The 43,716-nt window shown below is 60.6% G+C and carries 41 protein-coding genes and 4 pseudogenes; 26 read left to right on the plus strand and 19 right to left on the minus strand.

The window, feature by feature from the left end:
• Window positions 1-151 precede the first annotated feature (151 nt).
• Window positions 152-853, minus strand: coding sequence for a TetR/AcrR family transcriptional regulator (locus H8B02_RS13205; RefSeq protein WP_229166636.1), 702 nt, complete (start codon window positions 851-853; stop codon window positions 152-154).
• A gap of 766 nt (window positions 854-1,619) precedes the next feature.
• Between H8B02_RS13205 and H8B02_RS13210 the strand changes: the two genes are divergently transcribed.
• The gene (locus tag H8B02_RS13210) at window positions 1,620-2,618 is read left to right on the plus strand and encodes a LysR family transcriptional regulator (RefSeq protein WP_229166637.1); all 999 of its coding nucleotides are present in this window, start codon (window positions 1,620-1,622) and stop codon (window positions 2,616-2,618) included.
• 22 nt (window positions 2,619-2,640) lie between these two features.
• Here H8B02_RS13210 and H8B02_RS13215 read toward each other — a convergent pair.
• Window positions 2,641-3,261: pseudogene (locus tag H8B02_RS13215) on the minus strand (IS630 family transposase); the annotation flags it as partial.
• Between the two features lie 117 nt (window positions 3,262-3,378).
• The gene (locus tag H8B02_RS13220; protein ID WP_229166638.1) at window positions 3,379-4,806 is read right to left on the minus strand and encodes an MFS transporter; all 1,428 of its coding nucleotides are present in this window, start codon (window positions 4,804-4,806) and stop codon (window positions 3,379-3,381) included.
• 162 nt (window positions 4,807-4,968) lie between these two features.
• On the opposite strand from H8B02_RS13220, the gene H8B02_RS13225 reads away from it, so the two are divergent.
• Both H8B02_RS13225 and H8B02_RS13230 read left to right on the plus strand, forming a co-directional pair.
• Complete coding sequence (locus tag H8B02_RS13225) at window positions 4,969-5,220, plus strand: aldehyde dehydrogenase family protein (protein ID WP_229166639.1); 252 nt, start codon at window positions 4,969-4,971, stop codon at window positions 5,218-5,220.
• Between the two features lie 88 nt (window positions 5,221-5,308).
• A pseudogene (locus tag H8B02_RS13230) lies at window positions 5,309-5,618 on the plus strand (hypothetical protein); the annotation flags it as partial.
• 303 nt (window positions 5,619-5,921) lie between these two features.
• On the opposite strand, the gene hpaE reads toward H8B02_RS13230, so the two are convergent.
• The 6 genes from hpaE to H8B02_RS13260 all read right to left on the minus strand — a co-directional run bounded on the left by hpaE (window position 5,922) and on the right by H8B02_RS13260 (window position 11,539).
• Window positions 5,922-7,460, minus strand: coding sequence for a 5-carboxymethyl-2-hydroxymuconate semialdehyde dehydrogenase (gene hpaE / locus H8B02_RS13235; RefSeq protein WP_229166640.1), 1,539 nt, complete (start codon window positions 7,458-7,460; stop codon window positions 5,922-5,924).
• Window positions 7,461-7,515: 55 nt separating this feature from the next.
• The gene (locus H8B02_RS13240; RefSeq protein WP_229166641.1) at window positions 7,516-7,917 is read right to left on the minus strand and encodes a RidA family protein; all 402 of its coding nucleotides are present in this window, start codon (window positions 7,915-7,917) and stop codon (window positions 7,516-7,518) included.
• A gap of 59 nt (window positions 7,918-7,976) precedes the next feature.
• Window positions 7,977-8,984, minus strand: coding sequence for a 3,4-dihydroxyphenylacetate 2,3-dioxygenase (gene hpaD, locus H8B02_RS13245; protein ID WP_229166642.1), 1,008 nt, complete (start codon window positions 8,982-8,984; stop codon window positions 7,977-7,979).
• Between the two features lie 104 nt (window positions 8,985-9,088).
• Window positions 9,089-9,769 (minus strand): Crp/Fnr family transcriptional regulator, encoded by a 681-nt coding sequence (locus H8B02_RS13250; RefSeq protein WP_229166643.1) that lies wholly within the window; start codon window positions 9,767-9,769, stop codon window positions 9,089-9,091.
• 111 nt (window positions 9,770-9,880) lie between these two features.
• Complete coding sequence (locus H8B02_RS13255) at window positions 9,881-10,294, minus strand: RidA family protein (RefSeq protein ID WP_229166644.1); 414 nt, start codon at window positions 10,292-10,294, stop codon at window positions 9,881-9,883.
• A gap of 21 nt (window positions 10,295-10,315) precedes the next feature.
• Window positions 10,316-11,539, minus strand: coding sequence for an acyl-CoA dehydrogenase family protein (locus tag H8B02_RS13260; RefSeq protein ID WP_229166645.1), 1,224 nt, complete (start codon window positions 11,537-11,539; stop codon window positions 10,316-10,318).
• A 112-nt stretch (window positions 11,540-11,651) separates the two neighbouring features.
• Between H8B02_RS13260 and H8B02_RS13265 the strand changes: the two genes are divergently transcribed.
• A complete protein-coding gene (locus H8B02_RS13265) occupies window positions 11,652-12,311 on the plus strand; it encodes a Crp/Fnr family transcriptional regulator (RefSeq protein WP_229166646.1) in 660 nt (219 codons plus the stop codon).
• Window positions 12,312-12,316: 5 nt separating this feature from the next.
• Here the strand turns inward: H8B02_RS13265 and H8B02_RS13270 are convergent, their stop codons facing one another.
• On the minus strand, window positions 12,317-12,847 hold the full coding sequence (locus H8B02_RS13270) for a flavin reductase family protein (protein ID WP_229166647.1): 531 nt from the start codon (window positions 12,845-12,847) through the stop codon (window positions 12,317-12,319).
• A 182-nt stretch (window positions 12,848-13,029) separates the two neighbouring features.
• Here H8B02_RS13270 and H8B02_RS13275 point away from each other — a divergent pair, with 182 nt between their 5' ends.
• The 12 genes from H8B02_RS13275 (at window position 13,030) to H8B02_RS13330 (ending at window position 26,598) form a co-directional block, all read left to right on the plus strand.
• Window positions 13,030-14,238, plus strand: coding sequence for an ABC transporter substrate-binding protein (locus H8B02_RS13275; protein WP_229166648.1), 1,209 nt, complete (start codon window positions 13,030-13,032; stop codon window positions 14,236-14,238).
• Window positions 14,239-14,241: 3 nt separating this feature from the next.
• Window positions 14,242-15,270, plus strand: coding sequence for a branched-chain amino acid ABC transporter permease (locus tag H8B02_RS13280; protein WP_229166649.1), 1,029 nt, complete (start codon window positions 14,242-14,244; stop codon window positions 15,268-15,270).
• 2 nt (window positions 15,271-15,272) lie between these two features.
• Window positions 15,273-17,063 (plus strand): branched-chain amino acid ABC transporter ATP-binding protein/permease, encoded by a 1,791-nt coding sequence (locus H8B02_RS13285; protein ID WP_229166650.1) that lies wholly within the window; start codon window positions 15,273-15,275, stop codon window positions 17,061-17,063.
• A 2-nt stretch (window positions 17,064-17,065) separates the two neighbouring features.
• The gene (locus tag H8B02_RS13290; protein ID WP_229166651.1) at window positions 17,066-17,809 is read left to right on the plus strand and encodes an ABC transporter ATP-binding protein; all 744 of its coding nucleotides are present in this window, start codon (window positions 17,066-17,068) and stop codon (window positions 17,807-17,809) included.
• Window positions 17,799-19,196 (plus strand): amidase, encoded by a 1,398-nt coding sequence (locus H8B02_RS13295; RefSeq protein WP_229166652.1) that lies wholly within the window; start codon window positions 17,799-17,801, stop codon window positions 19,194-19,196. Before H8B02_RS13290 ends, H8B02_RS13295 begins: the two co-directional genes overlap by 11 nt.
• Window positions 19,186-19,980: an alpha/beta fold hydrolase gene (locus H8B02_RS13300; protein ID WP_229166653.1), complete on the plus strand. Its 795-nt coding sequence runs from the start codon at window positions 19,186-19,188 to the stop codon at window positions 19,978-19,980. Before H8B02_RS13295 ends, H8B02_RS13300 begins: the two co-directional genes overlap by 11 nt.
• A complete protein-coding gene (locus H8B02_RS13305; RefSeq protein WP_229166654.1) occupies window positions 19,977-20,375 on the plus strand; it encodes a RidA family protein in 399 nt (132 codons plus the stop codon). Before H8B02_RS13300 ends, H8B02_RS13305 begins: the two co-directional genes overlap by 4 nt.
• The gene (locus tag H8B02_RS13310) at window positions 20,348-22,810 is read left to right on the plus strand and encodes an indolepyruvate ferredoxin oxidoreductase family protein (protein WP_229166655.1); all 2,463 of its coding nucleotides are present in this window, start codon (window positions 20,348-20,350) and stop codon (window positions 22,808-22,810) included. Before H8B02_RS13305 ends, H8B02_RS13310 begins: the two co-directional genes overlap by 28 nt.
• Complete coding sequence (locus H8B02_RS13315) at window positions 22,726-23,913, plus strand: DUF6537 domain-containing protein (RefSeq protein ID WP_229166656.1); 1,188 nt, start codon at window positions 22,726-22,728, stop codon at window positions 23,911-23,913. Before H8B02_RS13310 ends, H8B02_RS13315 begins: the two co-directional genes overlap by 85 nt.
• A 16-nt stretch (window positions 23,914-23,929) precedes the next feature.
• A complete protein-coding gene (locus tag H8B02_RS13320) occupies window positions 23,930-24,895 on the plus strand; it encodes an MBL fold metallo-hydrolase (RefSeq protein ID WP_229166657.1) in 966 nt (321 codons plus the stop codon).
• Between the two features lie 64 nt (window positions 24,896-24,959).
• Entirely contained in the window at window positions 24,960-25,676 is a 717-nt protein-coding gene (locus H8B02_RS13325) for an SDR family oxidoreductase (RefSeq protein WP_229166658.1), read from the plus strand.
• A 31-nt stretch (window positions 25,677-25,707) separates the two neighbouring features.
• A complete protein-coding gene (locus H8B02_RS13330; protein WP_229166659.1) occupies window positions 25,708-26,598 on the plus strand; it encodes a prephenate dehydratase in 891 nt (296 codons plus the stop codon).
• Window positions 26,599-26,641: 43 nt separating this feature from the next.
• Here the strand turns inward: H8B02_RS13330 and H8B02_RS13335 are convergent.
• Window positions 26,642-27,885: pseudogene (locus H8B02_RS13335) on the minus strand (IS5 family transposase); the annotation flags it as partial.
• Window positions 27,886-27,902: 17 nt separating this feature from the next.
• Here H8B02_RS13335 and H8B02_RS13340 point away from each other — a divergent pair.
• A complete protein-coding gene (locus H8B02_RS13340) occupies window positions 27,903-28,493 on the plus strand; it encodes an aminotransferase class I/II-fold pyridoxal phosphate-dependent enzyme (protein WP_229166660.1) in 591 nt (196 codons plus the stop codon).
• Between the two features lie 321 nt (window positions 28,494-28,814).
• Here the strand turns inward: H8B02_RS13340 and H8B02_RS13345 are convergent, their stop codons facing one another.
• Window positions 28,815-29,807, minus strand: a complete 993-nt coding sequence (locus H8B02_RS13345; protein WP_229166661.1) for a DODA-type extradiol aromatic ring-opening family dioxygenase — start codon at window positions 29,805-29,807, stop codon at window positions 28,815-28,817.
• Between H8B02_RS13345 and H8B02_RS13350 the strand changes: the two genes are divergently transcribed.
• The 5 genes from H8B02_RS13350 to H8B02_RS13370 all read left to right on the plus strand — a co-directional run bounded on the left by H8B02_RS13350 (window position 29,772) and on the right by H8B02_RS13370 (window position 33,533).
• The gene (locus tag H8B02_RS13350; RefSeq protein ID WP_229166662.1) at window positions 29,772-30,989 is read left to right on the plus strand and encodes an amidohydrolase family protein; all 1,218 of its coding nucleotides are present in this window, start codon (window positions 29,772-29,774) and stop codon (window positions 30,987-30,989) included. The genes H8B02_RS13345 and H8B02_RS13350 overlap by 36 nt on opposite strands.
• A gap of 18 nt (window positions 30,990-31,007) precedes the next feature.
• Window positions 31,008-31,403 carry a RidA family protein gene (locus H8B02_RS13355; RefSeq protein WP_229166663.1) on the plus strand — a complete coding sequence of 132 codons (396 nt, stop codon included), beginning with the start codon at window positions 31,008-31,010 and terminating at the stop codon, window positions 31,401-31,403.
• A gap of 9 nt (window positions 31,404-31,412) precedes the next feature.
• Entirely contained in the window at window positions 31,413-32,078 is a 666-nt protein-coding gene (locus H8B02_RS13360) for an RraA family protein (RefSeq protein ID WP_229166664.1), read from the plus strand.
• Complete coding sequence (locus H8B02_RS13365; protein WP_229166665.1) at window positions 32,079-32,732, plus strand: RraA family protein; 654 nt, start codon at window positions 32,079-32,081, stop codon at window positions 32,730-32,732. It abuts the gene before it with no gap.
• Window positions 32,733-32,816: 84 nt separating this feature from the next.
• A complete protein-coding gene (locus H8B02_RS13370) occupies window positions 32,817-33,533 on the plus strand; it encodes a TetR/AcrR family transcriptional regulator (RefSeq protein ID WP_229166666.1) in 717 nt (238 codons plus the stop codon).
• Here the strand turns inward: H8B02_RS13370 and H8B02_RS13375 are convergent.
• The 7 genes from H8B02_RS13375 to H8B02_RS13405 form a co-directional block, all read right to left on the minus strand.
• Window positions 33,523-34,395, minus strand: coding sequence for a cytochrome P450 (locus H8B02_RS13375; RefSeq protein ID WP_229166667.1), 873 nt, complete (start codon window positions 34,393-34,395; stop codon window positions 33,523-33,525). The two genes, H8B02_RS13370 and H8B02_RS13375, sit on opposite strands and share 11 nt — an antisense overlap.
• A gap of 291 nt (window positions 34,396-34,686) precedes the next feature.
• Window positions 34,687-35,847, minus strand: a complete 1,161-nt coding sequence (locus H8B02_RS13380) for a cytochrome P450 (RefSeq protein ID WP_229166668.1) — start codon at window positions 35,845-35,847, stop codon at window positions 34,687-34,689.
• Between the two features lie 90 nt (window positions 35,848-35,937).
• Window positions 35,938-36,660 carry an ABC transporter ATP-binding protein gene (locus tag H8B02_RS13385; protein WP_229166669.1) on the minus strand — a complete coding sequence of 241 codons (723 nt, stop codon included), beginning with the start codon at window positions 36,658-36,660 and terminating at the stop codon, window positions 35,938-35,940.
• Window positions 36,653-37,405 carry an ABC transporter ATP-binding protein gene (locus H8B02_RS13390; RefSeq protein WP_229166670.1) on the minus strand — a complete coding sequence of 251 codons (753 nt, stop codon included), beginning with the start codon at window positions 37,403-37,405 and terminating at the stop codon, window positions 36,653-36,655. Before H8B02_RS13390 ends, H8B02_RS13385 begins: the two co-directional genes overlap by 8 nt.
• Window positions 37,402-38,400, minus strand: a complete 999-nt coding sequence (locus H8B02_RS13395) for a branched-chain amino acid ABC transporter permease (protein ID WP_229166671.1) — start codon at window positions 38,398-38,400, stop codon at window positions 37,402-37,404. The genes H8B02_RS13390 and H8B02_RS13395 overlap by 4 nt, the downstream gene beginning before the upstream one ends.
• Window positions 38,397-39,260, minus strand: coding sequence for a branched-chain amino acid ABC transporter permease (locus tag H8B02_RS13400; protein ID WP_229166672.1), 864 nt, complete (start codon window positions 39,258-39,260; stop codon window positions 38,397-38,399). Before H8B02_RS13400 ends, H8B02_RS13395 begins: the two co-directional genes overlap by 4 nt.
• An 8-nt stretch (window positions 39,261-39,268) precedes the next feature.
• Window positions 39,269-40,432 carry an ABC transporter substrate-binding protein gene (locus H8B02_RS13405; protein ID WP_229166673.1) on the minus strand — a complete coding sequence of 388 codons (1,164 nt, stop codon included), beginning with the start codon at window positions 40,430-40,432 and terminating at the stop codon, window positions 39,269-39,271.
• A gap of 151 nt (window positions 40,433-40,583) precedes the next feature.
• Here H8B02_RS13405 and H8B02_RS13410 point away from each other — a divergent pair.
• From H8B02_RS13410 to H8B02_RS13425, 4 genes and pseudogenes are all read left to right on the plus strand, one after another.
• A pseudogene (locus H8B02_RS13410) lies at window positions 40,584-42,195 on the plus strand (acyl-CoA synthetase).
• Window positions 42,196-42,318: 123 nt separating this feature from the next.
• Window positions 42,319-42,546: an ABC transporter permease subunit gene (locus tag H8B02_RS49290; protein ID WP_229166674.1), complete on the plus strand. Its 228-nt coding sequence runs from the start codon at window positions 42,319-42,321 to the stop codon at window positions 42,544-42,546.
• A complete protein-coding gene (locus tag H8B02_RS13420) occupies window positions 42,546-42,872 on the plus strand; it encodes an ABC transporter permease subunit (protein WP_229166676.1) in 327 nt (108 codons plus the stop codon). Before H8B02_RS49290 ends, H8B02_RS13420 begins: the two co-directional genes overlap by 1 nt.
• Window positions 42,869-43,597 carry an ABC transporter ATP-binding protein gene (locus H8B02_RS13425; RefSeq protein ID WP_229166675.1) on the plus strand — a complete coding sequence of 243 codons (729 nt, stop codon included), beginning with the start codon at window positions 42,869-42,871 and terminating at the stop codon, window positions 43,595-43,597. The genes H8B02_RS13420 and H8B02_RS13425 overlap by 4 nt, the downstream gene beginning before the upstream one ends.
• Window positions 43,598-43,716 lie beyond the last annotated feature (119 nt).

Genomic DNA, 43,716 nt, shown 5'->3' on the forward strand with positions numbered 1-43,716 from the left:
CCGCGAGCCTTCTCAAGCGATCGGGGCGCAGTGAGCTCGTTATAGGAGGCAACCGGCAAATGGCGTGCAGCCGGGGTCCACCGTTCTCTTGGCCTGTCTTTGAGTCTTGCTATTGGAGTTCGCACCAAACGACACGGGTTACGGCCGATTGTTAGCGGTGTGCCTCGCCACCTTCGGCATTGGAAGGCTGGCCGAGCACAAGTCCTCCCGTGAAGAGCTTGACGTATGTTTCAGCGATTTCGTCGATACTGTCTCGATGCTTCTGGGAGATCCAGGTCACCATCCAGTTGCAGGCACCAAGCACGGCGTTGACGACAATGTCGGGCCGCAAGGGGCGCATGCGGCCACATTCGCCACCTTCCTGCACTGCTTGACGGAAGAAAGCATCGTATCGGACGATGATTGCGCGAACCTGCGCTTGTCGCTCCTGCGGAAGAGCAGAAACATCTCGATAGAAGACCGTCGCCCATTCCTTGTGCTCTGCTAGGAAGCGCACGTGCATCCGGACCAGGTCCGTCAAACGCGCCACGGGATCGGGAGCGGACTGCGCGATGCGCTCGGCTTCTCCAACGAAGTGCTCTGAGATGTACCCAAACACAGCCCAGAGCAATTCGTCTTTGCTCTTGAAGTAGTAGTAGACGCTCGATTTGGTGTATCCTAGCCCGCTTGCGACCTCGTCAATCGAGACGCCGTGAACGCCATGGTCGGCAAACAGCTTTGCCGCGCTTCGAAGGATCTCCTCGCGCACGAGCTGACGCTTGAGCGTCTGAAGATTGCTCCCCTTGGCGACGGGTTCAGCGGCGCGTGCCCCTCGTGGCGCCCTTGGTCGCTTCGGTGCCGTGGATCGTGGCATGCTACTTCCTTTTAAAAAACCGTCCGACGCTGCTGCATGTCTCGCCAAGCTGATTGGCTGCAGTTGCGGTCGAGGTGTTGGTCTAGCACCGCGCCCCCTTTTGGAAGATCGGCAGGTCGAAAGTTGCCCGGATCATCGTTGGGACCCGTGTCGGTAAGAACGAAATCGCGAAAGCTCGCTGCAGAGCGTGCGCAGGCCGCTGGAGATTGCTCCAAGAACGAAACGTGTCGCAGCGAGAGAATCGGGATTCCGCTGGCCGGCGTTGATCCCTGAGGTCGCAGTTGGAGCGCCGATTGCAGTGAAACCTCGGTCCGATCCTCAAGAACAAGTCCATTCATAACCTCGGGATGTGGAAGCGCCAGAATTCACCGGTCAGCGAGTCGAAAATGCGACGATGCCACATCAATTCGAAAATAGCCGTTATGTCAAGGGTTTAGATCCGAGCACAGCGGTGACTCTAAAGGCGCGGGCCAGCCAGATGCTTGGCCTTGACAATTAAATCGTCCATTGATACGAAAATTCGACCTACAGGTTAAAAAAGAGCCCAAGGGGGACGCAGGGGAACCGCCAATGTGTCCTCGTTTTGGACCTGCCGCACCCGCGATCGACGCGCGCGGGGACCTACGCATTGAAGATCGTGGCTCGCTTGATCTTCTGGATGCTGCCGTCCGTCGCTGCCCTTCGGAGGACAAGGATGTGGTGACATTTTTTGTTCCATCGTGTGGGAATTCCGATCACGACTTGAGAGCAGTTTCAGGCTCTTGGCTTGGCGGCCCCAAGCGCCTTTATCGCGTTGCAGCTTGCGAATTGGGGGCTGTCATCCGTGCGTCATAGGAAAATTCCCGACCTTTCAGATTTCGACCTCAAACTCTTGCGGGTGTTCGCGGCGGTCGCCAATGCCGGTGGCTTCAGTGCCGCCGAAGTCGCTCTCAACAAAAGCAAATCATCGATTAGCGTCGATATCGCATCTCTTGAGGTTCGGTTAGGAGTAAAGCTCTGTCGCCGCGGTCGCGCAGGATTTTCGCTAACCGCAGAGGGCGAGCAAATCCTGTCTCTGGCGCGCGAATTGTTCGATGGCCTTGAAAGCTTTCGTGAAAACGCAAGTCGAGTAGCCATGAAAATCACAGGCGAGCTTGTAGTGGTGATGGATGACAATTTTCCGCTAGGAAAACGAGCTGAGCTGGCCGGAATCGTGAAGACATTTCACACGGAGCATCCAGAGGTATTCTTGACTATCCGGACGACCTCTCCCGAACGAGTAGCTCAGATGATTCTGGACGGCACCGCTGATATGGGAATCAGCGCATCGGCGCCTGATATCGCGGGCACGAAAACTTATCCACTTTTTTATGAGCCAATGGTGCTTTGCTGCGGTCGCGAACATCCACTCTATTCAAAATCAGACGGAGAAATAAACGACGAAGCTCTCCAACGCTATGACTGCATCGACATTGTAACGAGACAACACTCTCAATCTCGCGAAATCATCAACCAACTGAATGTCCGGGCTCGTGCTCCGACCATGCAGGCTCGTCTGATCCTGATCTTGGCGGGCGCCTACATTGGATTTCTTCCGCGCGACTTCGCCTCGTCGTTTGTGGCGAGGGATTTGTTGAAGATCGTACGCGAACGCGACATGTGCTTCACAAACGTTTGTTCGGCGATCGTGCGTAACGAGGTTTCTCAGAGCAGCAGCCGAGAGCTCCTGCTGGAGCTCGTCCGGCGAAGCCTGTTTGAGCCGGGTTTCGCCAGCTCTGTACGCTAGAGCGTTCGCCGATCATGGCGGCGTATCCAGCGGCGGTGAAGTAGTTTTGCATTCGGTCTGGGTGGAGCAGTCGATGACGCGGCCGATGGCATTCCAGAGACCGTCGACGGAGCGTTCGGCAGCTTTGCGCAGGAGAGCCTTGAGCTTGGCAAAGGCATTCTCGGTCGGATTGAAGTCGGGGCTGTAGGGCGCCAGATAGCGCAAAGCTTGCGTCTGCGGCCTCAATCATCTGACGCACCCGTGGCGCTTGTGGCTGGATAAATTGTCCAAGATCACAATGTCGCCTTTGTTGAATTCGGGGATGAGGACCTTCTCGACATAAGTTTCGAAGGCCTCGCGGTTAATTGGTCCATCAAGTACCAAGGCGCGATAGTGCCGCGCGTGGTGAGGCCAGCGACGAAGGTTGTGGTCTTCCAATGACGTGAGGGACGCCGGCCCGCAGACGCTCGCCACGCGGTCAGCGGCCATAGCGACGTGCCATGTTGGTCGAGCCCCACGTCTCATCGACAAAGACAAGGCGCCCGGGATCGAGTGTGGGCTGGCCTTCAACCCAATCTTGACGCCGCTTCACGAGGTCCGGACGGTCCTGCTCGCTGGCGTGTGCCGTCTTTTTTGCGTGTGATTCCAAATTCCTCGATCGCAAGATCGGGTGTCGCCCTGCTGACGCTCCCGATTGCGCCAACGGCTTCCGCTGGCCGCACTGACCCTGAACCGGTCCCCAGCCTCTCGTGAGACAGAAGAAGATTTGCGTGATTCACGGTTACCCCTCCACCAGCGAGTTTGCCGGGAGCGCAAGCTCCGCCGCAGCTTTGGGCCGCGCTCCGGGGTAAAGGCCGGCCGCGGCATATCCGATCGCGGCTACCAGGCCGAGAGGTGCGAAGATTTCCAGCGCACGACGGAGACTGGCCCCGGCATCCATCCCCGAACTCCGGAAGAAATCCGAACCCAAGCCGATTAAGTAGGGCGCGAGGACCAGATATCCGAGGCTCGTCGCAAACAGAAAGATGGAGAAAATCTTCGCGCGAAGATGCGGCGGTGAAAGATTATTGATCAGGGTGTAGGTGGGCCCCGTGTACATATAGAGCACGGGAGCAAAAAGCCATACGCACAGCACCATCACAGACAGACTTGTGGTCGTGTAGGCAACGATCGATGCCACAGCACCCATCGCCGCGACACCCGCGATCGACCAAATCTGCACCCTCGCGGCCGAGCGGGACAGCCAATGCATGGCAACTGCGACCAGGATCGTGGCAGTGGTCCCGCCCACGAGGTGCAATTGTCCGAGAATGGCGCCGGCCTGGCCGGTGGTCAAACCATAGTTTCGCGCCATAAACGCGGGCGTCCAGAACAACAGCCCCCAACCCCATGTGCAGATTAGGGCTCCCCCGAGGATCACGAAAAGCAGCGCCTTCTCGCGGTAAATGTGCGACAGGGCCGTGAGCAACCCTCCGCCGGGTTGCCCAGTGCCTGCGGCGGCGTCCGCGGCACCGCGGACAGGCTCACTGACCAGGAGCAGCGTAACGGCGCCAAGCGGTAAACCGAACACGCCAAAAATCACCATCGTCGCGCGCCATCCATAATGGTCGGCAAAATAACCTGCCACGGCCGTGCCAAAAAAGGAGCCTGCACAAATCCCCAGCGTGAAGATCGTCATTGCAACGCCGCGGCGCACCGGTGGGAACCGGTCGGCGATGAGCGTCACAGATGGTGGCGCGCAGCCCGCTTCTCCAAACCCTACGCCGAGACGGGTTGCGACGAAGGTCCACATTCCTGACGTGGCCCCTCCCAGCGCGGTCATCACGGAGAAGATCGTTGTAGCTGCTGCGAGCAAGATGCGCCTGCTCATCTTGTCTGCGAGAATCCCGGCCGGAACCCCGAATGTCATCAGGACGAGGCCGAGCGCGAGATTGAGACTCGACACGCCGGCATCGGAAAGACCGAACTCTACCTTTATCGGTTGCAACAGCGTCGAGAAGATAAATCGGTCAGCGACATTGAGCGTGTAGATCGCCGTGGTCACGGCCAATGTGATCCAAGCCTGCGCGCCAATGCTGATGGCGGCGGCACCCGGATTGAAGGCGCTGCGTCCCCCCGCCATTCGCTCTTCCCTTGCTGCCCATTCTTCCTGGACAATTTTATGACTTTGTGAACTGAGTTTCGTGCGACTCGTCAAATTTTCTGTCAAGATCGATATCCCTTCTATATCGGGCCATGGGACAAGGCGCGCAGCCGTCAGCTTAGCTATCCTAGCGGGCAATACGCGTGCCAAATCCATAAGCTTAATTTCTGTCTATATGGACTATTCGTCGAACCTTCGTCGGAAGCGGCTCAGCTACAAGGGAGCCGGATGGAGGGAGGAACGCGTTTCAACCTGTGGCCATTCTTCCCGCCCAGCGAGTTCGGGCGCAATCTTCACGAAAGACTTGCCACGGCCCATCGAGCTGCCTCCCGAATGGAATCCGGCTTTGTCTGGATAAACGGGGCAGGCCCGCACTTCATCGGGGCTCCTGACTACAAGCAGTCGCGAATTGGCCGCGAGGAAAGCATCGATGAATTGATGGCTTTCACCCAGGTCAAGAACATCAATATCAGTTTCTGAAATTTGCCGTCGCTGGCCGCAGCCGAGTTGGCGTGCGTCAGGCCAAGTCAGGGACGGTGCACTGGCAAATTCAAAATAGGGGGAATCAATGTCGCTTCGTTACTGTGCAATTGCTGCTGTCCTCATGCTCGAGTTCGCCGGCGTTGCCGGCGCAGCTGACCTGCCAGTCAAGGCGAATCCGCCGCCGGCGGACCAGCCCGTTCTTCTCCGTCATCGATAATCGCGTGACGTTCTCATGGATGCCAAGGGGAACCGATCCGGGCATGTACACTGTAAACCCCAATGGCGCAGTCGACGGCACAACTGCAAAGCAGGTCTATTCGTTCACTCATTTCGATGCGTGGGCGTACGGTACTAATCTCTTCAATATCTCGATGTTCAAATCGGATCACAATGATTTCAATGCGCGTAGGTTTGGTGTGGATCTCACGCCCTATCCGAGGATTCGCGCCATCGAAATGGCGGCATCGAAGATTGACGCGTTTTCGCGGTCCGAGCCCGGCCGGCAGCCCGACGCAGAATGAGGAGATGCCCACTCCAATCCAGGGCCAGCCGGGACTTTCTGTGCCTTGTGGCACCTCGGGCAGTCAATTTTAACAGATCCGGTGAACGACGGTTTGGCGGCCGGGGGGTTGCGGTGGAGCGAGCAATCGGACCTTTGCAGCGGGGCACTCCGCAATAAGCGAGACCAAAACCCCTTATCATACCCCAATGGCTGGCGGCCGGTGTCTGTCCATCCCGATGGCGATGTTCTTCTGCTCCATGTAGGTGTCAAAGGCATAGTCGCCTCCGTCCCGTCCTATTCCACTCGCTTTGACGCCGCCGAACGGCGTCGGCAAATGCCGCACATTTTCGGAGTTCACCCAGACCATGCCAGCCTCGACTCCTTGAGCCACGCGGTGGGCTCGTCCGACGTCGCCGGTCCAGATGTAGGCAGCGAGGCCGTACTTTACGTCATTGGCAATGCGCATTGCGTCGGCTTCATCATCGAATGGTATGACGGTCAATACCGGACCGAAGATCTCTTCTTGCCCAATCCTCATTGTGTTCTGGGCGTCAACAAACAATGTCGGCTCGACAAAGTTACCTTTGCCGCCCAGTGCCCGGCCGCCCCCCGTCGCTATTTGCGCACCGTCTTGCGTGGCGCACTGGGCGTAGCTCAAAACCTTGTCAGCGTGGCGGGGATGAATGAGCGGACCGATCTCGGTTGAAGGGTCCAAGGGAGGGCCCACCTTGATCGTCTTGACGCGGGCGGCGAGGGCTGAAACAAATCGATCGTAGATGGAACGCTGAATGAGCGCGCGGCTCGATGATGTGCAGCGCTGTCCGTTCAAGCTGTAGATCATAAACAGAACCGCATCTCGCGCTCGCTCGAGATCTGCGTCGTCGAACACGATGACGGGATTCTTGCCACCAAGTTCGAAATGGACGCGCTTCAGGGTTGGTGCGCCTTGCGCCATGATATGGCTGCCGGTGGCCGACTCCCCCACGAAGGCGATTGCTTTGATAGAAGGGTGCTCGGTCAGGAGTTTTCCGGCTCTTTCACCAATGCCGTGCACGAGGTTAACGATGCCAGGTGGCAAACGCGCCTCCTCGAACACCTCGGTCATGATGTCCGAGAGTATGACTGCAGATAGTGGGCTCCATTCCGCGGGCTTGTGAACGATCGAACAGCCTGCCGCCAGCGCCGGAGCGATCTTCCATGTGGACAGCATAAACGGTGTGTTCCACGGCGTGATGATGCCGACGGGTCCGATAGGCTGGCGGATCGTGTAATTGAGGTGGGTTTGCGTCGGGAACGACTTGCCATCTGAAGCTTCCGGGGCCTTATCGGCATAAAAGCGGAAATTCTCTGCCCCACGGAGCGCGGCCTTTGCCATGTAGCGAATGGGCTGGCCGCTATCGACGCTCTCAACCAGTGCGATTTCCTCAGCTCGAGCTCCGATCCGATCCGCGATCTGATGCAGGAGCGCGCGCCGCCTGTCGCCGGGCACGTCCTTCCAGACTTTAAAACTCTCTTCGGCCGAACTGGCAGCACGATCGACTTCGGCTTCGCCGCCTGACGCGACCTTGCATAGAACGGAATTGTCCGATGGATCCAGGTTGTCGAAGGTCTGATCGCTTAGCACCGGTTGTCCGGCGATCCTGTGCGGCACGGCCTGCGACTTAAATCGATGCAAATGCTCTTGCGCTTTGCGCATATTGTCTGAATGGGGCGCGCGCGCCTCTTGTTGGCTCATGGTATCACCGTGCGGGTTGATGCATAATTGGCGAGGGGCGATAGATTTGGTGGTCTCACCCTTGAACGGCGTCTTTCACCACCGCGATCATGTCGATTTCGATCTTCAGACCGGCGCGAGCGAGATGGGCGACTCCCACCGTGGTCCGCGAGGGCGGATCCTTGGGGAAGTACTCGCGGAACACCTCGTTCATCGGAGCAAATTCATTGACCATGTCGGTCATGTGGATCGTCATTTTTAGCGCGGTCTCGAGCGAGGCCCCGCCGGCCTCAGCCAGAGCCTTGAGGTTATCGAGAGCTATCCTGGTTTGAGCCTTGATGTCTTCCGGAAATTCCCTCGTCACGGGGTCGGAGCCGGTTTGTCCGGAAATGAAGAGGAGCTTCTCCCAGCGGATCGCTGGCGAATATGGGATGCCAGGGCGCAAACCGGTGGGGGGAACGATGACTGTACGCGGCATGGTAACCTTGACGGCTAAGGGTGGGTCGAGGGCGGTTCAAACGACTGATCGATCGTGACTCAGTCAGCGACGTAGCTCGGCACTGATTGCATCAAGGCAGGCTTGGTTTCTTTCGTGGAGGCACCATCGAACGTCTCAACGGCCATGGATTCTTCAAACCAGCGGCGCGGTGGAGGTGCTCCCCACAGCGTTTGGCGTACGGGATTGTTGAGATTCCAGCGTATTGGCTCCGCAGAAGTGTTTCCCGTCAAATAGTCGCCGGTGTAGAGCTCAAAGCGGTTTCCATCGGGATCGCGAATATAGACGAACAACGCGTTCGAAATGCCGTGTCGGGCCGGCCCCCGCTCGATACTGGCCGCATAGCCGGCGCCAGCGAGCAGGTCGCAGGCACGAATAATTGAGAGCGGATCTCCAAGCGAAAAGCCGACGTGGTGGGCTGCCGGTCCTGCTCCAGTCATAACGGCGATGTCATGCACCGTGGATTTTCGAAATAGCCAGCTTGCCCAAATCCGCTTTTCGGGCGGATCGGATTCCGTCAGTTCGGCGCATCCAAAGCCGAGCTCTTCAGTGTACCAGCCATAACCGGCCTGGGCATCGGGCGTGAGGACATTGACATGGTCGACGCGTGTCGGCGAGACCCCTTTATGAAGATGATACTGTTGTACGAGCCATGGCACGCTCTTGATCTCGGCATAGTAGTCGATGATGAAGCCGAAGGGATCCTGGACTCTCAGTGTCTTGCCTTGGCCTATCATGTCGTTGTCAGTCCAGCGGGTCGCCAGTCCCAGGCCATCGAACCGCGCCTTCATGCGGTCGAGCTGATCTTCACTCGCAACCACGAACCCGATATGCCCGACGCCAGCGGACTGCGCCTTGCGCAGCACGAACGTGTGGTGCTGTTTGTCCTCCGTGCAGCGAAGATAAATGCGATTGTCATCGCGTTCGGTCTCGTGCAAGCCGATCAGGTTGACGTAGAAATCCCGTGCTCGCTCCAAATCCGTCGTGCGGAATTCGACATGGCCAAGCTTTTGAATGTTTGCGATGTCCTTAATTCGTCCAGCGCTCATGTGGCGGCTCCGTTCCCAGCGAGACGGCATCACCTTAGCGCCGGACCGGAGATGGTCTGTATCAACCGCTACAAAGGAGGACCAATCTCGCCGGTCACGAAGGGTCAATGCCGCGACCGCGTCGGCGGCTGTGTCAGCCGGTAGCGACCGCGCTGGCAGCTGACTGTGCCGACTTTGCGGAGCTTTTGCATAGCGCGTGTCACCGTGATCCGGGAGGCGCCAATCAGATTGGCGATTTGCTGATGAGTGAGCAGAACATCGGGCAGTTCCGGCAAGGCAATCTGCGAGAGAAGCTCTGCAATGCGGTCTTCAGGAGAAGCCTGCGCGAGCTGGACGAGGCGACCGGCGAGTGTACGTTGCTTCAGTGCGGTGGCGTGCGCAAGCAGGGATGCAAGCTTCGCGTCGGCCGAAATCAATTTGAGGAGCTCCTTGCCTGCTATCGGGAGTACATCGGTGGCTTCGATGGCGCTGGCACTGGAAAAGCGTGGTAGACCGTCGAACGCGGCGCCCTCGCCGCAGAGTGCGCCGGGACCAACGATGTCAATCAACAGCTCCTGCCCGGCTTGTCCAATCATGGTGATACCGAGGCGGCCCGATACCACCACATAGGCATGCGTCCCCGCGTCGCCTTGGCGGTAGACGGATTGTCCTTTAGCTATCTTCCGAAGAGAGAGATTCGGAGCAATTTCGACCAGTCGCTCCAACATCGATCTGGGAACGCGCAAGGTCTCGCTGACCTTGGAGCGGCTGGCTTTTGCGCAGGCGTTCGATCGAGTCCTTGGCATCGGGATCCCCGACAGCGTCGGCTTCCAATAAGCGGAAAACCTCACTTAGAGAAAAATGGTCGGGGCCTTGCGGCCCCGACCCAGTCTGGGAGGAAACGTTGTCGGCTTCGCCTAGTTGCGCGCAACGGCAACCGCCTTGATTTCGATGATGAGACCAGGACGTGCGAGACCGGCGATGTCGAGAATGGTCCAGGTCGGAAATGGGGCCGGCACATACTTTTCTTTGACCTTCATGAAGTCAGCCAAATGCGAGGTCAGCCCGACATGATACGAGACGAGCTCGACCAGGTCGCCCATCTGACCGCCAGCCTCTTCGAGGACGAGCTTGAGCCGTTCGAACGCATTGACGAACTGCTGCTCGGGCTTGTCCGGCATCGATCCATCGGGATTGAGGCCGATCTGTCCCGCGATGAAAATCAAGCCGCCGGCCTTCACAGCGGAGGAGTATTGAAATTTATCGAAAATGGAACCGCCGCCCGCGGCAGCGAACATCGGGTTCTTTGAGCTATAGGTCGTCTTTGTCATGAGGGATCCTTTCCTAGTCAATTAGAGGCGCGTTCCTGGAGAAAGCTCGAGACCCAACAGCAACCGGCCATACGCCTCGGCGATCGGCTCGGGCTGCAGCAAGAAATGCGAGCTCATGGCGTGGATATCGCGGAACAGACGCTCAATCCGCGTGCCCTCGGGGAGCATCGACCCGCCGAGAGACGCGAATAGACGCTGTGCAGACGTTAATGCTTGACGAGATGCGATGGCCACTTTCGTGCGGCTAAGTCCGCGTTCCTCAAGCGACAGCGTCCCGCTCTGGAGAATCTGCTCTTCGATCGCAGCCGTCTCGGAAAGCAGGAAGTCTCGCAAGAAGCTCATGGTGGCGGAGCTCGTTCCTGCGTCGACCTGGGCGATCTTGTCGTTGATTTGCGCTTGCTGATTGCCCGAGCTGACGCGAGCGCGAATAATCTTGATGCTTTCCTCGCTGCAAGCGGTCGCTACGCCAAGCGTCGGAGCCAAGACCGACATTGCGTTGGCCGTATTCAATGGGAAGTCGTACACAGGCTCGGTGTTCGGGCAGGTCGGGTGCTTCTTCCCGGCCTGCAATTCGGCCCAATTCATGAAGCGATGAGACGGAACGAATGTCTTTCCGAGGGTGATGTTCTTGCTGCCGGTGCCGCGCATGCCCATCACGCGCCAGCTTTGGTGATCGATCGTAAATTCGGATTGCGGGACGAGCACGACGTGAGGCGCGGGCCCATCGCCTTGTCCGGGAATATTGATAAGAAGGCCCAGCCAATCCGAAACGTCGACGCCGGAGGCGTACCTCCAACGCCCACTCAGGACAATGCCGCCTTCCGCCGGCTCGATCTTTATGTCCTGTCCCACGCCGCCCGTCAGCATGGGAACGATCGGAGATACGCCCGGCGCGAAGAGTTCCTTCTGCGCTTCAGCAGAAAATTTGCCGAGCATAATAATATTCGCGCTGGTGAGTCCGGCAAGCCAGGCGCTGGACGAACACCCCTTGGCGACGTGGAAGGTTGCTTCCCAGGCGAACCGGGGCGAGACGCCAAATCCGCCAAAGCGCGAAGGACGCATCAGGTCGAACAGCCTTGTGTCAAAAAGGCGTTCGGCGACATCGTCGGGGATCCGCCGCGCCTCTTCGACCCGCGCCGCCTGCTCGCTGAGCCACGGCACAAGGGCGGCCGTCTTTTCGACGGCCATTTCCGCCCCGCGCACGTCCGAATCCACCTCGTCGGCGGTCCGTTGAGCTAAACCCATTGCGATTGCCTCCTCTGGCGCTATCATCGACCTTGGCCTACCGTGCACCGTTCGTGGCGCGCTGTATCGCCGGATACGACCGGGTCATTCCTTCGAAAAATGAGCGGTGAGAATGACAAAAAAAGCCACTGCCACTTGGCGGATGACGGACGCCCTCGCAGCCAAACTGGTATCCTTCGAGGGCAAAGTGCGGGCTCGCCGATTTGCCGAAGGAGAACAGCTCTATCGGCAAGACGAGATCAATACTTGCTTCTATTTCATCAAGTCGGGATTGGTGCAGGTATCGATATTCAGAAGAGACGGCACCGAAGTGGTTCTCGAGAACATGGGCCCGAATGCGCTATGTGGAGAAGGGTCTGCTTTCGATGGTCTGCCTCGTTTTTCGACCGCGGTGGCCGTTGAGCCAACGGAAGCGCTCGAGTTCGACACTGCCCGCATAGAATCCTTGATGCGAGCTGATCCTGAATTGGCGCTGGCTATGCTGCGGCTGACCAGCCTTAAGCAACGTATTCTCGCATTGCGACTCGAGCATTTGGTGTCAAATGACCCAGAGGATCGGATACTGGAACTACTCCGTCGGCTGAGCCAGATGTTTGCAATCGATCACGAACGCGGACGCAAGATCATCACGCACTTGACCCACGAGCAGATCGCCTCGATGACCGGCACGTCTCGCGTCACTGTCACTCGAACGATGGGCAGGCTCCGCGAGAAGGGAATGCTGTTCATCGAAGACGGCTTTACGATACTTGCTAACGAAGTGGACAGCTGAAATTTCTAGCCCGTCCACCAAAGGTCCTCGGTTCGTGGAACGTTAGCTACGTCGCCATCCTCATACGGCAAGCGAGCATACTTTCCTCCGTGATAGAGGAGAGGGGTTGCAGCGGTCTCGGGGCCGAACATTTCGTCGATCTGGCCAATAAGGATTCGATGATCGCCGCCGGGGTAATCGTCAACGAGTCGGCAACGGAAGACTGCGTTTGCATCGTCGATCCAAGGTACGCCGCGGCTTTCGCGCCAGGACCAGGTAGGACTCGTCAGAGGTCGGCCAGCATGATGCATGGAGACGTCCTGCTGATGACCTGCCAATATGTTCACCGAAAAAGCACCAACCGTCGCGATCCGTTTTGCCGTAGCGCTAGTCAAAGATGCACAGAACAGGAGCAGCGGTGGATCCAGACTTACCGGTGTCAGCGAATTGACGGTCATGCCTGCCGGGCCGTTTTCGCCATCGACTGCGATCAGCGTGACACCGGTCGTCAGGCGTCGGAATAGTCTGCGAAAATCTTCAGCCTTGTTGCCATTCATTTGGGCGGCTCTTCGGGTTGGTGAGTTGACAGAAGAGCACGACTACCCGTTGAAAAACTGCGCGGCTGTATCTGGCAGCACATAGTCGTAGATGTATCGATCGTGGATGTATCCGTAGATACAGCCCCTGGAATGCGGCCGGTGTCACTTTGTGACGGTCAGCAGCAACCCCGAGGGATTTCATGACCAAGACCGTGACGCGTGGCCGCATCGCAACAAGCTTATGCGGGTTCATTTCCGCAAGCTCTATCGCTCTTGCCTGTGCCCAGCCTGGGTTTGCCCAGGACAAGCCTGAGCTGCGCATCGCGGCAATCGTCTCGGTGACGGGAGCAGCATCTGCGTTGGGGGCTCCTGAGCGGAGCGCGGTCGAATTGTTCGACAAGACCTGGTCGACGCGCACTGATCTGCCCTTCAAGGTCAAGGTCATTTCGTATGACGATGGCTCCGATCCGACGAAGGCCGTCAGCCTAACGCGGAAGGCGATCGAGGAAGACAAGGCTCATGTCGTCGTCTGCTGCACCACCACGCCGAGTTCGATGGCGATCCTGGACACGGTCAAGGCGGCGAAGATTACCATGATTTCGATGGCCTCGAACGCGGCAATCGTTGAGCCTGCCAGCGAACGCCCGTTCACGTTCAAGACGCCGACGTCCGACAAGCTGATGCTTCAACGCACGCTCAATTACATGAAGCGCCAGGGTATCAAGAAGATCGGCTTCTTCGGTCTTGAAGATGCCTATGGCGAGGGTGGCCTGAAGGAGTTGCAACCTGTAGCCAAGGAAGTCGGGATCGAGCTTGCCGCAACCGAGCGCTTTGCGCGGCAAGATACCAACTTCACGCCGCAGGCGCTGCGCCTCAAGCAGGCGGGTCTCGATGCAGTCTACATCCACGCGATACCGCCGTCCGCGGATCTTGCTCACGAGGCGCTCAAGCGGGTTGGCTACACTGGCCCAATTTACCATGGAGCTGGTTCGTCGATTAACGCGTTCGTCGATATTGCAAAGGCGAACGTCGAGGGCGCGATCGTCGGCGTCGGGGCGCTCAATGTCTACGACCAGATTGCCACGGACAATCCGCTTCGTCCCGTCCTTGCCAAATTCGCTGAGCTGTATGACGGGGCTTACGGAAAGGGCAAGGTCGACTTGTTCGCTGGTCAGTCCTGGGATGCCATGCTGCTTGCCGTGAATGCTTACCAGCACATGGCGGAAGCCAAGACCGACGACCTCGCCGCTACCCGCATCGCGATCAAGAACGCGATGGAACAAACACGCGAATGGCCCGGCGTGAATGGCGTCTTCAACGTCACACCGACCGACCATCTCGGATTGGATAAGCGGTCCACCTTCCTGTCGCAAATCAAGGGCGGACGTTTCGTCCTGATCGAGGAATAAACATTGTTCGACACGCTCCTATTCTTGCTCGTGGACGGCATCACCAATGGTGCCGTCTACGGTCTTGTCGCGCTCAGCCTCATTGTAATCTATACAGTGACGCGGGTGGTGAATATCGCCCAGGGCGAATACGTAACGTTGGGAGCGCTGTCGTTTTCGAGCGCGCTTTCGGGATCGTTCAATCTGTTCAGTTGGCTTGTCGCGGGCGGTCTGGCGGCATTCGCGCTGCTTGACTTGGCGGATCGGCGCCTGTTGAGCTCGGTCAGGATCCGCATTTTGTTGATCCGTTCGGTTTGGATTGCCGGCGTCCTTCTCACGGCATTTGCGGCGCACAAGTTTCCGGGATCATACTGGCTCGCTGTGTTGGCCGCGCTTGCCGCGACCGTTTCTCTCGGGACGCTGACCTACCGGTTGACGGTGGAGCCGGTCTCGGGCGCATCGCCGATCGTGCTGCTCATCGTCAGCGTCGGCGTGTACATGGTGTTTCACGGCGTGGCGGTCTTGATTTGGGGCGCGGAGCCGCAATCGGTACCGCCGGTCGTCGACGGCGGAGTGTCGCTGGGACCGGTCTTCATCACCTACCAAAGCCTCTGGATCTGCGGCTTTGCTGTTTTGGCGATGGCAGGCTTGTACATGTTCTCCGAGAGAACGCTCATCGGTCAGGCCCTACAAGCAACCGCGGTCAATAGAGTAGGGGCTCAACTGTGTGGCATCCCTGTCCGGTTCGCCGGGCAGCTCAGCTTTGCCATCGGGGCCGGGTTTAGTGCTGTTTCAGGACTGTTGCTGGCTCCGCTCATCACCGCGAATTATGACATGGGTTTTCCGATCGGCTTGAAGGGATTTGTTGCCGCAGCACTCGGTGGCATCGTTGAATACCCGACGGCGCTGGTCGGCGTAGTGCTGGTTGGTCTTACCGAGTCCTTCTCGGCATTCCAGATCAGCGCGTTCAGAGACGTCATCGTCTTTCTGATGGTGATACCGATCCTTCTTTGGCGAAACGCTGTTCGTCCGCCAGAAGCACACGAGCATTGATCATGGCCGAGAAGTCCATTCCGTCATCGCGGCGATCCCCCGCGACCGCGTCGATCGTTGTTGCGTTCGCAATGTTTGTGCTGGCTTGTATCATCGCCGCTATTGGCCCGCAGTACGACGTCACGTTGCTCGTCACGGTCGGCCTAACGTCGATCGCCGCGATGGGCCTGACGCTCCTGTTGATTGCAGGACAGGTCTCCCTCGGTCAGGCGGCGTTTATGGCGATCGGGGCCTATGTGTCGGCAATTCTGGCACGTGATTTCGGCGTCCCGGCTTTCGTTGCGCTCATTCTAGGCGTGGCTGCCTCAGCTCTTTCTGGTGTCATCGTGGGAGCCATCACGCTGCGACTAAAAGGGCACTTCCTGCCGCTTGCGTCGCTGGCAATTGGAATCGCGACCAGTGCCGCGATCGTCGCGGCGGGGGGCATTACCGGCGGAGCCTCCGGGCTGGGACAGATTCCGCCCCTCGCGATCGGCCCCTTGTCATTGACAGATGATCGCGGCTTTGCGGTTGTTGTCTGGCTGCTGGTTGCAGTGCTCGGTGGTGGGCTTTCCCGCCTGCTGCATACCCGCGCGGGACGGGCGATCGCGGCCCTCAAGACCGACGCGGAGATGGCCGAAATTTTTGGGGTCAATGCAGCGCGCTTACGCCTGATCGTGTTCGTTGTGGCGGCAACGCTGGCCGGACTTTCCGGGACGCTCTATGCTTACTACTTCAAGTTTCTCAGTCCTGCACCGTTCGGGCTGACCGCGAGCATAAACCTATTGATCGCATGCATATTTGGGGGAATGGCGCATCCGTTCGGCGCGGTCCTCGGTGCGGCAGCCATTACTGCGCTCGAGATGCTGTTGCAGAATACGGTTGCCCGCATGCTGGGTCTGTCGGGCAACGTGGAACTGATCGTCTTTGGGCTCGTGCTCATCTGCGTGCTGTTGCGCTGGCCGGGGGGAATCTGGTCGGCCCTGCAGCGCATTTGGCCGCAGTTCTCTGCAGCTCGGCCAGGGCGCAATATCGAGTTGACCCCATCCAAGCGTAGTACGGCCGGCGAGGACCTGCTGACCGTCACAGGTATTTCAAAGAACTTCGGCGGCCTCAAAGCGCTCCAAGGGATTTCGTTCGGGGTGGGCCCCGATCAGATCGTTGGTTTGATAGGGCCCAACGGCGCAGGCAAATCCACTACCTTCAACATCGCTACCGGGCTTCTTGCCCCGTCAGAGGGCGATGTTCTTCTCATGGGCGAGAAGCCGCCCAGACGAGTATCCGACCTGGTACATCGTGGGGTATCTCGCACGTTCCAGCACGTACGGATCATTCCTGAGCGTACGGTGCTGGAAAATGTTGCCTTTGGCGCTTATGCGCAAGGTCATGCGGGCATGATGTCGGGGATGTTCGGCTTCGACCGAAAGGAAGAGGCCGCAACCTATGCAAAGGCCTGGCGCGCCCTTGAAATCGTGGAGTTGGATGGCCTCGCGCACGAGCCTGCATCGCGTCTGGCAATGGGGCAGGCGCGCCTCGTAGAAGTCGCTCGTGCCTTGGTTAGCCGACCCCGCTTGCTGCTCTTGGACGAGCCCGCTGCCGGACTACGGACGGGTGAAAAACTCAAGCTGGTCACCTTGCTGCACCGGCTCAAGCGGGCCGGGATGTCGGTCTTGCTCGTCGAGCACGACATGGACCTTGTCATGAATTGTGTAGATCGGGTGGTTGTTCTGGATCGCGGGCAAGGACTTATGACCGGTCTTCCCGAGGAGGTTCGGCAGGACGAGCGGGTGATCGCCGCGTATTTGGGAGCCTGACCATGCCAAATTTGCGGATTAGCGGCCTAAAAGTTGGCTACGGCCGAGCGACGGTTTTAGAGAACCTCAATCTGGCGGTCTCACCCGGCGAGCTCGTGACTGTGCTCGGAGCCAACGGTGCTGGGAAAACGACGCTGCTGAACGGCATCATGGGATTGGCGCCGCCGCGCGCGGGATCCATCCTCCTGGAGGATGAGCAGCTCGTCGGTCTTCGTCCCGAGCAGTTGGTTGCTCGTGGCGTCGTGCTCGTACCGGAACGACGGGAGTTGTTCGGCAACCTCACGGTGGAAGTAAACCTGCGCCTGGGCGGCTATCGAACTGATGCGTCGTCGAAGTCGCTCGATCGCATCTACAGCCTATTCCCGATCCTTGCAGAGCGTCGCAAGCAGAAGGCAGCTACGCTGTCCGGCGGCGAACAGCAGATGCTCGCGGTGGGGCGTGCTTTGATGGCCGGTCCTCGCTTGCTGATGCTGGATGAACCTTCGATCGGGCTCGCACCGTTGATCGTCCAGGAAATTCTTCGGGTCATTGGCCAGCTCAAGGCCGACGGACTGACCATCATCCTGGTTGAGCAAAATGCAAGGCTCGCACTTTCCGTAGCGGATCGTGGCTACGTGCTTGAGGTTGGCAAAATTGTTCTGGAAGGCACCAGTGCTTCACTCTCAACCGACCCGAGATTGAGTCAGGCCTATCTGGGAGGTGCTGCGGATTACGCTGCTGCGCGGGATCAAGTCTATGTCGATTGATGGCGAAATACGTCAACTTCACCAGAGCTTCTCTAAGCGCGAGCTGTCTCCTGTCGAGATCGTTCGCGCTCAATTGGACGCAGTCATTGCGGTTGATGCCGGCGTTAACGCATTCACGCTGGTGGACGAGACTGTTGCCATCGAGATGGCGCAAGCTTCCGAAGAACGATACCGGCGCGGCGAGCCTATCGGACCGATGGATGGTATCCCGACGACGATCAAGGATACGCTGAACGTTGCCGGCTGGCCAACGAGGCGTGGATCGCGGACGACACCCGAAGCGCCTGCGACGGCCGACGCGGTCTCAGTGGCACGGCTTCGTAGCGCGGGCGCGGTGTTTCTCGGAAAGACGACGACACCGGAGTTCGCCTGGAAAGGGTTGACCCAAAGCCTGCTCAACGGAATGACCCTGAGCCCTTTGGACAAAACTCGTCACGCGGGTGGGAGCAGCGGCGGCGCTGCCGCCGCGACAGCGCTCGGCGTCGGCGTTGTTGGCATAGGGACCGATGCGGCGGGATCCGTCCGCATACCAGCCGCCTTCTGCGGCGTGGTCGGGTACAAGCCCACCTTCGGAGCGATCCCGCTTGAGCCGTTCCCGGCGGCTTTCTGGCAGCTCCCTCACATCGGGCCGATAACCAGAAGCGTGGCAGATGCCGCATTGGCGGCGGCTGTGATGAGCGGACCGGCTTCGTCGGACTGGATGTCGCTGGTCCAGACGCCGCTATCGCAGCGTCTAGAAAGAAAGTTGACGCCGCGAGCGCGCATCGGCATTCCCACTGACTTGAACCGCTACCTGGATCCCGAGGTGAAGAGAGGGTGGGATGAGGCAGTTAGAGCCCTGAGCTCACAGGCAGACATTAAGTCGGTCGAGCTTCGGCTTGATGAAGCTCGCGACATCGTAGCGACGCTTTATCGTCTCGGGTGCGCGTTTGCCGTGTCCCTCGTTCCCGAAAGCAAGCGCTCGGAACTTGACCCAGCGATACTCGAGTTTATCGAGCCGGTCCGCAACCTACCCGCGGAGACGTTGATCGATATGCAGCGCCGTCGAGAGGAAATTGCCAGTCAGGCGGCTTTGGTCCTGTCCGATACTGTCGATGTCCTGCTTACTCCGACCATGCCTTGCCTTCCTCTGCGCGCAGATTCTGCGGAAGCCCGTGAGGTCGATTGGTTCAAGTGGTGTCCGTTCACCCCACTGTTCAACCTGTCGCGCGGACCTGCGATCTCCGTGCCATGGCCGTCGCGGGATAACGGCGTTCTGCCGATCGGTTTGCAGATCGGTGCCGCGCCTGGCCGTGACGAGCTCGCCATTTCAGCAGCAGCCGTGATTGAGAGCATTGCCAGCCGAGATCGCGCCCGTCAGACCGGGGCATCAAACCATGGGAAATGAGCGGCCGAAGCTTCTTTCAATCGAGATCGATGCTCTGGCGGATGGTCAACCTGCTCAACTGCACGGATTTGCCTCAGACGCTAACGATGATTGGGTCGCGACGGGGTGGTTTCAAGCGCTGGTCGCCGCGGGTTATGATGTCATAGCCCCCGACCTACGTGGACATGGTCTTAGCTCTAAGTCTCGGAACCCGCGCGACTACCGGCTGGAGGCCTTCGCGGGGGACTGTATTGCGGCCGCGAGATTCTGCTGGGGCCATTCGAGCTTTAGTGTCGTCGGCTATTCGATGGGCGCGCACATCGCGATGACCCTCTCTCTTGCGAACCCGGATCAGATTGAAACCCTCGTGCTCGGCGGTATGGGCGAGCGAATTGCCGCCACCGTCGGGCTGGCGCCCGAGTTCGCAGATGCGCTGGATGCCGTAGCTGAACACAAGTTGGATACGAGCGCGCTTCCGTCATACGCGCTCCGATTCGCCCAGCATGCTGCGTTAAAGTCGTACAACGATCTCGCCGTTCTCGCGGCATGCCTTCGCGGGCAGAGTTGCGTCTTTGATCTCGCCAAATTAGCGCAGGTCGCGGCGCCGACCCTCGTGATGGTTGGAGAAAACGACAAGCTTGCCGGAGCTCCGTACCGGGTCGCTGGTCTCTTTCCGGTGGGGATTGCGGCAACGGTACCCGATGTAAATCATGCGTCCGCACTTACCAGCGAGCCATTCCGATCGCGCGCGATGATGCATTTTGGCATCGCGGAGCCCCTTGGCTGCAATGGAGGACTGTCATGAAGCCAATTGCGAAATCTCGGACCTATGCTGCATTGCCAGCACCGTTCGGTAAATTCGCTCACGCGAGCGTTCTCAAACTGGCGGGTGCCAAGCTCGTGTTTGTTTCGGGCGTTACGGCGCGAGAGTCGGGCGCGCAGGACACCGAGGCCCAGACAAGGGTTATCTACGAACGGATACTAGCTGCGCTCGAAGCTGAGGGGGGCGGATTTCAGCACGTGATGAAAATGAATGTGTTCGTGCTCGACATCCGGGACTATCCGGCGACGAACAAGATTCGTGAGGAGTTTTTCGAAGGGATTGATCCGCCAGCGAGTACGCTCGTGGAGGTATCGAAATTCGTTCGCCCGGAAGTGCGCGTCGAGATCGAATGCGTGGCGGCAATTCCCGAAACATGAGCAAGAAAATGCCAAGCAAGCCTGTCCTCCGTGAGGTCTCTCTCGCGGACAAGTTCGACCTGACCCAGGGAACGATCTACATTACGGGAAAACAAGCCCTCGCCAGGGTTCCGATTCTGCAGCGAGAGCTCGATCGTCAACGTGGGTTGAGAACGGCCGGCTATATCTCAGGGTATCGCGGTTCTCCTCTTGGGACGGTGGACAACGAGCTCCTGAAAATCAAGGATCGCCTTGTTGCGTCCGACATCGTCTTTCAACCTGGCTTGAACGAAGATCTTGCCATGACGGCGGTCTGGGGCAGTCAGCAGTTGGATTTCGTTCCCGGTCGCAAGTACGACGGCGTCTTTGCGATGTGGTACGGTAAGGGGCCGGGGGTCGATCGATCTGGCGATGCCATCAAGCACGCCAACATGTCGGGCACTCATCCCAATGGCGGGGTGTTGCTCGTGTTCGGCGACGACCATGCCGGCAAATCCTCCTCGCTTGCGCACCAAAGCGATCTTGCTCTGGCGGCCCACGAAGTGCCGATCCTGTATCCCTCGGATGTGCATGACATCTTGAAGTTTGGCTTGGCCGGCTTTGCGTTGTCGCGTGAGTGCGGACTTCTTGCGGGATTGAAGCTTGTCAACGAGACCGCGGACTGCACCCAGGCTGTCGATTTCTCTGTGGATGAACTCACGCCGACCTTGGCCGCCGGTCCGTCCGGTGCCGATGTCAGCATTCGCGTCGAAATGCTCGCGGTTGCGGCTCAGGACCAGCGAATGGTCCGGAACAAGCTGCCCAGAATCCACGAATTTACCCGACGCAACGCCATAGACCGAGTTGCATTCGGCGCGACAAAACCGACCCGTCTCGGCATCGTGACGGCGGGAAAGGCGTTCCAGGATGTCATCGACGGACTGAGGTGGCTCGGGATCGACGAGGCCGAGGCGCAGCGGCTTGGTATCGGGGTCCTCAAGGTCGGATTGATCTACCCGCTTGATCCTTTGTCATTGACCGAGTTCGCCAGTGAGGTCGACGAATTGCTCTTCGTTGAGGAAAAGCGTCCTCACATGGAGCTTCAAGCGGCCGCCCTGATGTACCATTCGGCCCGCCGACCAGACATCTCCGGCAAGCACACACCGGATGGAGCCACGCTCCTCCCAGTGGATGAGCCGCTCGATGCTGTTATGGTAGGGAAGGCCGTCGCGCGACGCCTCCTGGAGAGAGCACCGCAGGATCAAGGACTCAATGGGCTTCGAGCGGCCCTCGATGACCTCGAGCAGCGGGGGCTAGCCTGGAAGCGGGTTGATCCCGGTCCGCTTGCGCGACGACCGGTCTTTTGCTCGGGTTGCCCGCACAATCGCTCCACGAAACTGCCCGAGGGCTCGTTCGGCGTGGCTGGAATCGGCTGCCACGGGCTCGTGCAATTCATGGATCGCAATCCGCTGCCTTGCACCCATATGGGTGCGGAAGGTGTCAACTGGATCGGCCTTTCGCATTTCACCAATACCAAGCATGTCTTCGTCAACCTCGGAGACGGAACGTTTTCTCATTCGGGCTCTTTGGCGATCCGTGCGGCGGCGGCGTCCGACGCGAACGTGACCTTCAAGATCCTTGCGAATGACGTGGTCGCTATGACGGGCGGCCAGACGGTCGAAAGCGGATTGTCCGTTGGCGCCATGGTCCGACAGGTGCTCTTGGAAGGGGTGAAGCGCGTTGTCGTCGTGGCCGAAGATCCCGATGCCGTTCGTGCCCAGCAGTCACTGCCTGCCGGCGTGACGGTTGTTCATCGCACGGAAATGGAGAACGTACAGCGGGAACTGCGTGAGACGGAAGGGACGACCGTCATCGTGTACGTGCAGATCTGCGCCACTGAAAAGCGCAAGAGGCGTAAAAAAGGTCAGATGGCCGCCGCGTCGAAGCGCGTCGTCATCAATCCCGCAGTATGCGAGGGATGCGGCGACTGTTCGCAGGCCTCGAATTGCATGTCGGTCCAACCATTGGAAACGGAATTTGGCCGTAAGCGACGTATTGATCAGGCCAGCTGCAACAGCGATCTTTCATGCCTGGAAGGGTTCTGTCCCTCCTTCGTTTCGCTTGAGGGAGCCCGCCTGAGGAAGCCGACATCGCCCAATCTCGACGACGCGGTGGCTCGCCTCGCCGTACCCGTCTCAAAATTCGAGTATCAGAGAGCGTTCGGCGTTCTGGTCGCCGGTATCGGAGGCACGGGCGTCGTGACCGCAACTGCCGTGATCGGGATGGCTGCTCACCTGGAGGGACGGGGAGTTGGCATTTATGACATGACCGGCTCGCCCAGAAGGGGGGCACCGTCTATAGCCATCTGCGTATCCTTCCCACTCCGACGAGCGTGGCACCGTTGCGGCTGGGGTTCGAAGATGCCGACCTCCTGGTTGGCTCAGACATCGTCGCGGCGACCCAACTTGAAGCCTTGAAGACGGTTGGTTCTTCCACGACTGTCGTGATCGACGATCAGGTTGTTGCAACGCAATCCTTCCATGAAAATGCAAATATCAATCTTGATGCGGAACGGCTTGTTCGGCGCCTGGAGCAAAGGGCCGGTCACCAGGCCACTCGAATTGCAGCCAAGCAGCTGGCGGAGCGCGCCCACGGCGATCCTATCGTCGCAAACATGATCCTGCTTGGTTCGGCCTTCCAAATGGGCGCGTTGCCGCTTTCTTTGGAATCAATCGAGCAAGCCATCCGCCTCAACGGCGTCGACGTTGCCGGGACGCTTCGCGCGTTTCATCTCGGTAGGCTTTCGGTTGGCGAACCGGATGCGCTTGCGAATTTGATCGTCGACGCCGAAACGCCGATTGTGACTTCGCCCAAACCGGTGAACACTCTTGATGAAAAAATCGCGCTTCGGGTGAAGGCCCTCCGCGACTATCAGGACGACACCTACGCGGATCGTTTCCAGCATGTCGTCGACCTTGTCCGGACCGCGGAGGAGAAGGCTTGCGCCGGATCTACACGATTGACTGCGGCTGTGGTCGAAAATGCGTTCAAGTTGATGGCCTACAAGGACGAGTACGAGGTGGCCAGGCTGTTGACGGAACCCTCATTCTGGCAGAGCGTGGACGAGCGGTTTGAAGGCGGGTCACTGAAACTACATTTGGCTCCGCCCATTTTAGCAACACGGGATGCTGCGACCGGCCGCCCGCGAAAGATGGCGTTCTCCGCGCGCTATATGTTGCCGGTCCTGAGGTTGCTCGCGCGATTGAAGGGCCTACGAGGTTCTGCGTTCGATCCCTTCGGGTGGATGCACGAAAGGCGGATGGAACGCCGGTTACGCGATCAGTATTTGGCGTTCGCGGAAGAAATCGCGACGGGGCTTATTGCGTCGAATATTGAAGCGGCAGTCGCTTTCGCCTCGTACCCTGGTGAAATCCGCGGCTACGGACCTCTGAAAGCCGACTCGATAACGCGTGTCGAACCTCGCGCGCAGGCTCTGCGCGCGGACTTCCTGGACGGAGCGCGATCGGCCGTTACCGATGCGGCTTGGGCACCAAGACCGAGGCCGAGCCCAACGGACTAGTCAAATGGAGAAAATAATGTCCCCAGATCGTAGGCAAGTTCTCACGGGCGTCGCCGCATCACTGATCGGATGGAATATGCCGGCATCCGCACAGGAGGCACCCAAGGGGGCAACGACCTCCGCCCCGGATCGCGCGCGCGTGGTCCTTCTGGGGACTGCTGGAGGCCCCAGTCCAAAGGTATCTCGCTCTGCACCGGCCGCCATGGTCGTCGCCGGCGGCCGGATTTATGTCGTGGATTGCGGCAATGGCGTCGCGCGGCAGATTGTGAGGGCAGGCTTTGCCCTCAAGGATCTCAACTCAATTTTCATCACGCATCAGCATTCCGATCACAACCTCGACTATGGCAATCTGTTTTATCTGGCATGGAGCGCTGCGCTAAAAGGCGCCGTCAATTCGTATGGGCCGCCACCGCTGTCGAAGATGACTGAAAAATTCTTCGAATTGAATGAGTTCGACGTTGATTTGCGTATCCACGACGAAGGACGGCTTGATCCGCGGAAGTTGCTTGTGCCGCACGAGATCACGTCTGCGGGCGCAGTAATGCAGGACGAAAACGTCAAGGTGACATGTGCGTTGGTCGATCACCCGCCTATCAAGGTGGCACTCGCCTATCGCTTCGACACACCTAATCGCTCCATTGTGTTTTCGGGCGATACGCGCAAGTGCGACGCACTTATCGAACTCGCGAAGGGAGCCGACGTGCTTGTTTGCGAGGGACAGTACCTGCCGGGCATTCGGGGATTGGCCGAACGGATTGCGGCCGAACCATCCCGCAGGGAAGCGATTTTCAAAAGCATCTCTGGAAATGCACTGAGCGTGCAGCAAGCTGGCGAGGTTGCAAAGGAAGCCGGTGTCAAAACTCTCGTGATCAATCATTTCGTGCCGGGCGATGATACTGTTCCGGAATATGTGTGGCTTGACGCCGCGCGGGAATCCTTCTCCGGCGAGGTCATCGTCGGGCGGGATCTTCTTGAAATCTGATTAGGCGGTGGTCGGGCTGGCGACGATTAAGCTGCGTGCGCCCCGATAGCGCAAAGGGAAGGCTATGGTAGGTGATCTGAGAGGCGCTCGATTTCTGGTGATTGGAGGGAGTTCAGGCATTGGCCTAGCGGTCGCAAAGCAGGCTTTTGCGGAAGGCGCTCGGGTTCATATCGCATCCCGCTCGCGGGCCAAGCTGGACAAAGCGGTATCGGAAATTGGCTCCGGATCGGTCGGCCGGGAGCTCGATGTCACGGATGATGAGGCAGTAGACTCCTTCTTTGCTCCCGAGGGGGAATGGGATCACGTTGTGGTCTCCGCCGCCGAAACTGTCAGCGGCCCCATGCGCAAGCAGACGATGGAAGACGCGCGGAAGACGATGATGAGCAAATTCTGGGGCGCATACCACGTCGCTCGCTCGGCCAGGATCAGTCAGCAAGGATCATTGTGCCTGGTTTCCGGCTTCAGAAGCTTTCGGCCATCGGCGAACACCGTTCTTCAAGGCGCCATTAATGCTGCATTGGAAGCTCTCGCTCGCGGCCTCGCGCTGGAATTGGCGCCAATCCGTGTGAATGTGGTCTCGCCCGGGTTGACCGCGACGCCGATGTGGTCGGGGATGTCGGAAGGCGACCGCGGGACCATGTTTGGAAACGCGGCGAAGAATCTGCCAGCGGGCCGCGTGGGGCAGCCCGATGATATGGCAAATGCAGTGCTTTTTCTGGCGAAGACGCCGTTTGCAACCGGTTCGACCGTTTTGGTCGATGGCGGAGGGACCATCGCTTAAGGTGGGATCTTGATATCATAGGAGGGGGTTCATGGCGTTGTTGTCGCGGTTCAGACAGTGTTTGCAGGTCGCACTTCCTCTCATCGCAGCAGCGAGCGGCGCACTGCACATGACAGCTGCGGCGGCGGGGCAGATTGGCTATCTTGGGCCGGCTGGATCGTGGACACACCAGGCCTGCTTGGAGCTGTTCGGACCTTCGGATCTGGTCCCTCTATCGCAAGACGAATTGCTGTCAGCATATCAGAGCGGGAAAATCGATCGTGCCTGCCTGCCTGTTACGACCTCGCTGGTGGGAGCTACTCCCTATCTGGATCCGATCCTCGCTCTGCCAAACGTAAGGATCGTCGCCGAATATCCCAAAATGCTTGGCTATAGCCTTCTTGCTCGTCATGGAACGCGTCTGGAGGATGTCAAAGAAGTTCTCGGGCATCCTGTTGCCTTTGACGAGGTAAAGCCTTGGCTAGATCACCAATTTCCGCAGGTGCGACGGACCGCGGCGGCGAGCAGCGGCGCTGCGGCGCAAGCCGTGGCCAACAGCGACGCCTTGGACAAGGCGTCCATTGGCCCCAAAATTGGCGCGTCGATTTATGGTCTGGATTCGCTGGTGGATGGGATCGAAGAGGGCCCGCACAATGTCACACGCTGGTGGGTATTGGGCAAGGATAGCCCTCCGCCTACCGATAACGACAAGACGTCCTTGCTAGCAACTGTGAGTGATGCGGATCTTGCTTCCTTGCTTGCTTCTTTTGCAGGCGCCGGAGTCCAGATCCTGACCATTTACGAGCGACCGGCAAAAACAGCCCTCGACAGGCATCGATATCTGATCGAGGTCGCTGGGAACGAGAAAATGGAGAGCCTGACCCTGCTGCTCGGAAAGCACCCAGACATTCGCGCGCTTGGGTCATATCCGCGCCGATACTGACAGATCCTACTGGTCGCAATCCGAGCCATTCCGAAGTCGTCCGTTAAGAAGCCGGATTGAGCTGGGGCGGACAGGCGAGCGTTGGCCATATCAGCCGCAGGAACAAGGCCAAGAGTTCTCTGAGCCAGACGAGGATGCGGCGGAAGTTGTGGCCGACGGCGGAGAGGATGACGTTGGCGGCATCTCCTGCGCGGCCTTTGAGGTAGCAACGGCCGAGGTGACCTTCGGCCTTCATGTGGCCGATGATGGGCTCGATGGCGGAGCGGCGGCGCAGCTCGCGCTTGATGATGCCGAAGACGCCGCGCTTCTGGCCGGAGATGAAGACGCGCCGTGGGTTTTGTGCGTCGTGGCCGCGGTATCCCTTGTCGACATAGGCCCGCTCGATCGGACAGCCGGTGAGCGCCTCGGTGCGGTCGATGATGTCCCGCAAGGTGTGACCGTCGTAGGGATTGTCGGGCAGCGAGTTGGCGTGCAGCACGAACAGGCCACCGGGAGCCCGGCGGTTGTTGGTGACAATGGAGGCCTTCACGCCGAACTCGTAAGGGGCGGCGGCCTTGCCCTTGCCGATGCACTCCACCTCCGGAGCATGGAAGGAATAAAGCTTCCAGCCGCGCTGGCGCTGCTGTTGCGAGGTTGCGAGCGGATCTGCGCGGCCCGGCAGAGCGGGAGGGTGAACGCCTCCTCCAGTGCCGACTGGCCCTCGATCTTGCGGCGAATGTCGCGAATCCGGCCCAGCCGGCTGCGCAGGATACGCAACTGCCGCTGATGCCGCCTGAACTGTTTGGCGTGGGCGTATCGGCCTGCCATCATCGCGGCGGCCTTGGCCACACGAGCATAGGATTGCCGCAGTTTGACGCCGTGCCTTCTCGCCAGGCGGTTGAGCCCCTTGATGGCCGCATGCAACAGCTTGGCGTCGGTCGGGAAGCTGACGGCCTTCGGCTGCACCGTGGTGTCGACCGTGACGCGCTTGAGGTCCTGGCTGCGTAACGCACCGGCTTCGTGCGCCACCCGCAGGCTCTCGGCCAGCAACAGCTCCAGCTTGTCGCCGAGCCGCTTGCGCCAATGGCTGACGTCCGAGCGCTCGTGCGGGAAGGCGTGCTGGAAGAACTCTTCGCCGGTGAAGAACTGAAAGTACGGGTTGTGGACCCAGCGCTCGCAAATGCCCTCATCGGACAGCCCGTAAATGTGCTTGAGCAACAGCAGCCCGATCATGAAGCGGGTCTCGATCCCGGGCCGTCCATTCTCGCTGTAGAGCGGTGCGACCTCGCCGTCGATCCAGTCCCAATTGTCTGACAGATCGGGCTTTGCTGCCCTTTATTGACATAGCTTATCAAGGGTTCGGGGAAGGGCTGGAGCAGGACGCTGCTGGGCTCAGATCCATTTTCGCCAGAATTCCCGAAATGGTCATTGCTGCAAGCTGCTCCAAGACTTTTGGTGTTTACCGCGATCGCGTTGGAGTGGCGGTCATCGTTGGGCGCACGTCAACACAGAGCGACGTCGCTGTGGCGCAGCTCCTTGGCGCCGCGCGTAGCCTCTACTCGATGCCACCTGACCACGGTGCTGCCGCCGTACGAATTGTTCTCGAGGATGCTGCGCTAAGAGCGGATTGGGCCATCGAACTCGAGGGAATGCGTCGACGAATGGTCAATCTGAGGCTCAGTTTCGCCGAAGCATTACAACGTCAATCGAACAGCACCCGCTTTGATTTTATCGCTCGACAACGGGGCATGTTCTCGCGCATCGGGGCGACAGCGGAACAAGTCGAACGACTGCGTAAGGAGCACGCGATCTATTTGGTCGAGGACGGACGAATTAACGTTGCAGGCTTGCCAGAACATCAGCTCGATGAGGTTGCGCGGGCATTTGTTACCGTCATGAGCAAGCCGTCCAGCTGATAGTGCTTGTCCACTCTGCTCGGCTCTCAAACATCGGCGACGCCCTCACAGGAGGATGTGAAGTCGGTGGATTTAACACGGATCAAACGCCCGCGCCGGGCCCTCAAGGCCTAACACGAAGTTTCAGGCGCATCGTCTTCCTTCTCGCCGGTCGCGAGATCATGGCTTCCGCCAGCCGCTCGCCTCACGTCGTCTTGGACAGCTGAAAGCCCATGACGCCGGCCAGATTGCTGACCCGCCACAGACGACATGTCGATAGCGAATAGGGACCTTTGACCCGCTAGACGCTATCTCGATGACGAGTGCGGCCAAGCTCGCCAGCTAGGACCACGTCGCGAACCCGATTCCAGTTCCGGTCCCTGCCGGCGTGCGATAGGCAGGGTAATACTCCGACCAATCGTTGGTCAGTCCCTCGGACATCGCCGCCGTCATCACCCAGTTGAGGATTTCGGACGAGCCTGAATTCAACTCGTTGCGTGTCAGGCCGCGCAGGACCTGCGGATGCTTGCAGCGAATGGCGTTAAGCACCTTGTGATCGAGCTGCTCGTCGACGACGAAATGGCTGAGACCGCCGCTTGCCGCAACGGCGACGCGAAGGTTGCTCGGCGATTTCTCGACAATGCGGGCCAGCTTTGTGCCGATGTCGTAGCAGCGACGGGCTGTCGGCGCGTTCGGCGGATAATAGGTATTGAGGAGCACCGGCACGACCGGGATGGCGCGTCCCCGGAACAGCCGCTCGATGATGAAGCCATAGGCGTGGCCAAATCCCGCCTTCAGCGGATCATCGACCTTGGCAGCGGCTGCCACGTCGACGTCCTCGTCGACGAGGCCGCGGATCAGTTCGAGCGCGAACTGCGGCTGCCCCGGGAAGCTATGCACGGCATCCATCGCATAGCCCTTCATCACGGTTCCGACCCAGCCCGGCGTCTGCGGCGTCAGGTGCTTCTCGTGCGTCAGGATCTCCTCGCCGTGGAAGATCGAGATCGCCGGCATGTTGGCATGGCTGAACAGCTCGGCCTGATCGTCACCGATGATTACGACCACGTCGGGCGCAACGGCCGCGAGGCGGTCGGCGATCGCATCAAGAGCCTTCTGGGAGGCGGCCTCGATTTCCAGAAACTTGGCTTCGGTCGCGACATCGCCGTAAGGCGCGCCGTTTTCCTCTGCGAGATCGTCGTAGCTGATAAATCTGCCGTCGGCCAGGTTCAACGCCTTGTTCTTCTTGTCGTCTTCGGCGCGCTCGCTCCAGCGCTTTCCCTCGAGTGCCAGCATCGGCGTATGAGACGCGGCAAAGCTGAACACGATCCTAGCCATCGGCAGTCCTCCCTGAAATTAATTTTACCTTGTGGACAATATTACATAGGGCGATCGGGGCTGCAATCGAAACCGGACGAGGGGGAGACGAAAATCCACTTGCAAGTTTGCCGTTTCTTATATATACCAAGTGGACCAATTAATAATCAGGCCCATGGCCAGGGAGAGATCGCGCCCATGATCATCGACGCTCATGCCCATCTCGTCGCGCCTGCCTCGCTCTATGCCCATCGCAGCAACCTAGTCGTCGCTCGCGGTCAGTACGGCAAGTTTCCGGCGGCGATCTCCGATGCGGAGCTTGAGAAATCCGCAGCTCAAAACGTGGCGATCATGGATGGCGTCGGCACCGATTTGCAGGTGATCTCGCCGCGCCCCTTCATGATGATCCACGGCGAAAACCGCTGGGAGGACGTCGTCACCTGGGCCGAGGACAACAACGACATCATCGCCCGCACCGTGAAGATGCATCCCAAGCGCTTTCGTGGCGTCGGCGGATTGCCGCAGGCTGTCGGTGTTCCCGTCGAGGCGACGTTCGATGAGATCAAGCGTTGCATCGAGCAGCTTGGGTTCATCGGCGTCCTGCTCAATCCCGATCCGTCCGAGGGCATGGGGAAGAGCCCGACTCTGGCCGATCCGTATTGGTATCCGCTCTATGAATTCCTCTGCAAGCACGACATTCCTGCGCACATTCACAGTTGCGCCTGCTGCGGCCGGGAAACCTATGACGAGCATTTCATCACCGAGGAGAGCCTCGCCATCACCACGATCACACGCTCGGATGTCTTCAAGCGCTATCCGACGCTGAAGCTCATGGTCAGTCACGGCGGGGGATCGGTTCCGTTCCAGGTCGGGCGCTGGCGGTCCAATCGGCAGATGGCCATTGCCGCAGGCCGCCTGCCAAAGGATACCGAGAGCTTCGATGTGAGCCTGAAGCGCTTCTGGTTCGACACCGTGGTCCACAACAAGAAGTCGCTGGAGCTGCTGTTCGACGTGGTCGGCACCGATCGCTGCATGTTCGGCACCGAGCGCCCCGGCAGCGGCGGCGGCGTCGATCCGGAAACGGGTCGGCCCTACGATGACCTCAAGCCGGTGATCGAGTCCATCGCGGAACTGACCTCCGCCGACAAGAAGGCCATCTTCGAAAGTAACGCACGCAAATTCTTCACCCGTCTCGACGCCTGAGCAGGGGAGGAGATCAGCATGGGTGCACGACGAAGCATTGAAGTCGAGGGGTTCAGCCATGGTGGGCAGCCAATTCCCGCCGCGTCGCGGGTCGGCAACATCATCATGACCGGCGGCGTCTATGGACTCGATCCGGCAAGCGGAAAGATCCCGGATCATGTCGGCCGGCAGGCCGAGCTGATGTTCGCGAACCTGAAGCGGATCATGGACGCAGGCGGCGCAAGCCTCGACCAGATCGTCAAGATGACGGTCTATGTGAAGGTGCCGGAGGCGCGCGGGGCCGTGAATACGCAATGGCTCGCCGCCTTTCCGGATCCAGCATCCCGTCCGGCGCGTCACACGTTCCAGAACGATCATCTGCCGGCCAACATGCTCGTGCAATGTGACGCCACGGCGGTTCTCGACGGTACCTGAGGTCGCGCCATGGACGGTCTGATTGCGCGGCTCGCCGCCCTCGATACCTGCGCGGTGTCGGACGCCCTCGACAAACTCGGCCTTTCCGGCGCCGTGGTTGGAATCTCCCCGCTCACCGGCCCGGTCAAGATTGCCGGACGAGCGGTCACCATCAAGCTGGGGGCGCCCCTGCCGGGGTTGCCGAAACGACATCTCGGTGCGGGCGCGGTCATGGCGTCGAATCCGGGGGATGTCATCGTCGTCGAACATCGTGGCCGCACCGAGGTCTCGGGCTGGGGCGGCCTGCTCAGCCGGGGTGCCGTTCGCCGCGGTGTCGCAGCGGTGCTGGTGGATGGCGCCTGCCGCGACATCGACGAGAGCCGCATGCTTGGTCTGCCGGTGTTCGCGCGCGCCGCAGTGCCGGTGACGGCGCGCGGACGCGTTGCCGAGCATTCCTGTGAGGAGCCGATCACATTCGCGACTGTCGCCGTGAAGCCGGGCGATCTCGTGATCGCCGACGGCAGCGGCAGCGGCATCGTGTTCGTCGACGCGGCGCGCGCCGAGGAGATCGTTTCGACCGCTGAAGACATCTACGCGCGCGAGCAGCGCATGGCGGAAGCCATCGACGCGGGCAAGGCGGTCGGCGAGGTCTTGAGCGGCGACTACGAAGACATGCTGAAACGACGGGAGACCTGAATGTCGGAGATCGCCGGTGAATTGAAGGAGATCGGCACCACCACATTGTCCGACGCGCTCGATCGCCTTGGCATCGAGGGACAATGTCTGGGCATCAAGGCGTTCGATCACCAGATGCGGCTCGCCGGACCTGCCTTCACCATCCGCATGCTGCCCGTCGGCGTCCATGGCGGCTCGGTCGGCGATTACATCGACGACGTCGCGCCTGGCCAGATCGTGGTGATCGACAATGACGGGCGGCTCGATGCGACCGTCTGGGGCGATATCCTCACCATGGTCGCCTCGCGCCGCGGCATCGGCGGCACCGTGATCGACGGCGTCTGCCGCGACATCGATCGCAGCCTCGATCTCGGTTACCCGATCTTCGCGCGCGGCAACGCCATGCGCACCGGCAAGGACCGCGTGACCGCCGACGCCATGAATGTGCCGGTCCAAATTGCCGGCGTCCGGATCGCACCGGGAGACTGGCTGGTGGGTGACGGGGACGGCATTGTCGCGTTGCCGGCGTCCCGGCTCGAGGAGATCCTCGCCACGGCGCGTCAGATCGCGGCCGCCGAGGCCAAGATCAGGGATGCCGTCATCGCCGGCGAGCGTCTGGACAAGGCGCGCGAGCGCTTGCGGTACCACGCCCTGCAATCCAAACCGACGCGCTGATACCCTCGCGCCCCGGCGCGGTTGACAAATCCGGTGGCCGGGCGGATAGCCTTGATCGGATATGGCCTGCCTCGCGGGGATGCTGTGACAACGGATCTGACCAAGGAAACCCTCGACGATGTCGTCAACCAGCGGCGTCGGCAGCAGCGTTCGCTCGACACGCGGGAACGGATCCTTCAGGCGGCCTTTGAGGAATTCGCCGAGCGCGGCTTCGAAGGCGCCTCGACACGCACCGTCGCGACGAAGGCCGGCGTCCAGCATCCGCTGGTGACCTATCACTTCAAGAACAAGGATGGGCTCTGGCAGGCGGTCGTGACGACGACGAGCTTCAATTTCGGTCAGCACTTCCAGGATCACCTCGCGGGAATGACCGGGAAGGACGAGCTTGCGCAGCTCAGGGTGCTCCAGGAGCAGTTCATTCGCTTCGCGGCAGCCAACCCGAATTTCCACTGGTTGATGTCGCATGAAGGCAAGCGGGAGAGCGATCGGCTCACCTGGCTGGTCGAGGAGCGCGTGCGCAACTATTTCGACGTCGTGGCCAAGCTGATCCGGGTCGCACAGAAGCAGGGGCGCTACGTCGAGGGCGATCCCTATCATCTGCAATATCTGTTCATTGGGGCCGTCACGCGTATCTTCATGCTGTCCGCCGAAGTCCAGCAGGTGATGGGACGCTCGCCCTTCTCCAAGAAGTTTGTCGATGAGCATGTCCGGACATGCTGTGCCTTGTTCTTCCGCGAACCGGCGGAGGGCGCGCGCCCGGCGCGCGTTGCGACGCCGAAGGGAAAACGCCTCACCAAATGATCGGGAGGCTCTTGAAGCCACGCACCATCAGGTGACGAACTCGTTCGGCCGTGGCGACGTCAATGTCGAAGTCGCCTAGCGCGACGAGCAGGTCCCGCAGGATTGCGCGCAGCATGGAGCGGGTTGCGCTCGCGCCGAGGCAGATATGCGGTCCAAACCCGAAGCCGAAGTGACGCACCTTGCCGCGTGTGATGTCGAAGCGGTCGGCATCGGCAATGGCCGTCTCGTCGCGATTGGCCGACGCATAGAGTAGAGCGATCCTCGCGCCCGGCGGAATGGGGAGTCCCGCAATCTCGGTCGGTGCTGACGTCATCCGGGCGAAGCATTGCGTCGAGGTGTCCCAGCGGATCGCTTCTTCGATGGCGGCATCGACGAGCGACGGATCAGCCATCACGCGCGAGCGCTGATCGGGATGACACCAGAGCGCGTGCATCAGGTTTGGCAGGAAATGTCCGATCGAGGCGTTGCCTGCGAGCAGCACGGTCATCATGTTGGCCACGATCTCGGCGTCGCTGAGAGGTGCTCCTGCCGCCTGTGCCGCGATCAGGATAGAGAACAGGTCATCGTCGCGCTCCACGCGGCGCCGCGCCAGCTCCTCCGTCAACAGCGCAATGACCACGGCACGATCGTCCTCCGCGAGCGCAGGGCCCGCGGGGCCAGCGTGTCCACGAAACAATCGCTCCGAAAGCTCGCTGGCCTTCCGAGCGGAATCGGGTCCAAGGCCGAGCATGCGTCCCAGGGCTCCGAACAACAGGGGCCGGCTGATATCCGTGACCAAATCGCATTGGCGGCGAGGGCTCAGCACTTCCACCCGCCGCGCGAGCTCGGCACGGATCCAGGGGAGAACCAGCTCGATGCGCACCGGTGTGACTCCGCGGATGATAATGCGCCGCAGTTCATCATGGCGGGGCGGATCGATCGATCCCAGCGTCTTGCCGACGCGAAGCGGGGAATCGCTGAGCGCATTGCCCGCTGAGGACGAGAACAGATCGGGCCTTGCCAGCGCGTCCGCGACGTCGCGGTGCCGGCTGACGAACCAGAGATTGGTCTTCGGACAATGATAGGCCGGCTGTTCGGTCCGCATCCGCCGATAGGTCGGATAGGGATCCTCAAAGAAGGCGTCGCCGGCGAGATCAAATACGGTCATCGCCACCTACCAACGAATCCGGAGCTTGTAGAATCCGCGTGCCATCATGTGAGCGACTCGCTCGGCATTTGCGACGTCGAGTTCGTATTCGCCGAGCGCCGGCAACAGCGGCGTCATGATGGTACGCATCATCGCCCGAGCAGTGGGCGCGCCGAGACAAATGTGAGGACCGGATCCGAAGCCGAAATGGCGCGTCTTGCCACGGTCAATGTCATATGTGTCCGGATCAGGAATCACCCGTTCATCGCGATTGGCCGCGCCGTAGCAGACCACCAGACGGCTATCGGCCGGGATCGTTACCCCGTGCAGGGAAATTTCTTTTGTGGTCTGGCGTGCAAAGGACTGCGTCGAGGTGTCCCACCGAACGCCTTCGTTGACGGCCGCGTCGAGTTTTGTCGGATCGGCCAGCAATTTCGAACGCTCGTCCGGATTCTGCCAGAGCGCATGAATGAGATTCGAAAAGTAGTGGCCGATGGAAGCGTTCCCCGCCAATAGCACGGTCGACATGTTGCCAAGAATTTCCGCGTCAGAGAGCGGCGCACCGGCCTCCTGAGCCTCGAGCAGGAACGAGAACAGGTCGTCGCTGCGGTCCTTGCGCCGGCGCTCGAGCTGCTCGCCGAGCACGGCGAATACGTCTTCCATCACGCCCGGCTTCGACACGGGACCCATCGCGTTCGGGGCGGCATGAAAGAGATCTCTCGACAGTTCGGCCGCGCGGATAGCGGCGTGACCATCGAGGCCGAGCATGCGGCCGAGCGCGGCGTACAGAATGGGGCGGCTGATATCGGCCATGAAGTCGCATTCGCGGCGTTCACCGAATTCGTGCAGGAGGCGTTGCACGTCATGCTCGATGGCGGGCTGCATCGACTGGATCCGGGCAGGCGTGAATCCCTTCATGACGACCCGGCGCAGCTCGTCGTGGCGAGGCGGGTCCGTCGTGCCGAGCGTCTTTCCGATGCGGAGCGGCGAGTCGACCAGGGTATTGCCGCGGGCAGACGAGAACGTCTCGAAATCGTTGAGGATGCGGGCGACGTCCTCGTTGCGCGTTATCACATAATAGCCGCTCGGCTCGTGCCGGTAGACCGGATGGTTGTCGCGCAGGATCTTGTAGGTGGGGTAGGGATTATTGACGAAGTCACGGTCCTCGGGGTCGAAGCGAAAGCCCATGCGGTCCTCCCGGTTCCTTTGTCGCTTTTCTGCTCGCTAAATATACCATATGGAAAAGATAATGAGCAAGCCGCGGTCCACGGCCTTATTTCAGGCGGCGCGAACCGGCTTTCTGATTCCGACATGCTGCTCGAGGGCATCGAGGTCTGCGGCGATAGCGCCGCTCGCACCGGATCGGACGGCAAGACCCCGTTCGAGGATGATCGCATGCCGCGCCAGCCCTAGCGCGAAGCCGGCATGCTGCTCGATCAGGACGACGGCCATGCTTTCGCTTTGCGTGATGTCCGTGATGCAACGCGCGACGTCTTGCGCGACAACCGGCGCGAGGCCTTCGAGCGGCTCGTCCAGCAGCAGAAGGCGGGGATTTGTAACCAGGGCGCGCCCGATGGCCAGCATTTGCTGCTCGCCTCCGGACAACTGATTGCCAAAATTGCCGCGCCGCTCCTTCAGCTTCGGAAACAGTTCGTAGACGCGGTCGAGCGTCCAGGCTCCCGGCGCCGCTGCGATCCGGAGGTTCTCCTCGACGGTTAGCGGCGCAAACACTTCGCGGCCCTGCGGCACCCACCCGATGCCCATGCGGCATCGCCGGTGTGGCGGCATGGTCGTGATGTCCTGCCCACCGAACCGAATCCGCCCCCCTCGCGGAGCGAGGTGACCCGCGATCGCGAGTATCAAGGTCGATTTTCCGGCCCCGTTGCGCCCCAGGAGGGCGAGCGATCCGCCAACCTCAATGGTCAGCGACAGATCATGGACCACCACACCCTCGCCGTAACCGACGTCGATGTTCTCAATCTCGAGCAGGGGCTCAGCCACCGGCGACCCCCAGATAGACACGGCGCACCTCGGAATCGCCGGCGATCTCGCCCGGCGTCCCCTCGCACAACACCGTACCTGCCACCAGCACGGTGATGGTCTCGGCGAACCGAAAGACCAGATCCATGTCGTGCTCGATGAAGAGAATAGCGACGTCGCGAGGCAACGCTTCGATCGCCTGCATAAGTTCAAAGCTCTCGCTGGCGGGAACGCCCGCGGCCGGCTCGTCCAGCAGCAGGACGCGCGGCCGGCCGGCAAGGGCGAGCGCAATCTCCAGCAGGCGCTGGCGGCCGTAGGCGAGCTCCGCAGTCGGACGCAGGCAGTCCCGGCCAAGGCCGACGGAGCAAGCCAGCGCGAACGCTTCGTCGGTAGTATCCGTCTCTCGGTGCAGCGCCTGGAGCGGCCTACCCAGGCGGCCGTTCCGTCGCGCCACCGCCAGCATGATCGACTCCAGCGGCGACAGATGCGGAAACAGCGCGTTGATCTGGAACGTTCGGCCGAGTCCGAGCGCGACACGCTGATCGGTGGTCAGCCGATTGATCGGCGCGCCCTCGAGCAGAATGCTGCCGCTGCTTGGCGCGAGCACGCCGGTGAGCAGATTGATCAACGTGCTCTTGCCCGCACCGTTCGGCCCGATCAGGGCCTGGCGGCCGCCGGCTTTCAGCCGAAGGCTGACCTCGTTGGTCACCTTCAAGGCGCCGAACTGCTTGCAGAGGGCTTTTGTTTCGAGCGCTGGTGCGGTCATCGCGGATGTCTCTCGCGCGCCAAATAGTTCGTGAGCAGCGTCAAGGCGCCGACCAGTCCGCCTCGCGCCGTCAGCATCAGCGCGATGAGAATGAGCCCGAGCCAGAACATCCAGTACACCGGGTTGAGCGCGGAGAGCACGTCGCGCGCCCAGATGAAAGTCGCCGCGCCAATGAAGCCACCGATCAGCGTGCCGAGCCCGCCGACGGTCAGCATGATCAGGGCTGCGACCGACCGTTCGAAGCTCAATGTCTCCAGCGCGACGATCTGGGTGGTCTGGGCGAGCAATGCGCCGGCCATGCCGGCGATGGTCGCCGAGATCGTGAAGGCGATCATCTTGCGGCGGGCGGTCGATACGCCAAGCATGGGAACGCGATCGTGGTTCTCGCGGATCCCTTTCAGCGCGAGACCTTCGGGCGAATGGATGTATCGCCGGGCCGCAAGGTAGAGCAGGAAAGCGACGGCGTAGGCGTACCAGAATGCGGTCCGGCCAAAGAGGTCGAATTCAAACAGGCCCAACAGCGGCCACATGTCGATGCCTTGCAGGCCGGTATCGCCGCCGGTCAGCCACGGCATGCGGCTTGCGGCCTCGAACAGCAACAGCCCGATGCACAGCGTCACCATCAGCACCGCCGCGCCGCGCACCTTGGCGATCACGGAGCTGAATGCCAGTCCAAGTCCGCCGGCGGCCAGCCCGCCGAAGAGAACACCGGACAGCGGTTCGCCCCAGCCGTGGGCGGCGAGCAGTCCCGCCGCATAGGCGCCGAGGCCGAAGAAGGCGGCATGGCCGAACGAGGCGATCCCGCCATAGCCCAGCAACAGGTCGAGCGACATGGCAAAGAGGCCGCCGATCAGCATCTGTGTCAACAGGACGAGCTTTGCAGGAAAAAGAAAGTATCCGGCTGCGGCCGCAATCCAGAACGCGACCTCGATGGTGGTCCACCGTGCGCGGTTGACGACCATTATTCGTGCGAGGTCGAGTGTGATGTCGCTCATCGCGGGCGGCCAACGAGGCCCTGCGGCCGCACGGTCAACAGGGCAAGCGCAGTGGCGTAGATGATGAAGGCTCCGATCTCGGGCAGTAAATATTTGCCCACGACGTCGATGATCCCGAACAGCATGGCGGCGAGAAACGTCCCGCGCAGCGAGCCGAGCCCGCCGACGCTGACGACGATCAATAGCTCGGTCAGGAACTTGATCGGGAAGTTGGGATCGAGCCCAAGCAGTTTGACGCTGAGCGCGCCACCAATCCCGGCGAGCGCCGATCCGAGTGCGAAGGCGAGGGCGTAGAGCTTGTCGACATCGATGCCGCACGATGCGGTCATCCGGCGGTTGAAGACAGCGGCCCTGATCTTGGCGCCGAACGTGGTGTGCTCGATCAGGCCGACCAGCGAGACGAGGAGCACGAGGCCGGTTACGATCAGGAAGAGGCGGTAGCGGTTGAGGTCGACCGGCCCAATGCGCAGATTGCCGTCGAGCCAGGCGGGGACTGCAATGGCCATCTGCTCGGGCCCGACGAGGTAAGTTGCTGCTGCGATGGCCGCGTAGACGACGCCGATCGTGAGCAGGACCTGCTCGAGCTCGGATGCCTGATAGAGGCGTCGGAACAACGTACGTTCCAGGATCGCTCCGGTCAGCGCCGCAGTCAGCCCCGCCATGACGACGGCCGCCAGGAACGGCCAGCCGGCCTTGCCGATCAACAGCGCGGCGGTGTAGCCGCCGACCATTGCGAGCGCCGCGTGGGCCATGTTGGCGAAGCCCATGAGGCCAAGCGTGATCGAGAGTCCGCCGGCCATCAGGAACAGCACGAACCCGTAGGCGATGCCGCCGAGCAGGATATTGACGAAGCCAAGCATCGTGCCACCTAGCGTGCCGAACCTGGGTCCTTGACGTCCGGTGTCGATGCGAACTCGACGTTGACGATCTGTCCGTCGCGCTTCTCAACCTTTCGGAAATAGACGGTCTGGACGATATCGCGGGTCGCGGGATCGATCGAGATCGGCCCGCGCGGACTTTCGAACTTCGTCTGTTTCAGCAGCTCCATGGTCCGGTCGGGATTTAGCTCGCCCTTCTGGGCCTCGACCACTTGATAGATTGCCTTAAGGACGTCGTAGGCGACGACGGGCATGAAATTCAGCGGACGATCCGGCGCAATCGACTTGTAGGTGCGGGCAAACTCGCTATTGGCTACGGACTCATGCGTTTGCGTGTAGTGGAACGCGGTTACCACACCCAGTGCTGCGTCACCAGCTGCAGGGAGCGAGGATTCGTCCGTGATATCGCCAATGCCGATGATCTTGGCGGGATCGAGCCCGGCTTCCTTGAACTGGCGAAGGAAAATGGGTGGCAGCTCGCCGGCCGCCATGAACACGAAAACGGCGTCAGGATTGGCGTCTTTGATCCGCTGAATGTAGGCGGAAAAGTCGGTTGCCTTGAGCGGCGCGCGCACCGAACCGGCGATGGCGCCGCCAGCGGCCTTGAATTCGCGAATGAACATCGCTTCGGCGTCGAGGCCAGGTTCGTACTCGTGCACGAAAGTATAGACCGACTTGAACTGCTGCTTGCTGGCGTAGGTTGCGAGCTGCTGCGCCATCTCGGTTGTCGTGAAGCCGAAGCGGACCGCAAAGGGATGTTTGGCGAGGATCCCCGATGTCGCGGAATTGACGATGAGGAGGGGGACTTTGGCGGAGGTCGACAACGGTGCGACCGCCATCGTGTTGGGCGTGTAATCCATTCCCGCAAGGAAATCCACCTTCTCGCCGACGATCAGCTCCTGGGCGAGCCGCCGCGCGACGTCGGGTGCTGGGCCCGTGGTGTCGCGCCTGATGATCTCGATCTTGCGGCCTGCGACAGACTTGCCGAATGTCTTGAAGAACACCTCGATTGCCGCGTCGGATGCGGCACCGGCGGCGGCGCCCGGACCGGTATAGCTCATGAGCCAGCCTATCTTCAGCGGCCGGTCGTCCGCTCTCGCCGAAATGCAGGCGGCGAACATGGCCGCGGCTACGATCACGATTCTGGCGATCATGCCGATAATCCTCCCTGAAACCACTTTTCCCCGAAGTCTCTGGCGCGGACCTCTTGATACAAATTAGACCATATGGAAAGTATATGCAAGACAAACGGCCCCGCGCTGCTCCAGACCGGTGCCAGGGCAACTGCAAATTGAAGGGAGCAACATGACCCAAGAGCTCACGCGGACAATTGAAAAGGCTCGGGAGCACAGTCTCGGCGATCTCCTGCGCCGCTCTGCCCAACGCGAGCCGAGCAAATCAGCGATCGTCTGCGGAGATGTTAGCTGGACGTTTGCCGAGGTGGATGCGATCTGCAACCGGCTCGGCCGCGGCCTGCTCGGCCTCGGAGTGAAGAAGGGCGATCGCCTCGCCGTGCTCTCACGCAATTCGCACGCCTTTGCGGCGCTCCGGTTCGCGGTGGCCCGGATCGGCGCGGTGCTGGTGCCGATCAACTTCATGCTCAATCCGGACGAGATCAACTTCATCCTGAAGAGCTCCGGCGCAAAGCTGCTCGCTGCGGGGGCGGATTTCGTCGAGCCGGCGCGCGCCGCCTCGACCAAGGACTGCGCGGTCGAGAAGATGATCTGGCTGCCGGGTGAGGATCCCGCCACGGCGCCCGCGGGTCTCACCACTTTCGACGATCTCCTTGATGCCGACGGCTCGTTCCTGGAGGCCTCCGTCGACAACCGCGATCTCGCGCAGATCGTCTACACCAGCGGTACGGAATCCCTGCCCAAGGGCGCGATGCTGACCCATGAAGCGGTGATGTGGCAATATGTCAGCTGCATCATCGGCGGCGGCATGAGCGCGAACGACAAGTTCCTGCACGCGCTGCCGCTCTATCACTGCGCCCAGCTCGACGTGTTCCTGGGACCGCAGATCTATCTCGGCGCCTCCGGCGTCATCACGGGCAAGCCGGCCGCCGACAACATTCTGGCGCTGATCCAGGCGCACAGGATCACCTCTTTCTTCGCGCCGCCGACGATCTGGATCGCGATGCTGCGCTCGCCGAAGTTCGACAAGACCGACCTGTCAACGCTTCAGAAGGGCTACTACGGCGCCTCGATCATGCCGGTGGAGGTGCTGCTCGAGCTGCAGCGGCGTCTGCCCAACGTCAAGTTCTGGAATTTCTACGGCCAGACCGAGATCGCACCGCTTGCGACCGTGCTGCGGCCCGAGGACCAGCTGCGCAAGGCCGGCTCGGCCGGCAAGCCCGTGCTCAATGTCGAAACGCGGGTGGTCAACACGGCGATGGAAGATGTGAAAGTCGGTGAAGTCGGCGAGATCGTGCACCGCTCGCCGCATCTGCTCTCCGGCTATTACAACGATCCCGCGAAGACCGCGGCGGCGTTTACCGGCGGCTGGTTTCACTCCGGCGATCTCGCCACCGTTGACGCCGAGGGCCACATCACCGTGGTCGACCGCGTCAAGGACATGATCAAGTACCGGCGGCGAGAATGTTGCGAGCCGCGAGGTCGAGGAGATGGTCTACCGCATCCCGGCTGTCTCCGAGGTCGCCGTCGTCGGCCTGCCCGATCCGCGCTGGATCGAGGCGGTGACCGCGATCGTCGTGGTCAAGAGCGGCGAGAAGCTAGACGAGGACGCCGTCATCAAGCACTGCGCCGGGCAGATGGCGCATTTCAAGGTGCCCAAGCGCGTCATCTTCGTCGACAGCCTGCCCAAGAATCCGAGCGGCAAGCTGCTCAAGCGCGAGCTGCGCCAGCGCTTCGTCGGCGGCGAAACACTCGACAAGGCAATCCAGAGTTTGGAGACCTAACCTCGCGCAACAGTATTGGTCGGCCCTTAATCGAGAGCGACGGGCGGGCTGTTCACAAACGTTCACTATTCTCGCGACTAGATGCGGTCGAAGACAGACTCAAGCTCGAAAAGGGGGGCGACAATGTTCCATGGTCGCGGCCTGGCCGTGGGGCTGTTCGAGCCGCTGCACGACCTGTTCGATCGTTCGCTGCAGATGATCCGGACCATCCCGCACCTCGCGTTGGTGCCGTTGATGATCCTCTGGTTCGGCATCGGGGAGGAGCCGCGGCTCATTCTCGTCGCGATGGGTTCGCTCTTCCCTGTTTACATCAACACGGTCGGGGCATTCGCAACGTCGATCCCAAGCTGATCGAGCTTGGAAAATCCTACGGCCTTGGCCGCGCCGAGCTGGTCCGGTCCATCATTCTGCCGGCGGCGCTCCAGCCGATCCTGGTCGACATGCGCTATGCACTCGGTGTTGCCTGGCTCACGCTCGTCGTCGGTGAAACGATCGCGTCGCGGGATGGCGTTGGATACCTCGTGCAGAATGCCCGCGAGCTGCTGCGCATCGATATCATCGTGCTGGCCATTATTCTCTATGCCATCGCGGGCTGGCTATCGGATTTGATCACGCGCCTGATCGAACGGCGGCTGCTGCGCTGGCATCCGAACTATGCTGACAGGGTGAAGGCATGAGCGGAGCCAGCGTCAGTCTGCGCTCGGTCGGCAAATCGTTCGCCGGCCGCACGGTCCTTGACGGCGTCGATCTCGAAATCGCTGCTGGCGAGTTCGTCTCGATCATCGGACCCAGCGGAGCCGGCAAGTCGACGCTGCTGCGTCTCGTAGCAGGCCTGGATGCCCCAACGCGCGGCCGCATCGAGCTCCGCGCGACAGGCCACAAGGCAGACGTGCGCCTGATGTTTCAGGAGGATCGCCTGCTGCCGTGGCGGCCCGTGCTCGGTAATGTGTTGCTGGGCATCAAGGGCAGGAAGCAGGATGCCGGACGCATCCTCGAGGCGGTCGGATTGCAGGGGCGCGAAAGTGAATTTCCGATCGGGCTGTCCGGCGGCCAGCGCCAGCGTGTGGCGCTGGCGAGGGCGCTGATCCACGACCGGATCTGTTGCTGCTCGACGAGCCGATCGGAGCGCTCGACGCCATCACCCGGGGCTGCGATGCAATTGCTGCTGGAACAGTTGCTCGTCGCGCGGCCCCGCACCGTCGTGCTGGTCACGCACGACGTCGAGGAGGCGTTGCTGCTCTCCGATCGCGTGCTCCTCGTCAAGGACGGCGGGATCGCGCGTGATCTGAGCTTCGACCAGCCGCGTCCGCGGCATCGCGGCGATCCGGCGCTGTCAGCTCTGAAGGAAGAATTGCTCGACGGTCTGCTGACGGCCGAGCGCGATTTGGCTGCCGTTGCATGACAGGACGAAAGGATGACGATATGACTTTGAGGGGATCGACGCGCGGTGGCGCTAATATCTCGCGGCGCACGGTGCTGTCGATGGGGGCGGGACTTGCCGCGGCCGCGGCGGGTGCAGGT

Source organism: Bradyrhizobium altum (assembly GCF_020889705.1).
Classification (GTDB): Bacteria; Pseudomonadota; Alphaproteobacteria; order Rhizobiales; family Xanthobacteraceae; genus Bradyrhizobium; species Bradyrhizobium altum.

Bases quoted from the DNA above. Each gene is read 5' to 3' on its own strand.
- H8B02_RS13205 (WP_229166636.1), bottom strand. From the start codon at position 853: ATGCCACGATCCACGGCACCGAAGCGACCAAGGGCGCCACGAGGGGCA.
- H8B02_RS13225 (WP_229166639.1), top strand. From the start codon at position 4,969: ATGGAGGGAGGAACGCGTTTCAACCTGTGGCCATTCTTCCCGCCCAGC.
- hpaE (WP_229166640.1), bottom strand. From the start codon at position 7,460: ATGAGCCAACAAGAGGCGCGCGCGCCCCATTCAGACAATATGCGCAAA.
- H8B02_RS13240 (WP_229166641.1), bottom strand. From the start codon at position 7,917: ATGCCGCGTACAGTCATCGTTCCCCCCACCGGTTTGCGCCCTGGCATC.
- hpaD (WP_229166642.1), bottom strand. From the start codon at position 8,984: ATGAGCGCTGGACGAATTAAGGACATCGCAAACATTCAAAAGCTTGGC.
- H8B02_RS13250 (WP_229166643.1), bottom strand. From the start codon at position 9,769: ATGCCAAGGACTCGATCGAACGCCTGCGCAAAAGCCAGCCGCTCCAAG.
- H8B02_RS13255 (WP_229166644.1), bottom strand. From the start codon at position 10,294: ATGACAAAGACGACCTATAGCTCAAAGAACCCGATGTTCGCTGCCGCG.
- H8B02_RS13260 (WP_229166645.1), bottom strand. From the start codon at position 11,539: ATGGGTTTAGCTCAACGGACCGCCGACGAGGTGGATTCGGACGTGCGC.
- H8B02_RS13265 (WP_229166646.1), top strand. From the start codon at position 11,652: ATGACAAAAAAAGCCACTGCCACTTGGCGGATGACGGACGCCCTCGCA.
- H8B02_RS13270 (WP_229166647.1), bottom strand. From the start codon at position 12,847: ATGAATGGCAACAAGGCTGAAGATTTTCGCAGACTATTCCGACGCCTG.
- H8B02_RS13275 (WP_229166648.1), top strand. From the start codon at position 13,030: ATGACCAAGACCGTGACGCGTGGCCGCATCGCAACAAGCTTATGCGGG.
- H8B02_RS13285 (WP_229166650.1), top strand. From the start codon at position 15,273: ATGGCCGAGAAGTCCATTCCGTCATCGCGGCGATCCCCCGCGACCGCG.
- H8B02_RS13290 (WP_229166651.1), top strand. From the start codon at position 17,066: ATGCCAAATTTGCGGATTAGCGGCCTAAAAGTTGGCTACGGCCGAGCG.
- H8B02_RS13295 (WP_229166652.1), top strand. From the start codon at position 17,799: ATGTCGATTGATGGCGAAATACGTCAACTTCACCAGAGCTTCTCTAAG.
- H8B02_RS13300 (WP_229166653.1), top strand. From the start codon at position 19,186: ATGGGAAATGAGCGGCCGAAGCTTCTTTCAATCGAGATCGATGCTCTG.
- H8B02_RS13305 (WP_229166654.1), top strand. From the start codon at position 19,977: ATGAAGCCAATTGCGAAATCTCGGACCTATGCTGCATTGCCAGCACCG.
- H8B02_RS13310 (WP_229166655.1), top strand. From the start codon at position 20,348: ATGCGTGGCGGCAATTCCCGAAACATGAGCAAGAAAATGCCAAGCAAG.
- H8B02_RS13320 (WP_229166657.1), top strand. From the start codon at position 23,930: ATGTCCCCAGATCGTAGGCAAGTTCTCACGGGCGTCGCCGCATCACTG.
- H8B02_RS13325 (WP_229166658.1), top strand. From the start codon at position 24,960: ATGGTAGGTGATCTGAGAGGCGCTCGATTTCTGGTGATTGGAGGGAGT.
- H8B02_RS13330 (WP_229166659.1), top strand. From the start codon at position 25,708: ATGGCGTTGTTGTCGCGGTTCAGACAGTGTTTGCAGGTCGCACTTCCT.
- H8B02_RS13350 (WP_229166662.1), top strand. From the start codon at position 29,772: ATGAGACGCGGCAAAGCTGAACACGATCCTAGCCATCGGCAGTCCTCC.
- H8B02_RS13345 (WP_229166661.1), bottom strand. From the start codon at position 29,807: ATGGCTAGGATCGTGTTCAGCTTTGCCGCGTCTCATACGCCGATGCTG.
- H8B02_RS13355 (WP_229166663.1), top strand. From the start codon at position 31,008: ATGGGTGCACGACGAAGCATTGAAGTCGAGGGGTTCAGCCATGGTGGG.
- H8B02_RS13360 (WP_229166664.1), top strand. From the start codon at position 31,413: ATGGACGGTCTGATTGCGCGGCTCGCCGCCCTCGATACCTGCGCGGTG.
- H8B02_RS13365 (WP_229166665.1), top strand. From the start codon at position 32,079: ATGTCGGAGATCGCCGGTGAATTGAAGGAGATCGGCACCACCACATTG.
- H8B02_RS13380 (WP_229166668.1), bottom strand. From the start codon at position 35,847: ATGGGCTTTCGCTTCGACCCCGAGGACCGTGACTTCGTCAATAATCCC.
- H8B02_RS13390 (WP_229166670.1), bottom strand. From the start codon at position 37,405: ATGACCGCACCAGCGCTCGAAACAAAAGCCCTCTGCAAGCAGTTCGGC.
- H8B02_RS13395 (WP_229166671.1), bottom strand. From the start codon at position 38,400: ATGAGCGACATCACACTCGACCTCGCACGAATAATGGTCGTCAACCGC.
- H8B02_RS13400 (WP_229166672.1), bottom strand. From the start codon at position 39,260: ATGCTTGGCTTCGTCAATATCCTGCTCGGCGGCATCGCCTACGGGTTC.
- H8B02_RS13405 (WP_229166673.1), bottom strand. From the start codon at position 40,432: ATGATCGCCAGAATCGTGATCGTAGCCGCGGCCATGTTCGCCGCCTGC.
- H8B02_RS49290 (WP_229166674.1), top strand. From the start codon at position 42,319: ATGTTCCATGGTCGCGGCCTGGCCGTGGGGCTGTTCGAGCCGCTGCAC.
- H8B02_RS13425 (WP_229166675.1), top strand. From the start codon at position 42,869: ATGAGCGGAGCCAGCGTCAGTCTGCGCTCGGTCGGCAAATCGTTCGCC.